Consider the following 57,671-nt stretch of genomic DNA (forward strand, 5'->3'; position numbering starts at 1 on the left):
AGTTGGTGATCAACATGGTTCAATTTGAAAAGATGATGAAGGCTTTGCAAATCATTGAGGCGACTAGAGCGAGTAATTTATCGATGAGGCTACCAGTCATTGAAACTCAGTTGTTGATTCAACAGCTTGATCCATCAATTTTGCAAGAATTGCGGGCATATCAGCTGATTGAGCTTACAGCTAATCAAGAAGTTATCTTTTCGAATGAGGCAAGTATGCTTCTTGGTTCAAGAAATCTATTTTTTGCAAAACAGTTGAAGCTTTTTGCGAAGCCACTAATGCGCCGGTTTGAGAAGGAAATTTATGAGGTGTTCTGCCTAATGTTAAAGTATGATTTCATTCTTCAGGAGCTTGAAATTCCGAAGGTTTATCGCCCGATGATTGAGCTGTTGTTAGATGTAGGGATTCTACATTATGAACATGGAAATGTTGTTTTAGATCCGAAGCTACCTTGTTTTATTAAGTGGTTAGAAGGTTATGCGTTTTCAGATGAAGACTTTAACAAGCTACAGGAAATCCAGAAAAAATTGGGGGACCTAGCTGAGAAAATAGCTTATGAGTTTGAAGTTGAACGACTGAAGAAATTAGGCATGTGTGAAGAGGCAACACGATGTGAGCTCATTTCTAAAACACATTTATCAGCGGGATTTGATATGAAATCTTTTACATCGCCATCACCAGTGCCAAATCGGTTTATTGAGATAAAGACGTTTGATAACGAACATTTTTATTTATCTCGTACAGAACGAAAGAAGGCTGAAGTCTTAAAAGACGCGTATTTCTTGTATTTAGTAAATACGCAAACGGGTGAGATACAGATGATTCAAAATCCCATTCGTAATATTGATGATTGTTTTTACCAAGAGGTAATGGATATCCATTATACATTAAAAAGTACACCCCTTCCTTAGAGTATTTACTGCGCCTTATAGCGTCCTGAATGAGCTATCGACGGTTTATTTGGTAAATTACTTGTCCGTAACAATGATTTATATTAAATGAATCAATACTGCAAATCTAGCAATTAAGAAATAGTGACTGTCTAAAAAGAAGGGTACAGGATGTTGAACCGAATAGAAAGGAATCAGATATTAAATTTAGTCGATGGAGTGGCAAAACTAACATAGGTATTCTCGATTTATGTATAAGAGTATTGAGCTAGGTCTGCAGTAGATAAAGGTTAAACCCGAACAAAGGAAGGTGGATTTTTCAAGTTGCTTTTTATTTACTAATGGAACAGGTACTGACATATTGAAGGATTACATTGAAATGAGGAGGAGGCTAAACATAGGATTTGTAAGGCATTCTATGTTTAGCTTTTTTATTTGAGGGAAATTAGCACTATAGCTTTTCTCCGGAACAACAAAGGTTAGTTTTCGGTGAGGCTGTAATCCTTGGGGACAGTAGAAGCAAGACATAGGAAGAGGCAGGGAATTCAAGTTGTATTATACCTATTACCTGAACAGATGTTGACGTGTTGAATAAGCAACATAGGATGGAAAATAGAACTGTGTATAGAACTCATTGCACTTTCTAAGTTTAGTCATTTAATTAGAATGGTAATGGAGATGTTTTACCTATTTGGCTAAAGTATTATAAAATAAATAGGTATATTATTATATTAGCAGTTATTGGAAATGGAAAAAAGAGAGAGAATCGATAATAATCCATTATCTCAGCCTGTCTTAGAAAAATAAGATAATCACATATACAAAATCAATGGAAAAAAAGAGGTGGGTTTAGTGAATGAATTAGAATATATTCATCATATCCTTGATCGCAAGGATTTTACTTATCGAAGGGAACAAAATGAATACAGCGGGGTACGTGATGAATACCAAAAAGCATGGAATATCTGGAAGAGCCTAATGGATAAGAGTCTGGCCAAAGTTACCTCAGGAAATACTGGCATTGAGGCTACGGAACAATGGCAAAATAGCGGGAATTTATCCAAAAGATTTTGGACGCGTTTTAAAGAAAAAAATCGAATGAAATCATCGTCTTGTATAGCAGCTATGATAAACAAGAATGATATTCGAGTTTACTTGGAATGGCATAATTACAAAAAAAATGAGTCAACCAATACGATACAAGATCATAACAGGTGGATTGAATTTTTAGTTGAATGGGTTGAGACGGATAATATTGATAATGAAAATTATAAAGTCTGGCTCTCAAATGAATCAGACTATGATAAATATGTTAGCCTCAAGGAATTTTTAACAGACGAGAGTATACGAAATGACAAACTCAACTCTATTAAGAACGATAATCAGTTATGGATTCGCATAGGATGGTTGCTTAGCAGGTCGGAAACATCCGGAATGGAAGAAAGAATAGTCACTGAATTAGTAGGGGCTAAAATAGATGAATTACACTTTTTATATACTTTGACTGGGCCAACAGAAACAAATAGAACTGATGAGGATGTAAGAAGTGATAGTACGGAAGCAATAAATTATTGGTGGCTAAACGCAAATCCAAAGATTTGGGATTTTCAGTCAACAGAGATTGGAGAAACCCAGAGTTATACTGCTTACAGTGAGAATGGGAATAAACGCCAGAAATATAAGCATTTTCGCAAGGTTAAATCCGGTGATTTGGTAGTAAGTTATGTTTCAACTCCTGTTAGAGAAGTTGTCGGCATGAGTGAGATAACGAAGGGGTTGCATGTTGATGAAGAGGGAAGGGAAGTCATTTCCTTTAAAAAAATCGAACAACTTCTAAATACAATACCATATGAACAACTAAAGGGTGTGCCCGAACTTCAAAGGGCTGAACCTATAATTAACAACCAAGGTAGTCTGTTCCAGTTGACAAAAGAAGAATTTGAAATAATTCAATCGATCATCGATGAGGTTAATGTGAGTGGAAATAGAACTAGTCATTATCTTAACTATAACATTGATAATGCTTTAGCAGACTTGTTTATTAATCGAGATGAATTTAAAGAGATTCTTGGTATGCTCTCATATAAAAAGAATGTTATTTTACAAGGGCCACCAGGGGTTGGTAAGACGTTTCTAGCAAAAAGACTTGCTTATGTCATGATGGGAGAGAAGAATGATGAACGGGTAAAAATGGTACAATTTCATCAATCTTATTCTTATGAAGATTTTATTCAAGGTTTTAGACCTGCTGAACATGGGGGCTTTCAATTAAAAAATGGTGTATTTTATGACTTCTGTAAAAAAGCACAACGAGATCAAGGTAACAACTATTTCATAATCATTGATGAAATCAATAGGGGGAATCTAAGTAAGATTTTTGGTGAACTTATGGTACTTATTGAAACGAGCAAAAGAGGCGAGGAACATGCGATAAATCTAACTTATTCTCGGGAATTAGAAGATACATTCTATATTCCGAAGAATTTGTACCTTATTGGGACTATGAACACAGCAGACCGATCACTTGCCATGGTAGACTATGCCCTAAGGAGGAGGTTTAGTTTCATATCATTACAATCCAAACTATCTAGTCACCTCTTTTTGGAGTACCTACAATCTAGAGAAGCAGAAGAAGAAGTGGTTAGTCAGATTCTTGAAAAGATTATCCCATTAAACGAGAAAATTTCCGAAGAAAAAGACCTTGGACCAGGCTTTGTAATTGGACATAGTTATTTTACTACGGAAGCAGAAAATCTCTCATTAAACTGGAATTGGTATGAAAAAGTAATTAAATATGAAATAATACCTCTGCTACAAGAATATTGGTTTGATAATCCGGAAAAAGTTTCCGATGAGCTTGAGGAACTACTAGCTAGATGAAGGATGTTTTGAGATTATGAGTGAAATACCAATACAGAATATTTATTATATGCTTTGTTATGCTTGGGATAGGCCTAAAGAGAAGGATTTGGTGAACGTTGACGCTTCAGGAGCGAATCAAATTGTCGATCTATTTGCCAATGTACTGCTTAAAGGAGTTAAATTGCAGTTAAAAAGGGGATTGGATCGTGACTATAACCCGTTTCATGAAGAGATAAGGGGAATCCGGGGGAAAATCGATTTTGCTCATTCTATAAAGCAACTTTCCTTTAGACAAGCAAAAGCCTATTGTCAATTTGATGAATTTAATTATGATGTTCTAACCAATCAAATTATAAAATCAACCATACATTCCTTGATTAAAACAACTCAGTTAGATAGAGATATAAGGAAACAACTACTGTCTGTTTATCGAAGGTTGAACAATATTACATTAATTCGATTGCAGCGTTCTCATTTTTCAATGGTAAGAATCCATCGTAATAATTCATTTTATCGTTTTCTAACTGCGGTTTGTGCTTTTATTTATGAAAATCTGCTACCGGAAGAAAGTACTGGCCGGTTTCAATTCAAGGATTTCCATAAAGATCGTAAGACGATGGCGATTATATTCGAAACCTTTATTCGAAATTATTATCGATACGAACAGAGTCAATATAAAATTTCGAGTAAACAGGTAAGATGGGAGCTCCAAAACCTTAATCCTAATGAGCAAGATTACTTACCGGTAATGCGCACGGACATTACCTGCCATTCAACTCAGCGAAACATCATTATTGACACTAAGTATTATCTAGAAATGTTTCAGGTCTATCAAGGGAAAAAGACAATTCGGTCTGAACATTTATACCAGCTTTTCTCTTACCTAAGCAATAGCCTTAGTCATTCAAGTGAAGATACAGTATGGGAAGGGATATTACTCTACCCAACGGTTAAAGAACATGTTGATCTTAACTATGAGGGGAACGGTGTCAGGGTGAGTGTAAAAACGATTAATTTGAATCAAGATTGGAAGCAGATTCATTGTGACCTGTTGAAGATAATTGGAGTAACACTCTAAGTTAGGGGACAAGTTTCTATTTTAAGACCCCCCCATAACGAAAATGTGACCTTTTTACAGTTATTTATGAGAGGGCGGCTCATTTTTTCGTTTTGAGGTACAATTAATTCCTTAGCTTGATGGGCATGCGGCAGTATCCCTAATATCAAAGTTTACTAGATTTCCAGAAGAAGTGTTGTTTAGAGGGTTTTTATCACAAAAAAACTTCTAATTTGGTAAAATACACAAAGGCTCGGCGTACAATGATAAAGTAACAGAACTAAATATTATCTATCCTTATTAAACTAATGGATAGCTTTACTGCAATAAGAGCCGTCGAAAGACGGCTCTTTATTTTGGTTTTTATACAACCTTTCAGTTCAAGGTTGTCCAAAATTTCATCCCTTTTTACTGGATGAAATATCCTGATGTTAATACGCTTTTTGTCCAATTATAAAAAACGGAATTCACAGTACAAAAGGCTATTTATCAAGGGTTGATAGAATTTATACAAAAACACTACTTACCATAATGGAGGTAGATTGACAAAGGAGCCAGAATTATACTACACAAAACAAGGAGTCGCTTATGCACGAATATGTGTTGCGGTGAATAGAGGTTTTCGAAATAGTTTAGGTGAACAACAAGTAGATTTTATTAATTGTGTCGTTTGGCGAAGATCGGCTGAAAATGTATCAGAATACTGTGCGAAAGGGGCACTTGTAGGAATTACTGGACGTATTCATACGAGTAATTACGATGATGAACAAGGAAAGAGAATATATAGAACTGAAGTTGTGATTGAGAGTATTACATTTTTAGAGAGAAGGAGGGAGGGGGCATCGCAATAAAACGTAAAGAGCATTAAAAATTAAGAGGGCTATGTAGCGTAGCCCTCTATTGCTTTCGCTTCTGTAATAATCGAAGATAAATTTTCTTGTAGCTGTTGTATACTTTTTAACTATAGTTCCGGAACGAGTAGGCGAAAATAGAAATAATTAAATTTCTAAAAAATGTAGAATGGGAATTAGTAAAATAAAGCATCCGAGTAGGAGTATAGAGGTGGAACATGTTACAATACACCTAAGAACACGCAATAAAGGAGAGTATTTTTACGTGAAAATTAAAGCAATTGAACCGACGCCAAGTCCAAATACAATGAAAGTTATTTTGAATGAAGTATTACCATCAGGAGCACGTAATAATTATACAAATGAAAATGTAGAACAAGCACCAGTGCAAGTACAAGAAATTTTGAAAATTGAAGGTATTAAAGGTGTATACCATGTTGCAGACTTTTTAGCAGTAGAGCGTAATGCGAAGTATGACTGGAAAGTTTTATTACAACAAGTTCGTGCCGTTTTCGGTGAAGAAATAGTGGAAGAAAGTGAAGAACAACAACTTTCACATTTTGGAGAAGTGAAAGTGTTTGTTCAAATGTTCTTTACTATTCCGATGCAAGTGAAGTTAACAGATGGAACGACAGAAGAGCGTGTTGGCTTACCTGATCGTTTTAAAGAGTCAATTATGAAAGTACAAATGTCTGCACCTAACGTTGTGAAAGAGCGTAAATGGGTAGAACAAAGTACACGTTACGGTAATTTTGAAGAAATCGGAAAAGAAGTAGTAGAAGAAATTGTTGCTGCTTATTCAGAAGAACGTGTAAATCAAACGGTTAAAGAATTATTAAATCAAGCAGGTGCAGTTGAAGTAACGATTCAAAAGCGTGAACCATATAAAGTAACAGAAGAGATGATGAAAGATTCTGATTGGAAGAAACGTTTTGCGGCTTTAGAGCAAATGGATCCTACTGAAGAAGATATGCCAGTATTGAAAATGGCGCTAGATGATGAGAAAGTATCGATCCGCCGTTTAGTAACAGCTTATTTAGGTATGGTAAAAGGTGAAGAAGTATTGCCGTTATTATATAAAGCGTTGTTAGATCGTTCTGTGAGTGTTCGCCGTACAGCGGGCGATTGCTTATCAGATGTAGGTGATCCGGCAGCGATGTTCGTTATGATTAAATCTCTGAAAGATTCAAGTAAATTAGTGCGCTGGCGTGCAGCAATGTTCTTATTTGAACTTGGTGATGAAAGTGCAATTCCGGCACTAAAAGCAGCGCAAGATGATCCCGAGTTTGAAGTGGCGATGCAAGCGCGTTTGGCTTTAGAACGTATTGAAGGCGGAGAAGAAGCGAAAGGTTCTGTATGGAAGCAAATGACGGAGTCTCGTAAAGGGGAGTAATGTATGATTGTTTTCTATGATAGTTGGTGCCCGATGTGTACAGCAGTTGCAGAGCGTACGAAGAAGTTAGATAAAAAGGGCAAGATGAAATTTGTTTCATTTCGGGATGAAGATGTAGTTAAGAAGTATGATCTTTCTCAAGAACTACAAAGTAAGATGGAACAAAGGCTGTATATTTTAAAAAATAATAAATGGTATGACGGAATTCATAGTATCAACGTATTAGCAAAAGCCGTCCCATCTTATTGGTTTGCAGTGCCTTTTATAAAACTATCTATCGTACTTGGATTTGGAAGTAACGTATACGATTATATCGCTAACAATAGAAAACTTGTCCCAGTTGGACATTGTCGTGAAGGGGTTTGTGAAATCCCTTCAAAAAAATGAAATCATCACTATCTTTCTTTTGCACCTATTAATAGAGCGTGATATGATGAATTTGGAATGAAAGTTGAAGGAGAGATTACACGATGTCAAATGCTTATGAAGAATACATGCGTCAAATGGTAATTCCAATGCGCCAAGAATTAGTGCGTTCTGGATTTGAAGAATTAACTACAGAAGAAGCTGTTACAGAATTTATGGAGAATGCATCAGGTACAACTTTAGTAGTTGTAAACTCAGTTTGTGGTTGTGCAGCTGGTTTAGCACGTCCATCAGCAGGTCAAGCGGTTGTTCGTGCTGAAAAACAACCGGATCATCTTGTAACTGTATTTGCAGGACAAGATAAAGATGCTACTGCAAAAATGCGTGAATACTTCGGAGAAATTCCTCCATCTTCACCATCTATGGCATTACTAAAAGGTAAAGAAGTTGTTCACTTCATTCACCGTCATGAAATTGAAGGTGCAACTATGGACGAAATTATTGCGAACTTAGAACAAGCTTTCGAAAAGAATTGCTAAAGAAGGGGGAGAGTAAATCTCCCTCTTTTCTTTATATAGAGGTGAAACAATGATAGTAACAACAGCAGGACGAACAAATAAAGAAATGACGGATTATGCAAAAAAGGTAGCTGAAGAGTTACATAGTTCTTTCGTTATCCGTAATGATATACCTGTACATAAACTGCATGAGCAGTATGAACAAGATGTACTTGTCGTAGGGAAAAATCGATTAGCCATTTATCCGAAAGGTACGGAAGAGTCGTTTTTCTTTCATCCAAACTCAGCGATGTTTCGTGTGAAAAGGTTAATGCGTGGAGAACACGATCCGTTTGTACAAGCTGCCAAATTAGAGAGTGGAATGACAGTGTTAGATTGTACGCTCGGTATGGCATCAGATAGTATTGTGGCTAGTTATGTTGTTGGTGAAAGTGGAAAAGTAACAGGACTTGAAGGCAATGAATATATGGCTTATATTATGAAAAATGGTTTAAAAACATGGTCTTCATCCGTTTCTGAAATTGATGAGGCAATGCAAAGAATCGATGTAAAGCAAACGGAGCATTTCGCATTTTTAACACAATGTGAAGATAATAGTTATGACGTTGTATACCTTGATCCGATGTTTGAAGAAACTGTCATAGAATCCGATGGAATTAAAGGGTTAAAACACTTCGCTTTGTATCATGATATTACTGATGAAACAATTACAGAAGCGAAGCGTGTGGCGAGAAAGCGTGTCGTTCTGAAAGATCATTTCCGTAGTTCTAGATTTGAAAAACACAATTTTCACGTGTACAAAAGAAAAAGTGCAAAGTTTCACTTTGGTGTAATTGCCCCTTGCTAATTGTTTGAAAAGATGTATAATAAGCAATAATTAATTAAATATACTGTCTGTGATGAAGAGAGTAGTCTTTTTTAGAAGGAAAGCGAGCTAGGGATGGTGTGAGCCTAGTGCGGAAGAAAAGGATGAAGCGCACTTCGGAGATGCTTCTTGAATGAATAGTAGAGTAAGCCGAGGCCCCCTGTCCTCGTTATAAACGGGAAAGTGGTTCGTAATGAACAACAAGGGTGGTACCACGGGTTCAAACTCGTCTCTTTTTAGAGACGAGTTTTTTGTGTTTTAAAAAATAAGGAGGTTGTAGTATGGATTATAAAACGCAGTTTGCGGAAAGTTTATCCGATATTTTTACGAATGAATTAACGCAAAGTCAAATTTTAGACTTAATTGAAACACCAAAACAAGATGAATTCGGAGATGCAGCGTTCCCATGCTTTTCACTAGCGAAGCAATATAAAAAATCACCAGCCATTATTGCGAAGGAAATTGCAGAGAAATTAAATGATCCGTTCTTTACGAAAGTAGAAGCCGTTGGTCCTTATGTAAATGTATTTTTTAATCGTGAAACTGTAAGTGATGCAGTATTAAAAACGGTTTTAGCTGAGAAAGAAGAATACGGTCAAAATCACATTGGATGTGAAAAAACAGTAGTTATCGATTATTCTTCTCCGAATATTGCAAAACCTTTTTCGATGGGGCATTTACGTTCTACAATGATTGGTAATTCGCTGAAGCATATCGCAGAAAAATGTGGATATGAAGTTGTAGGCATTAATTATATTGGAGACTGGGGAACTCAGTTTGGAAAGTTAATTACCGCATATAAAAAATGGGGAAATGAAGAAGTAGTTAAAGAGGATCCAATACGTGAATTATTTAAACTATACGTTCAGTTTCATGTAGAAGTAAAAGAGAATGAAGAACTAGAAGAAGAAGGTCGTGCATGGTTTAAAAAGCTAGAAGAAGGTGATGAAGAAGCAGTTGAGCTTTGGAATTGGTTCCGTCACGAATCCTTAAAAGAATTTTCTCGCATTTATGAACTTCTCGGCGTGGAATTTACTAATTTTCAAGGAGAAGCTTTTTATAATAACTTAATGGAAGATTTTATTGGGATTTTAGAGGAACATGAATTACTTGAAGAATCAGAAGGCGCATTAGTCGTTAATTTAGAAAAAGAGGGCATGCCGCCTTGCTTAATTAGAAAATCAGATGGTGCGACTATTTACGCAACACGTGATTTAACGGCAGCTTTATATCGTCAAAACATATATGGATTTGATAAAGCGTTATATGTAGTAGGACCTGAACAAAGTTTACATTTCAATCAATTTTTCACTGTATTAAAAAAGCTTGGCTATGGTTGGGTTGATGGAATGGAACATGTACCGTTTGGCTTCATTTTAAAAGACGGTAAGAAAATGTCGACACGTAAAGGAAGAGTTATTTTACTAGAAGAAGTATTAGAAGAAGCAGTTGAGCTTGCAAAACAAAATATTGAAGAGAAAAATCCAACCTTAAAACAAAAAGAAGAAGTAGCAAAACAAGTCGGTGTTGGGGCAGTCATCTTCCACGATTTAAAAAATGAGCGTATGCATAATATTGAATTCTCATTAGAAAACATGCTGAAATTTGAAGGAGAAACAGGACCGTACGTACAGTACACACATGCACGTGCTTGCTCTATTTTAAGAAAAGAAAGTGTGGAATTTGAAACGTGTACGTTTGCCTTAAAAGATAATCATAGCTGGAGCATCGTAAAATTACTAAACAAGTTCCCGCAAGTAATTGAAGCAGCCTTCAACAAAAATGAGCCATCAATCATTTCGAAATACGTATTAGATGTAGCACAATCGTTCAATAAATATTACGGAAATGTACGTATATTGGAAGAGAGTGAAGAAAAAGATAGCAGACTTGCATTAGTGTATGCTGTGACGGTTGTATTAAAAGAAGGGTTACGGTTACTTGGGGTGGAGGCACCTGAGGAGATGTAAAAATGAGCATAATCATTATGAACTTAGTAGTAAACTGACAAACCGGGTCTAGTATGAACCTGGTTTGTTTTTTTATTGATATATAATTTTTTTGCAAAATCAATTAAAATCTTTTTAGAGAGGGTGATTCATATTGATTCGAACTTTTATTTTACAAATTCCTTGTCATAGAAGATCGGAAAGAAGCTTTATGAAATTACAAAAATACATACCTTTATGTGCGAGATGCACAGGTATGTTTATTGGGTTCTTTATGTTTCCAATATATTTTTTTATAGTGCCTTCGTATACTCTTTCATTAGTGTTAGCATTTTGTGCTCAAATTCCACTACTTATCGATGGATTCACCCAAAAGTTGAAATGGAGAAGCAGCACAAATTTGCTAAGAGTAATTACCGGTATATTAAGCGGTAACGGTATGGGATTACTCATTTCATCTAGTATTATATGGATTTTATCTTAAGGCATATACTAACGGAGGTAACTACTTACATGTTCTGGATCTACTTAATTCTAATTTTTATTTCAGGGGGAAGTGGAATAGGTTTTATTATTCAAAACAAGTATGCAGAAGCAATAATAGCTTTTGTTATTTGCGCACTAATGATTGTGCTACTGTATTATTATCTTAAAAGAAACAAAAGAAAGAGAAATTCAGATTGTGGCGATTTAGACTGTACGGATTGTTTAGATTGTGATTGTACTGATTAAACTTCTAATTGTCTATCTTTCTTCCAAATAAAAAAGGCTAGCGTATCGTTAACAATGCACTAGCTTTTTTTACTTTGAAATTTTAAGAATAGTGTAGGAATACGGTTATTATATAGAGAACTTTAGTTTTGTATATAAAAGGAGGCGTTAGACTTGGAAACGTATGATTGGAACAGTAAACTAACATATTTAAAAAATACGAGAGAATTATATTATAATGATGATTATTTAAGATTTCTAGTGAATTCAGTTTGGAAGATTTCTGAGCCAGTACATATTGTTGATTACGGTTGTGGATACGGCTATTTAGGCCTAGTATTGTTGCCTTTACTTCCAAAGGGCTCAAAGTATACGGGTATTGATAGCGGGGAAACATTAATAGCTGAAGCGCGAGAGTTATTTCGTTCACTTCCATATGAATCAGAATTTATTGAAGGGAATGCTACAGAAATTGAATTGAAAAATAAATACGATATAGCAATCTGCCATGCCTTCTTATTACATATGAGTTCACCAAAAACGATGCTAGAAAAAATGGTACATTCAATTAAGGATGGCGGTAAAGTAATCTGTTTTGAACCACATTGGATTTCAAATATGTCTTCCTACGTATTAGATGGAGAGAATCAATCAGAAATTATCAGGCTAGGTGCTTTGCAGAAAGTATTTGAAAGAGACACACAAAGAAATGGTAAGGATGGAAATATCGGCATGAAAATACCGCTGTATTTAAGTGAATTAGGCGTGAAAAATATTGAGTGTAGAGTGAGTGATAAAGTGAACTTTTTAGACTCTAAAATGCATCATAATGATAAACATAGACTGTATCATTCATTAAAAGAAGAGGGAATAGCGGGCAATCCAGGAGATAAACAGCTATTTACAGAACGTTTAATGGCAAGAGGATTAGCATATGATGAAGCATTAGCTCAATATGAAGCCGAGTTACGATTTTTTAAAGTATTTCATATACATTCATCTTTAGTATATGCTCCGAATATGAAAATTACATTTGGTGAAATAGAATGTTAAAAAGTAGCGATATGATTAGGATTGCTACTTTTAATATATGGAATCATGAGAGTTTTTGGGTTGAGAGATTAGAAGCCATTTGTGAGGAAGTTCGAAATATTTCCCCGCATATTCTTGCTCTACAGGAAGTTAGAAGTTGTGTTACTTATGAATCAAAGAAAAATGTTGCGCAGTATATAGCGGATCAAACTGGATATCCGTTTTGTATATTTAAAGAGTACCCCGATTCTCCAGATGAAGGACTAGCCTTTTTAAGTAAAACCCCTATATTAGCTGAAGAAGCTATTTGGGAAACAGATATAGAGGAATCGGATTATTGTGCCATTCGAATCATGTTTAAATATAAAGGGTACAAGTTTGGAATAACGAATATTCATTTAAATTGGAAATCTAGTAGGATAAGACAAGAACAAATGAATACTGTGAATAATTGGATTAAAAACAGCGTTAGTGATTATGAATTATTATGTGGTGATTTTAATGATGATCCATATTCAATGGTGCATCAATACTTAATTAGCAAGCATTGGATAGATGTAGCTCAGTTCAAAGAAGATCAAGAGAACATGATAGCTCAACCAACTTTAGATTATAAAAAGAATCCGAATTTAAAAGGCGATGTAAAGCAAGAAAAAAGATACGATTGGATTATGATACAAGAAAATGACTCATTTGAAATTCCCACAATTGAAAAGGTATCTATACTTGGTGATACATCACTAACTTCATTTGGCGTGTTTCCTAGCGATCATTACGGTGTTTTTGCAGATTTGAAATTTGATAAATGAAAAAATATCACTTAATGTTGGCAAGTCGATATCATCATCTCATCGCTAATATATTTGAATTATCGCCGATATAATTTCATGTACTAATTTCAAATTCAAAAAGATAAGATCTTCATTTTTGTTATTCCATATAATCAAACAAAATACGAAGAAAAACAATTGTTTTTACTATATTCTGTTATAAATTCGAATAACATTAAATAATACCACTCATTATAAGAGATTATAGTTGAATACCTACAATATGATGTGTAAAATCTAAGCAAGTAGCAGTATAAAGTGAAACTTTAATCAGTGGGGGTTTTGTTCAGCCCCACTGATTATTAGCCCACACCAATCGGGCGTTTACGCGCAGCCCGACTCCCACCTAACTTCTTTGCTCCAGCGGGATTTTGAGGTTGAAGTTTTACTGCCCGCAAATAGCAGTATAAATATAAATTCGAGGTGAATGCATGCTAGATTTTAAGCAGTTAGAAGCTTGTTTAAAAGACAAGAGATTTGTAGATGGATTACAGGAAATAAATAAAGAAATTTCATATATAAAAGAAACGAATACTTTATCTTATGTGAAAAATTGGCTTGCTAATATTTCTTCACATGAGGAGTTTGATATATTAATTCGCCTTACTGATGAAGGTCTTATGCACCAATACAGTTCATTCCTCATTCGCTACGCCTATAAAAAATTCCCAAATATGAGAACGCTCTCTTTATATTGTGACGAGCTAATTGATGAGCGGAAAATTCTTGAAGCAGAACAGTTGTTAAAATCGTCTTTAGAAAAGGTAAATAAAGAAGAAATAGATGCTGATTTTTTAGCGAAAACATATTTTACGTTAGTACGATGTCTGTTAGAAATGAAACGAAATGAAGAAGCGCTAATCTATATGCAAAAAGCAGAGGAGTACAGTAGACGTGCAGTCTTTGATAAATGGGGCTACGTCTATATGCATACAGGTGAATGGGAGAAGGCAGAGGAACAATTTATAGCTGGCATGCAGCATAAAGATTGTGAAGAACTATCCACATATTTATTATCACAGTTATATGCGAATAAAGGGGAACAAAAACGTGCATTACAGCTAATTGATGATGCAATTGTAAAGTTTCCACAAGTACCATATTTTCATTTTGAAAAGGTAAAGTATTTATTAGATTTAGGGCAATATGAAGAGATGTTAGCGGTAATGGATAACATTAATCATCAGCTTCCTTATCATGCTTATGAAGCTTACTTTGTACATTTACGTGCAGAAGGGCTGTACAAAATGAATAAACTTGTAGATTTACAAGTGCTATTAAAAAAAGAAAAAACTTTAAAAGAGTCTTTATATCATAATTTAGAAAAAAATCCAGATGGAAAAAAGGTACACTTACCGATAGTTCCAATTGTACAAAAGGATAATTATTGTGTTCCGACAAGTTTAGAAATGATGTTGCAAATATGGGGAGAAAAACGTACGCAGGATGAAATAGCAGAGTTTATTTTTGATATGACAGGTTCGAAGTTTTCAGATACAGTTTCTTATTTAGAAGAACTAGGTTATGAATACCGTTATTTTAAAGGGAATGAGGAAAATTATAAGAGACTGATTGACCAGGGGATTCCTGTATTATTAAGTATAGACATTGAACATGCTTCACATGTGCAAGTACTATCTGGATATGATGATACGTTACAAGCTTTTTATGTTCAAGATCCGAATTTTATAGAACCAGTTCTTGTGGAATATAGTAAATTGCAAGAGAGATATCGTTACACAGGTTGTTTAGCGATTACGTTTGTTCCGAAAGAAAAGAAGGAGCAACTAGCATTTTTAAATGAAGAAGAAAATCGTTATTTTAAATCTATTTTTTCTCTTACGGATCATTTAGATGAACAGGATAAAGAGGGAATAAGTAAATTAGTAAGATTTTTAAAAGAGACGAGTGAAAATCCGAATACGTGGTTATATACGGTTAAGCACTTAGATGTTGAAGTGGATAAAGAGTTTATTCTATATTGTATAGAAAAGTTAACGGAAAAGTTTCCGAACTCGGATTTTGTTGAATTGCATGGTGCACAATGCTTTATTCGTCTTCAAGAAATGGAGAAAGCTGGGCAAATGCTGGCAAGTGTTGAGAAGAAAAATAACCGTGCTTTATATCATTTGATAAATGGAAGGTATGCATTTGAACAGGAAAAGTATATAGAAGCGATTTCAAGTTTTCGTTCATCATTGCAATTGGATGCAGATCAGCCGATTGCATGGAGTTTTCTCGCTTTATCCTATATGTATATCGATCAATCTGAAAATGCGTTGCAGTTTTCTCAAGTTGCTTTAGAGCGTAGTCTTGAAAGGTTCACTTTAACGAATCACGGTTTAATATTAATCGACTTAGAAAGATATGAAGAAGCGTATGAAATCTTTAATGATTTGTTAAAAGAGTATAAAAATGAGGCGCATGTATGGTATGAGCGAGCGAGATGTGCACATCAATTAGGGAAATTACATTTAGCGATAAAAGGGCTTAAAGTAGCGATTCATTTGGATAGTAATGCATCTTACATTTATACGAAACTGTCGGAAATATACGAATCAGATTTGAAGGATGAGGAAAGTACGAAAGAAATTTTATTAGAAGGCATTGAGAATTGTGATGATAAAGCACCTCTTTACGTAAGGTTAGGTGACTATCATTTTCAGAATGATAGTTTGGAAGAAGCAGAAGTATTGTATAAGCGTGCTTTAGAAGAAAATAATGAAGATGTTTATTCTCATTTCGGACTTACTCAAGTCTATATGGCAAAAGAGCAATATAGGGAAGCGAAAAAATATATTCTCAGTATCGAAGAACAAATTGAAAAGAGTCAAGATTTCCTTATGAATGCAGGAATGGTTTTATGGGATGCAGAGGTTGAACTTGGTGGAAATGAGGAAGAGCTAAAAGTAGCATTGGCTAAATTAGAGAGTGGTATAAAGCAGGGAGATTATAATGTAGCAAGTGCGTTAGATGAATATGTAAATCGAATTAAAGGAACGGTGTTTGTACAACGAGGTATAGCATTTTTAAGAACGTTACAAAAAGAAAGAAATGAAGTAAGTGAATACAGTTGTTATACAGGTATTTTATATGAATCTATTGGACAGTACGGTCAAGCGATGAAAAGATATAATAAGGCAATAGAACAAAAGAACACGGCATTACCTTATTACAGAATTGGCGAAACACTCATGGCATTAGGGCAATTGACAGAAGCAAAACAAGCGTATGAAACATGTTTAGAACTTGATGGAAATTTCGTTGGTGTACATTTACAGCTTGCAGAAATATACGAAAAAGAAGAAAATCGTTCAAAGGAACAAAGTCATATGGTTCAGGCGATGAAAGAAGAACCATTGCATATAAATATGGAATACTTGGCGCAGCTTTCAGTAGAAGTAGGATTACAAGAAGAGCTGCTAACGGAATTAGAACAGTTAGCAGAGGAAGTGCCTGAAATATGGCGATTAGATGCGATTGCATATGTATATGGAGCAATGAATGAAATAGATAAGGAAAAAGAACAAATTGAGCAAGCGATACAATTAGATGGTGAACATACGGAAGTTCTATATCATTATGCGAATGTATTGGTGAAAAAAAGAGATGCAAAAGCGATGGAAGTTGCAATGAAAGTAATGCAACAAGATATAGGTAATGAACGTATTTTTGATGTTTATGTAAAAGCAGTAGAACAGCATAAGAAATTGTCTAGCATACGAGATTTTCTTCATACATTACAAGTGAAAAAAGCAGAAAAAAGTGCTGCGTTTATGTATGCAGCAGCTGCGGTTACGGAATGTTGGATTGTGCGTCAACAAAATGAACAACCGAAAAAATCTATATTTACGAGAGCTTTTTATCGTATGAAAAATCGCGCGAAAGAAATTTCAATGATTACAACAATCATTGATTTATATGAAATTTCGTTAAAGTTAAATCCGAAAAATAGTATGGCAGCGCAGCGATTTGCACTATTCTACGAGAATGCAGCGATGAATAAAGAAGCGATAGAAGTTTTGCAAACAGCGATAGAAAATAAATGGGATTATGAGGTAGCAAAGCAACTTGTAAATCTTTTCATCGAGTGTGAGGAAGAAGGGATGTTACGAGATGCTCTAGAGTTAACGAAGCAAATGGTCCGAGAGCTACCGGATGATTATGATACTCTTCTTTTGCAAGCACAAGTATTCCAGAGAGCTGGAGAAGAAAGAAAAGCAGAAAAAATATGCTTACAATTAACGGAAAAAACACCGTTTGTAAGTAGAGGATTCCTTGTTTTAGGAGAAATGTACCAAAGTCAAGAGAGATTTGAAGAGGCAATTCATTTATTAGAAGGTGCTTCTATACATCATTCAAATGAAACGGCAATTCTTCTTTCTTTAGCATCTTCGTATCATGGGGCTGGACAAACGATACAGGCAGAAAAAGTAACGAGTGAAATATTAATTGTTGATGCAAATAATTTGTTAGCAAGATATGATCATGCTTGTTACTTAGCGCTTTTAAACAGAAATGAAGAGGCTAAAAAAGAACTTGAAATTGTACTTCGTGAAGATGAAACGGGATTCTTTGCTGAGCTTATCGAGGAGGATGAAGATTTAGCAGGAATACGAGAACTTGAGAAGTAACTGTATAGGAATAGTTAAAAAAGGGCATAATTAAATATATATTTCGAATTAGTTGACAATTAATTGTTGAATAGCATAAAATAACTTTTAATAAAGTATACAAATCTGAAGACGAGAAAGAGTAAAATAGTGAGCTGTTCTCCAGAGAGCCGGTGTATTGCTGAAAGCCGGTGTGCAGACGTTATTTGAAAATCATCTCCGAGGAGCCGTGGCTGAACATAAGTAAGCCCGGACGGATGTCTACCGTTACAAAAAGAACGCGTATGTTAGTACGTTGCTAAGTGCTATTAGTGAAAAGCTAATAGAATTAGGGTGGTAACGCGGGTAAACCCGTCCCTACTTCATAGGGACGGGTTTTTTGTGTGCTTTTTTAAAAAATTCAAAGGAGTGATTGTACATGAAAAAAGTAGATGTAAAAGAGTCAGCTGTAGGGAGAGAAACACGTATTCGTAAGCAGTGGAACGAACAACGTATTTTCGAGCAATCAATTCAGAATCGAGAAGGTGCACAATCTTTCGTATTTTATGAAGGACCACCAACAGCGAATGGACTACCACACGTTGGTCATGCGCTCGGGCGGGCGATTAAAGATGTAGTAGCAAGATATAAAACGATGGTCGGCTATAAAGTATTAAGAAAAGCGGGCTGGGATACACATGGTTTACCTGTAGAATTAGGTGTTGAAAAGCAACTCGGTATTTCGGGTAAACATGAAATTGAAGAGTACGGAATTGAGCCGTTTATTAAGAAGTGTAAAGAGAGTGTATTCACATATGAGAAGCAGTGGCGTGAATTCACTGAAAGTATCGGTTACTGGGTAGATATGGATGATCCATATGTTACTTTAGAAAATCCATATATCGAAAGTGTATGGCATATTTTAGGGACGATTCATGAAAAAGGCTTGTTGTATAAAGGGCATAGAGTTTCTCCATATTGCCCAAGCTGTCAAACATCTCTTAGTTCACATGAAGTTGCACAAGGGTATAAAACAGTAAAAGATTTAAGTGCAACGGTTAAGTTTAAAGTGAAAGATAGTGAAAATGAGTATTTCCTAGGTTGGACAACAACGCCGTGGACGCTTCCAGCGAATGTAGCACTCGCTGTACATCCGAATATGGAATATGTTAAAGCAAAACAAGAAGATCATGTATACATTGTTGCGAAAGAACGTGTACAAGATGTATTAAAAGAAAACTATGAAGTATTATCAGTTCATAAAGGCGAAGAATTAGTAAACACATCTTATACAGCACCATTTCCGATGAAAGAAGTTACAAATGGTTACCGTGTCATCGCAGCTGATTTCGTAACGGCAGATAGTGGTACAGGACTCGTTCATATTGCTCCAGCATATGGAGAGGACGATTATAAAGTCGTTCAAAACGAAGGATTATCTTTCTTACATGTTGTAGATGAAAAAGGTGAGTATACGGAAGCTGTACCATTTTTGAAAGGTAAGTTTGTAAAAGATTGTGACGTTGATATCGTACGTTATTTAGCGAAAGAAGGGTTGCTATATCATAAAGAAAAGTATGAACATAGCTATCCACATTGCTGGCGTTGTGATTCACCACTACTTTATTATGCAGGAGAAAGTTGGTTAATCCGAACAACTGCAATTAAAGATACATTTTTACAAAATAATGATTCTGTTACTTGGTATCCAGATCATATGAAACATGGACGATTTGGTAAGTTTTTAGAAAATATGGTGGACTGGAATATTAGCCGAAATAGATACTGGGGAACGCCATTAAACGTATGGGAATGTGAGAGCTGCGATCATCAATTTGCGCCGAAAAGCATTGCTGAATTAAGAAAGCATAGCACGAAAGAAACACCTGAAGATTTAGAATTGCATAAGCCATATGTAGATGAAGTACAAGTTTGCTGCGGAAAATGCGGAAGTACAATGAACCGTACACCAGAAGTAATTGATGTTTGGTTTGATAGTGGTTCCATGCCGTTTGCACAATATCATTACCCATTCGAAAATAAAGAGTTATTTGAAGAACAGTTTCCAGCAGATGTTATTGCAGAAGGAATTGATCAAACGCGCGGCTGGTTTTATAGCTTATTAGCAGTATCAGCACTATACACTGGAAAAGTACCGTATAAACGAGTATTATCACTCGGGCATGTTTTAGATGAAGAAGGACAGAAAATGTCTAAAAGTAAAGGCAATGCACTAGACCCTGTGGATTTAGTAGAGAAATTTGGTGCAGATGCGCTAAGGTGGGCTCTACTCGTTGACAGTGCTCCTTGGAATGCGAAGCGTTTTTCTGAAAGAACAGTACTGGAAGCAAAATCGAAATTTGTAGATACGTTAGTCAATGTGTATAGCTTCTATGTTTTATATGCAAATTTAGATGAGTATAATCCGAAAGAAACATATGATGTTAAACGGACGAAATTAGATGAATGGGTATTATCAAGACTTCATAGCACAACGAAAAAGGTAAGAACAGCACTTGATGATTATCAGTTTACGAATGCAGCTCGTGAAATTGCGGCACTTGTAGATGAAGTGAGTAACTGGTATGTAAGACGCTCACGTAATCGTTTTTGGGAATCTGGTATGAATGCTGAAAAGGCAGCTGCATATGAGACACTTCATGAAGTACTTGTAACAATTAGTAAATTAATTGCACCATTTACACCGTTTGTTGCTGAAGATATTCATTTGAATTTAGAAGGAAGAAGCGTTCATTTAGAAGATTATCCAGCTGTAAATGAATCACTACTTCAGCCGAAGTTAGAAGCGGAAATGGATGCTGTTTTACAAGTTGTTGAGCTAGGAAGAAGTAACCGTAATCAACATTCTTTAAAAGTAAAACAGCCATTATCAGAACTTGTATTACTTGAGCATAAAGAGAATGATATCGATTGGGAACCTTATCGTGATATCGTAATGGATGAGCTAAATGTGAAAGCATTCCATGTTGAACTAGATGAAACGAAGTACACATCATATCAATTAAAGCTGAATTTTAAAACGGCGGGGCCCAAGTTCGGTAAGAATGTGAATGCAGTAAACGGCTGGTTAAAACAATTATCACAAGAAGAAGTACAAAACTTTGTTTCAACTGAAAAAGCAGTATATGAAGCTGCATCAGGAGAAAAAGTAGTCGTAACGGCTGAAGATGTATTGGTAGAGAAAGTTGCGAAATCAGGATTCTCTAATACAACTAACGGACAATATACGGTTATGTTAGATACAAATGTAACGGAAGAATTGTTACAAGAAGGGGTAGCACGTGAATTCATTCGCGCCGTTCAAGAATATCGTAAACAGTTGAATTTACCAGTTAATTTACGAGTGGATGTTATTCTTGATACAGAGCAAGAACTACAGAAAACGTTAACGAATCATAAAGATTTGTTGGAGGAAAACTTGCTCGTCAAGCAATTTACATTTAGTCACTTAACGAATGAAGACGATGAAATTTCCTTAGGTGAGACAAAAGTCCGTATTAAATTAAGCGCGGCTAATTAAAGAAAAAAGGAAGTTGGAATGATTCCAACTTCCTTTTTGTATGACTGGAAAAGAAATATATTTCTAAAGTATTGTTTTCGTTTTACACATAAATATTGAGAAAATTTCACTTACCCTAAATGGAAAGGTAATAGAATTGCTCATATAGAATTACTCGTAGATTCACTTTATTTCGTTACTTGTGGACAGTAATAGCCTTATAGGAATGGGGTAAAGGTTTCAATTTATTAGGGGGAGTGGTTCTATGTTTAACAAAAAAATGGTGGCAATGGCAATGACTGTACCATTAGTAATGGGGACAATTTCTACTGTTTCAGCACTTGAAAAACAACAACAAGTAAAGCTAGAAGCGTATTCGCCGCAAAAGAAAGCAATTGAATATTTAAAAGGACATGCTACGGAATACGGATTAAAGCCAGACCTTTCCGATTTACAATATATTTCTACAACGGATACGTCAGTAGCTTCATATGTTCGGTTCCAGCAAGTAGTCAATGGTGCTCCTGTATTTTCAAAACAAATAACAGTTACTATTAATGGACAAGGGCAAGGAGTACTTGCTGTGTCGGATTACCAGCCTGTTCAAAATGTGAAGGAAATAACGAAAAAGATTAGTGAAAAAGAAGCAGAACAGAAATCAATGGCGTATGTTGGAGGGGAAAGTGAGCAAAACTTATGGGCTCCTACAGAGAAAGAATTCGGATATATTATTGAAGAGGGAATCGCTATCCCAGTATACAAAGTTTTAGTCCATTCTAATAAACCTTTCGGTGCATGGGAAACATTTGTTGATGCGGAAAATGGGAAGCTAATAAAAAAGGTTGATATAAACCGAAAGGCAGAAGGAACAGGAAAAGTATTTTTACCTAACCCAATTGTATCTAGTGGTAGTTTAGCTGGGTTAAAGGATAATAAAGATGCAGATTCAGCGGCTTTAACGAATCAATTGAAAACCGTTACTTTAAAAGGGTTAGATGGTACAGGATTTTTAATTGGAGAGTATGTTACGATTTCTTCAAAAGCGAAGACAAAATCTACAAATTTACAATTCAACTATACACGCGCAAATGATAGTTTTGAAGATGTTATGTCGTATTATCATATTGATACATTACAGCGTTACATTCAAGGATTAGGCTTAAAAAATATTAATAACCGTTCCATTAAAGTGAATGTAAATGGTACAACTGATGATAACTCATTTTATTCACCATCAACGAAAGCATTAACATTTGGTACTGGCGGAGTAGATGATGCGGAAGATGCGGGTATTATCGCACATGAATATGGACATTCGATTCAAGACAATCAAGTACCTGGCTTTGGAAGTTCAGCAGAAGGCGGAGCGATGGGAGAAGGGTTTGGAGATTTCTTAGGCGCTACTTATGAAGATGCGGTATCAACGACAGGTTACGGAAAAGCATGTATTGGAGAATGGGATGCGACTGCGTATTCTAGTTCAGATCCGACATGCTTACGCCGATTAGATACGAATAAAGTGTATCCGAAAGATATAACGAACGAAGTGCATAATGATGGGGAAATTTGGGCACAAGGCCAATACGAAATGGCACAAGCCTTTGGCCGTGATGTAGCAACAAAAATTATTTTACAATCACATTGGTCATTAACGCCAAATGCAAAATTCCGTGATGGAGCAAAAGCAATTAAGCAAGCGGATGCTCTTTTATATGGCGGACAACACGCTGCTGATATCGATCGTATTTGGGCAGCAAGAGGAATTAGTACGAATTAATATAAAAAAGTCGTGGCATTTTATAAGCCACGACTTTTTTATTTTTCTAAGAACTGGTATGAGTAAATTAGGTGATATCAATGATAGTGTGAATATATCCACATTCCATTTACTTTTTTGTATCTTTAAAAACAAAATGCTCTTTAAATTTTCTAGACTCAACTTTTTGACCGTTTCTCATCGAGCGGAAAGGATGTTCTTGCCATGTAATGATCACGTCAACCTCATCTGCTTTTGTAGAAACAGGGAAGTTAGCATGTCTGAATCCAGTTTTTCCGCTTGCTAGTCGACTTTCTTCTAGGGAAAAGAGTTCGTATTTGGTTTTCATATTTGGTTCATTACGGAAGACTTCAACTTGTACGTTATATACTTCGTTTTCTCCAACATTCGTTACTGAAAATTGATATGTTTGAAATTCATCTTTTTTAGCTTGAAGCATATTCTTGCTTATTTTTTTCGGTTCAGCAATATTCACTCGCCATTGATCAGAATTTTGAGAGATTGGTAAAGATTTTGGTGAATAGGCGTATGTTTCATTTACTACAATTAGGCAAAACAAAAGGAAGAAGAAACTAATTGCTTTTTTCATATGTATACCTCCGTTACAATTTTGATATTAATATGTGTGGGAAATACATAAAATATGTAATAAAATGGAAGTTATCGAAGGGTATTAAAAAACTAATGTAAATCTACATGGGTAAATAATAATAAAACGTAAAAAATACTTACTAAATAACTGTAGAGTTTAATAAAAAGGCTTGCATTTTACAAAACTAAGAGTTAGAATACTCTGCAAATACAAAAAGTGATGATCAGGAAAAGTACATGATGCAAGGGTCTACAGAGAGCAATCGGTTGCTGGGAAGATTGCGATACCGCATGATGGAAAGACACCTGTGAGTGTTGCTTTGAACGTGATAATTAGTAAAAGCAAACGGTACCTACCGTTATCAGGACTAAGATGGTCAGTATGACAATTTGGGTGGTACCGCGGAAAAAAATCCGTCCCTATTTATAGGGGCGGATTTTTGTATTCTTTGAAAGGAGGTGAGTGATCGTGGATGATGACGACGACAACGACAACAATAACGTAAATAAAAATAAAACTACTGGAGGGAAATATAATGGATCAAATAATGAAGCGTTCACTCACACGAGAATGTACGGAGCATACCGGAAAGACGGTATTACTACAGGGATGGGTAAAAAAGATTCGTCATCTTGGAAATGTTAGTTTTTTATTATTACGGGACCGGACAGGAGTTATTCAATGCGTATTAGAAAGCAAGCTGGCTGGATATAAAGTAGATGTTGAAAGTGTCGTACAAGTGGTTGGTGAAATAGTAGAGACTTCGAAAACAGAATTAGGTGTTGAAGTGCTTGCACATGAAGTGAAAATATTAAATAGTGCAGAACCACTTCCATTTGAAATAAACAAAAAGAAGTTACAAGTTGGCTTAGATCAAATATTGAATGAGCGGGTAATATCATTAAGACATGAGCGAACCGCGGCGATTTTTAAAGTGAAAGCTACACTTGCTCAAAGCTTTAGTGAATATTTAACGGAGAACGATTTTACACGTATATTTACGCCGAAAATTGTTTCGCAAGGAGCAGAGGGCGGGGCGAATGTTTTTAAGCTTCCATATTTCCAAAAAGAAGCGTATTTAGCTCAATCACCACAGTTCTATAAACAAATGATGGTAGCTGGGGGACTCGAGCGTGTTTTTGAAATTGCTCCTGTGTACCGGGCTGAACGTCATAACTCTTCACGACATTTAAATGAATATATATCGTTAGACGTAGAACTTGGGTTTATAAATGATTTTCATGAAGTGATGCAATTAGAAACAGATGTTTTACGATACATGTTTCAACAAGTAGGAGAAAAATGTGAAAAAGAACTACAACTATTACAAATAACAGTACCTATCATTGCAGAAATTCCTAAAATCACATTATCAGAAGCACAAGAAGTTTTGAAAAGTAAGTATCGAAAAGAATCTCCTATAGGGGATCTAGATACAGAAGGTGAAAAATTACTGGGGAAATATGTGAAAGAAACATATAATAGTGAATTTGTATTCATTACTCATTATCCAAAAGAAGCGCGACCAATGTATACAATGCCGAATAAGGAGAACGAAGCCATAACGGATTCATTTGACCTATTATATAAAGGATTAGAAATAACGTCAGGTGCACAGCGTATTCATAATCATGAAATGTTACTCGCATCTTTTAAAGAAAAAGGATTACACCCAGAGAAATTTCAATCGTATGTAGATACATTCCGCTACGGATGTCCGCCGCATGGTGGCTTTGGAATTGGATTAGAACGAGTTGTGTATAAGCTTTTAGAGTTATCGAATGTGAGAGAAGCGAGTGCTTTTCCGAGAGATTGTACGAGACTTTTACCGTGAAAAAAGAATCTTCGCGATTTTCGCGAGGATTCTTTTAATGTTCCTTTATTTTTACATTATGTTTAAAAATCGAGAATTTTCGTCTCTTTCTTTCTCTTTCGTAATAAAACTTGAAATAATAATAATTACTAAAATAAAAAGACCGATTAAAAATCGCATATTAAAAACCACCTTTTTAAGCATGTAAATCCCTTCTTCCTGGTAAAATGCGTTTTAATAGTTCAAAGGAGAGATAGAATGGAATTGTTAAAATTAATATACTTACCGTAATAATTTCAGGTGTTTGATGCATAATTAAAAATTTAAATAAACCGTAGGAATTAAATAAATACTCCAGTACGATCATATTGGAAATCATAAATAAAAAAATAGATTTTGCATTATAAAAGATGGAGAGTAAGGCGTTGATAAGCACGTGTTTATATAAAATGTAAAACGGTTTTAATCCCTTTGCGACCGCAACGTTTATATAATCTTTTTGCAGCTCATCATTATAATTTAACAAGCAAATTTTGTATAAGTAAATAATCGGTAAAATACTCAGTGTTAATATCGGTAACAAATATGTTTTTTCTTGCATAGTAGAAAAAGGAACCGTAACGAGTATATTTGTATTTTTATAAATCCAAATGACAAATAACTGTACGCAGACGACAAAAAATAAGTCTGGTAATGATTCTAGTACGTGTAAAGTTTTAAGAATAAGAGATTGAAGGCGTTGAGGAAAGTAAAATGTAAGAATAGTAAAAGTAGTAGAAAGAAGTGCGGCGATAAGGAAGGCACACATCATAATAGTTAATGTATGCGTATATGATTCTAGCAAGTATGGAAAAAGATCACGGTCTGGCGACTGAGTGCCAGCATTGCTAATTTTATAAGTAATACTTGTAGGGTAAAACAAAGAAGAAATAACATTTGAAATCGAATCTAAATAGTTACTAATATTAAATTGTAAAGTTGGTGTAGGCGGCATTGCTAGCGATTTTGCTGAATTAGGAGGTGTACCGAAAAACAATTGTGGTAAGGAACAAATCGCAATAATGCCAAGAATGATGAGAAATGAGCGGATAACAAAAAAACAGCCATTCTTTAATAGTGACATAACGTGTTAATCTCCTTTTGTTTTTATTGTAAATATTTTCTATAAATCTATATAAAAATCCTTTTCGACAAAAAAATCAATATATACCTTGACAGTTACAGATATAATCGATATACTTCATATTAATTTTAAAAGAAAATATATTCTAAATATTAAAACGTGTTGAATAGGAGTAGTAAGGTCATGTATTTGTACAGAGAGCTATGGGTTGGTGCGACATAGTCAAATGACATCCTGAACTCGCCTAGGAGCAGTAAGGTGGAACGGAATTACATTCTTAGTAAATCTTAACGGTTAACCTTCGATATTAGGTTTGTAATCAAACGATTACTACTAAGGTGGATTCATAATGGAATCAATAAGGGTGGTACCGCGTTAAGTATATGGCTTAGCGTCTCTTTATTTAAAGAGATGCTAGGCCATTTTTTATTTTATAGAAAAAGAAATGGAGGGTTTATTTGGATTGGTTTATAAAATTTAATTATTTATATAAAAAGATTTAATTAGGAGGAAAATAAGATGAAACAGACGGAGCAATGGACTTCGAAATTAGGTTTTATAATGGCTGCGGCAGGATCAGCAATTGGACTAGGTGCAATATGGAAGTTTCCTTATATCGCTGGGAAGAGCGGAGGAGGAGCATTCTTTTTAATCTTTATATTATTTACGGTATTAATTGGACTACCATTACTAATAGCTGAATTTATGATTGGACGCAGTACACAGAAACAAGCAGTTGGAGCATTTAAAAGTATAGCGCCAAATACAGGATGGCACTGGATTGGACGTCTTGGTGTTGGAACTTGTTTTATATTACTGTCATTTTATAGTGTTGTAGGCGGATGGGTACTAATTTATTTATTCAGAGGAGTAACTGGACAGCTTATTACTTCAGGGCAGAATTACAGTGCATTATTTACTGAAACAATTGGAAATCCTGTTTGGGCTATTACTGGACATTTTGTTTTTATGTTCATTACGATATGGGTTGTATCAAAAGGTGTACAAAATGGGATTGAAAAAGCAAGTAAATATATGTTGCCGGCATTGTTCGTATTATTTGTCGCTCTTATTATTCGCTCATTAACACTTGATGATGCGATGAAAGGTGTGAAGTTTTTCTTACAACTAGATTTCTCAAAGATTACTTCAGAAAGTATTTTGTTCGCAATGAGCCAATCATTCTTTGCGATTAGTATCGGAATTTCGATTATGGTTACGTATAGTTCGTATTTAAATAAAAAAGAAAGTTTACCAAAATCAGCAGTTACGATTGTTGGATTGAATTTATTCGTATCTTTATTTGCGGGTCTTGCTATATTTCCGGCAGTATTTTCACTAGGCATGGAGCCGACAGAAGGGCCTGGACTACTATTTATCGTACTACCATCAGTATTTAGTCAAATTCCATTCGGCGGATTGTTCTTAACAGTATTTCTTGCGCTATTTACATTTGCCACATTAACATCAGCGTTCTCTTTACTTGAAACAGTTGTTTCAGCAATGGCGAATGGGAAGCAAGAAAGAAGAACTAAGCTATCATGGATTATCGGTTTCTGCATTTTCCTAGTAGGTATACCATCTGCGTTATCCTTTGGAGTATGGAGTGATATTACGATTTTTGGGAAGAATATTTTTGATGCAGTAGATTTTCTATCTAGTAATATATTAATGCCACTTGGAGCACTATTTATTAGTATTTTCGTATCATTCAAAATGGAAAAGAAAGTGTTAGAAGCAGAATTTTTTGTAGGTGGAAATTACGGAAAGAAAATATTTACTTGTTGGGCATTTTTACTTCGATTTGTAGCACCACTTGCAATAATCATCGTCTTTTTAAATGTAATAGGAATTATTTAGGTTGAAATGTTATAATATTCAGTATAAAAGAAGGTGATGATAATAAAAACGAATTTGATTGAAGTTGGGAAATACATGAACATTAGAGGGACAAAGCTATACGTTGAAACACATGGAAACCCTAAAAATAAGCCAGTATTGTATTTGCACGGTGGACCAGGAGAGAGTTGCTATGATTTTTCGTTTCATCAAGCGGAACGATTAAAAGATTCCTTATATGTAATTATGATAGATCAAAGAGGAGTTTGTCGATCAGAAGTAATTACTGAAGAAGAACCTTTTGGACTAAGTGATTTAATTGAAGACTGTGAGGAACTAAGAAAAGTATTACAAATTGAGCAATGGTCTGTAATAGGACATTCTTTCGGTGGATATTTAGCGTTATTATATGCGGTGACATACCCAAATTCAATAGAGAAAATAATATTTGAAGGGCCGACTTTTGATTTTGCATTAACAAGTAGAGCTTTATTACAAAAGACAGGGAGTTTATTAAAGAAATACGGAAAAGAAGCAGCAGCAGAAGAGTGCCTAGCTTACTCATCTAGTAATGCTAGTTCAAAAGATTTGCTAGAAGCTTATATAAGATTAAGTAATGAATTAGAAGAAAAAAGAATGGAGATTTACAATTATACGGAAGATGAAACGGACGATAGTTTATATAGTGACGAAGAGTGGGATGTATTTTCAAATCGTTCCAACATCCATTTTGATAGACTGAAGTCAGAAGGCGCATGTCATACGTCATTATTATCAAAAATAGAAGAAGTAAAGAATCCAATGTTATTAATTGTAGGGAAATATGATGTAGTCACATGTGAAAAACAAATTGAAACATTTAATAAAGATGCTCGAAACGGTAAGTATATCGTGTTTGAAGAGAGTGGTCATACACCTCATTATGAAGAAGCAGATCGATTCGCAGAAACAGTCATTCATTTTTTGAAATGAAAAAGGGTGCTTCTACAAATGAGAAGCACCCTATCTAAATTTCGGGATAAGTGATTGTTATGTTAGACCATTTGCTTTGCCAATTCTTTTTCATAACTCTCTTATTGTACATATGTATTCGTTCTTTCGTTTCAAGAAAATGAGCTGTCGGTTTTACTTGTAATGAAAGTACATCTTCAATTCCACATGGAGTTGTTAATATGACATTGTTTTGCTCGTCAAGTGTAACGCCTAAAGCAGTTGCTGTTTCTGGAAATTTAGAAATAGCATCCACAGAAGAAGAATACGGTGGCATGTTATTTACTACATGCATACGAGCTTGATTCTTAACTGACCAAGGTATAGAAGCATCTAAATGTGTCAGTTTCTTCTCTAATGATTGTTCGTATGCCTCATCTTTAAGAAAAGAATCAAAATAAATGACATCAACGTCTGGTGTAGTTGTTCTTACTTCGAAGTTATGTAAAGTATCCCAAATTTTAGAACGAACAAACCCGGCGCAAATCCACCAATCAGGTAGCTCTAGTGATTTTGCCATTTGTAATACGTTCATCATCCATTCATCGTTTTCTACTAAGCGAATTATATCTTGCTCTGTTTGTATCTTCATTGATATATTCACCTTTCTAGTAAATTAATGCATCAGTTCAATAATCCATAAAATCCAGTAAGCACCTGGTACGAATAAAAGTTGTGCGAGTAATGTGCCGAAAAGTCTAGAAATCATTAGCCAACCATACATTTTACTCATAGATTCAGCACCGTGTTCTGATTGTAAAGCTCGCTCTGTTAATAAAGCAATGCGTGGATCGAGTAGTACTGTTAATAAAATAGTAGCAAAACCATTTACAAGTCCAGAAGCTGTACTTGCGTTTGTTGCATAATCTGGATTTAGAAAAGAAGCGTAAAGGGCCGAAAGGACACCGGCTGTATAAATTGCAGTAGCAAACATGTTGATAAGCATAATACGTTTTGGAATACCACCGATACGCAGTCTATGAATCATTTCTAGCTTTGGAAAGCGTACATATTTTTTTGTGTACTTTAATTTTTGAATGTTATTCGTCTTCATCATTCGAATGAATGAACCATCTGTTTCAAAGTTTTGAATGACGTATCCAAATAGTTTTGTCAAAGTTGGATAAAGTATAATCGCGAGCAATGTACCGACAGAAGCAGATAATAGAACGAGCCGTATAATATGCTCTAAATCAATAGAAGAATCTAGCTTTGCTTCATCCGACAATACCACCGATTAAAAAGGCTTGTAGTAAGTTAGATGTTCTTGAAATAAGCAGTACCATTCCTACGCCGGATAAGGAAACGGCAATCTTTTTTAAACGAACACCAGCTAAACGAATACTATAAGAACTTGTTTCGACTGCGTGGATTATAATTGTGAAGGCTATAATAAAGATTAACGTAATTGACATTTATTTCACCAGTTTCTATTAAAATAATTGTAACTTTTTTACTTTATCATATCTATCTCATTTTGTAACTGAAAGTATGTAACATAGAAAAAGTAATTTTTTGAAAAGATAAATAATGGTATTATAGTAGAGGCGGAGTAGGAGAAAGCCTTCAGTATTGCATATAAAGTTAAAATGAGTGGGGGATTAAATATGTATACAACATTTCTATTCGATTTAGATGGAACATTGACGGATCCGAAAGAAGGGATTATAAATTCAGTTTTGTACGCGTTAAAAAAAGTAGGAATTGAAGAATTACATGCAAATGAGTTAGACTCATTTATTGGTCCTCCCATTCAACAATCATTCATAGAGAGATATAATATGAGTGAAGGAGAAGTTGAACGAGCTGTTTTTTATTTTCGTGAGTATTTAAAGCAGAGTGGATTGTTTGAAAATAATGTATACGAGGGTATTCCAAATCTCCTAAAACAATTAAAAGATACGGGAAATCGTTTATTTATAGCTACTTCAAAGCCTACTATATTTGCTAGACAAGTAATAGAACATTTTCAACTAACGAATTATTTTGAAGATATCATTGGAAGTAATTTAGATGGAACGAGAATAAAAAAAGAAGAAATCATTGCTCATATTTTACAAACAAATGAAGAGCTTAAAAAAGAAGAAATGGTCATGATTGGGGATAGAAAGCACGATATAATAGGAGCTAATCATAATGGAATTGCTTCAATTGGAGTTTTGTATGGCTATGGAAGTAAAAAAGAATTGACTGAAGTTGGTGTGACTCATATCGCGAATGATGTAGAAGGGTTACATTATTTTTGTATAGAAAATAGCTTGATAAAGCAATGAATATAGACATTAATAGTCCCTTTATAACGTATGACGATGAAATCGTTATCGTTTAAAGGGATTTTTCATATGTAATCGAATATGTATAATTAGACATTTTTAGCATGAAAAATTTGTAACAAATAGAGGAGGTTTGTCATGAAAGAATAGAGTGTGGCAAGATTACAGAAGTTTATCAAAATAAGATTGAATTTTCAGTTTAAAGGAGGGGTATAATTGGAGCTAGTTATTATTTTATTAGCACTTAGTTTACTTATGTTTGTAGCATATAGAGGGTTTTCTGTTATTTTATTTGCACCGATTTTTGCATTATTTGCGGTATTTTTGACAGAACCTAGTTTTGTATTACCTTTCTTTTCTAATATTTTTATGGAGAAAATGGTAGGATTTATTAAGTTATACTTTCCAGTGTTTTTACTAGGGGCAATATTTGGGAAAGTAGTAGAAATGTCAGGAATTGCTGACTCAATCGCAAAGACAATTGTAGAGTTAGTTGGGGAAAAACGTACAATTTTAGCGATTGTTTTAATGGGGGCTATTTTAACGTATAGCGGTGTTAGTGTGTATGTAGTGGTATTCGCTATATTCCCGTTCGCGGCTAAGTTGTTTCGACAAGCCGATATTCCAAAGCGTTTAATCCCTGGAACGATTGTTCTCGGAGCAGCGACGTTTACAATGGATGCACTTCCTGGATCACCACAAATTCAAAATGTAATACCTACAACTTTTTTTAAAACTGATATTTATGCTGCTCCGATACTAGGTATTTTAGGAGCAATCTTTGTTTTAACGTTAGGTTTACTATATTTAGAGAGTAGAAGTAAAAAGGCTAAGGCAGCGGGAGAAGGCTATTTCGGGTTTAATGATGGGAATAATGAAATGGCTGCATCTTTACAATTAGAACAAAAAGATATGCCGGTACTAAGCAGTATTGAAATTACAAGAATACAGCAAGTAATTGCGTTTGTACCACTTATTTTAGTAGGTGTAATGAATAAAGTTTTCACAATCATGATACCGAAGTGGTATCCGAATGGTTTTGATTTTTCTGCAATTGGTATGAAAGCATTTGGAAAGGTAGAATTAAGTGCAGTAGTAGGAATTTGGTCTGTAGAGTTGGCACTTATCATTGGGATTGTTTCAACACTTTTATTATATTGGAAACGAGTAGTAACAGGTTTTCAAGCTGGATTAAATACAAGTATTGGGGGAGCACTACTTGCAACAATGAATACAGGGGCTGAGTTTGGCTTTGGTGGTGTCATTGCAGCACTTCCTGGTTTTGCGATAATGAGAGACAGTATCTCTGCAACGTTCACGAATCCTTTAGTGAATGGAGCGGTAACGACGAATATATTAGCAGGTATTACAGGCTCCGCATCAGGAGGAATGGGAATTGTTTTAAGTGCTATGGGGGATAAATTTATTGCAGCAGCCAATCAATTTGATATTCCGTTAGAAGTTATGCACCGTATCGTATCAATGGCATCAGGAGGAATGGATACATTACCACATAACGGAGCTATTATTACGATTCTTACAGTAACAGGATTAACACACAAACAGTCATATAAAGATATATTTGCTATTACAATTTTGAAAACGGTTGCTGTATTTGCAGTCATCGCGTTCTATACTTTAACAGGAATCTATTAAAAATATTTGAAATTCGAATAGTAAAGATTCATCAAATCGATATTTTATTTCATAAAATATTAATTAGGGTAAGAAGGGGTGGAGTACTTGCAAGAAGTTGCTGAATTTCGTATGCCGAAGTCTGTATTATATGGGAGAAATTCGCTTGAAAAACTGGGGGAACAATCAAAAAAGTTAGGAAAAAGAGCTTTTATAGTTACTGATACAATTATGGAGAAATTAGGTTATGTTGAAAGGTGTATAAAACAACTCAACAAAAAAGGTATAACTGTTATTACATATAATAAAGTGAATGCTGAGCCTACAAATATACACGTATTAGAAGCGTTAACTATTTGCAAAGAAGGAAAGTGTGATTTTATTATCGGTATTGGTGGTGGAAGTTGTATTGATGCTGCGAAAGCGGTAGCAGTGTTATATACTAATGGTGGAGAAATTGAATATTACGTTCAAAAGGATATCGAAATAGAAAATGATCCGTTACCACTTATTGCAATTCCAACAACTTCTGGTACTGGGTCAGAAGTAACAAGTGTAGCAGTAATTACGAATAAAAAAACAGATGTAAAAATGATGATGAAGCATCCGAGTTTCATACCACAAGTAGCAATTATAGACCCAATTTTAACATGTTCGGTACCACCCGAGATTACGGCAGCAACAGGGATAGATGCATTGTGCCATGCAATAGAAGCATATATTTCTAAAGTTTCACAACCGCTTACAGATGTACTGGCTCTTTCAGCAATTGAAAGTATTATGAAATATTTACGTATTGCATATGAAGATGGAGATAATATGGAAGCAAGAGAAGCGATGATGATTGCTTCATTACAAGCTGGAATCGCATTTTCAAATGCATCAGTTACATTAGTTCATGGAATGTCTCGGCCCGTGGGAGCATTATTTCATGTGCCACATGGAATATCAAATGCAATACTATTACCTACAGTTTTAGAGTTTACAAAAACAAGTGCGGTGAAAAGGTTAGCCGAGGTTGGACGCAGTTTAAATAAAGATTTCTACTCATATTCTGATGAAGAAGCAGCGAACTACATGCTTGCTGAAGTAAAGAAACTTTGCTTTGATCTTCGTATTCCAAATTTAAAAGAATACGGAATCGATGAAATTGAATTTGAAAATGCTATTTCTAAAATGGCGTCAGATGCAATTGAAAGTGGTAGCCCAGGAAATAATCCACGAGTACCTTCTTATGATGAAATTAAACAGTTGTATCGAGAATGTTTTAATTACAAATATAAAGATTCTATAAAAACATCGAAATATTAATTTCTGAATATTCTATAAAAATTTCCTTGGAAATGAATGTAGAATTGATCTTCATTATTGACATCTTAAATTAGGTTAAAACAAGACTTTATATTATAAACTTAAAGTCTTGTTTTATTATGTATAATATACATAATAAAATGTTGTTATTAGTTTTATAAAAATAGTTAAGGTAGGTGTGGTGTTTATATATGAAAATGATAGGTCTTATAGGTGGTATGAGTTGGGAATCAACTTCTGAATATTATCGAATCATTAATGAAGAAATAAAAGAGAGGTTAGGAGGATTACATTCAGCAAAATGTATGATTAATAGCGTTGACTTTGAAGAGATTGAACGATTCCAGTCTAACGGAGATTGGAATGGAGCAGGAGAAGTATTAGGGAATGCGGCATATTCATTGCAGATGGGAGGAGCAGACTTTATAATCATTTGCACAAATACAATGCACAAGGTAGTTGACAAAATAAAGGAAAATATTAACATTCCGGTCTTGCATATTGCTGATGCAACTGCAAAAGAAATTAAAAGAAAAGGTATTCAAACGGTGGGACTACTTGGAACAAAATACACAATGGAGCAAGATTTTTATAAGTCACGTATAGAAGAGAATGATATAAAAGTAATAATACCATTAGAAAAAAATAGAGAAAAGATAAACGAAATAATATATACAGAATTATGTTTAGGAGAAATAACATCTCAATCAAGAGAGTATTATAAAAGAGTCATAGAAAAGTTAGTGCAAGAAGGGGCGCAGGGAATAATTTTAGGTTGCACAGAAATAGGGTTATTAATAAAACAGGAAGACGTATCAGTTCCAATATTTGATACAACCTATATACATGCGATTGAAGCGGTAAATTTCGCTTTAGAAAATAGATTATAATTATATTATGTAAACTTAAATCACGAGTCTGGAAAACATTCAGAAAATATTTTATAATGTAAGTGGTTACATTCAGGGAGGAATGCGTATGTTTTCAGTTCAACCAATCGCATTTGTACATAATGAAAGAAAGGAAATAAAAGATGATGAGTGGGGAGAAGTAAGATCCTGCATTACTTTAAATGAAATGTATACAGAGGAAAGTATACAAGGCATTGAAGATTTTTCTCACATTGAAGTTGTTTTTTATTTTCATAAAGTAACGGATGAACAAATTCAATATTTTGCTAGACATCCTAGAAATAATAATGATTATCCTAAAGTAGGCATTTTTGCACAGCGCGGTAAAAATCGTCCGAATCGCATAGGTGTGACAATTGTAAAAGTAATAAAAAAGGAAGGTAAATCAATTATTGTTGAGGGATTAGATGCTATTGATGGCACGCCTATATTGGATATAAAGCCAATAATGAAAGAGTTTATGCCGAAAGAAGAATTACAACAGCCTAAATGGGCAACGGATATAATGAGCCAGTATTGGAAGGGGAATGGAGTAATATGAGAATATATGAGGCAACAATTGCAGATTTAGATGGACTAGCATCAGTTTTTAATAACTATCGCATGTTTTATAGACAAGATTCAGATATAGAAGGAGCAAAAGTATTTTTACAAAATCGAATTGAGAGAAAAGAATCCGTTATTTTCGTGGCTGTTGAAGACGGCGAATATATTGGGTTCACGCAACTATATCCATCATTTTCTTCCATTTCAATGAAAGAATTATGGATTTTAAATGATTTATTTGTACAAGCGGCTAAGCGTGGAGCTGGTACAGGTAAAAAATTATTAGAAGTTGCAAAGGAATTTGCATTAGAAAATGGCGCAAAAGGTGTAAAATTACAAACAGAGATTGATAATTTATCAGCACAGCGATTATACGCTGAAAATGGTTATTTGAGAGATAATCGTTATTTCCATTATGAATTAACTTTTTAAAAAAATTAAGATTAAATGAGACGTTTTCAAGTAAAAGAATTTCTTTGTAAAGAGAAATTCTTTTTATTTTTGCCGAAATTAAAAGAATGTGACGATAATAATGAAACGAAAAGCAATATTTATTTATTGTTAAACAATAAAATTTATGGTAAAATCATGTTGTCATTGAATAAGTGAGGTATTGTAAATGAATCTTAAACGAAGTTCAACCACTTTCTTAAAAGTAATTATTTTTCTGGCTGGAATTGCAGTGCTTGCTTTATGCATATTTTTAGTGCCTAAAATGGCGAATTTTGCAGCAAATTTGTATCCAAATATTGCTCCGATGAAATATCTCGTTTTCATTGTGATGTATGGAGCGGCTGTACCTTTTTATGTTGCTCTTTATCAGGCTTTCAATCTTTTACATTACATTGACGAGAACACAGCGTTCTCGGAATTATCTGTAAAGTCGTTAAAGAATATAAAGGGCTGTGCAATTACAATCAGTGGTTTGTATGTATTAGGTTTGCCACTTTTTCATTTTATAGCGAAGAAAATTGACCCTCCTATTGGGTTAGTGGGACTCATCATCATTTTTGCTTCGCTCGTTATCGCCGTTTTTGCTGCTATCCTCCAACGGCTGCTACAAGAAGCGATTAACATAAAATCAGAAAATGATTTGACAGTCTGAGGTGGCGGATATGACAATTATTATTAATATTGACGTCATGTTAGCAAAACGAAAGATGAGTGTAACGGAGCTTTCGGAGAAGGTTGGAATTACTATGGCGAATCTTTCTATTCTGAAAAATGGGAAAGCAAAAGCTGTTCGTTTTTCAACATTAGAAGCGATTTGTAAGGCTTTGGATTGTCAGCCAGGTGATATTTTGGAGTATAAAAGTGACGAAGATACGCCATAAAATCAGAAAAAATCTATTTAACGGGAGACGATAGAGAATGTAAGGGATAGCCACTAAGCTATCCCTTATTTGCGTTTATTGATGTTATTTACCCAGAGAATTCCTCTGAGAATTGCATTGATAGTAGTGATGAAAAATATGATGTGATTTGCAATGTTTGCTCCTCAAAAGGCTATTTAAACCATGTTTTACATTGCGTCGAGTGAATCAAAACCTGCAATATATATCCTCTCTTGTTTTTGTAAGAGAGGATATATATTGCTATTTTTTATTTTACAGAGTGAAACGTCTCTTTTAAATTGTTTTATAGTTGATTTAATATCCAGTTTGTTGCATCTTCAAAGTTTTCTGCAATGTAGTTTGGTTCGATATGTGCCCACTTGTCTCGGTACGTATGTAAAGCATCATATCCAGCGCCCGTTCGTACTAAAAGCGTTGTCGCGTGTACTTTTGCTCCTGCAACAATATCAGTCCATCGATCACCAACTACAGCGCATCGTGTTAAATCTAGTCCATGTTTTTCCGCTGCTTTAAGAAGCATGCCTGTACTTGGTTTACGGCATTCACAACCATCACCGTGTTTGTGAGGACATAGGTAAACATCATCAAAACCGAAATTTTCTAATTCTTGTACAAAATCATTTACGGTTGCTATTCCATCTGCAATACCTGGTTGATTTGTAAATGAGAAAATTTTTATATTTTGAGCTTTTAGTTTTTGCAAGGATGCTTTTGTAAAAGGAAATAATGTAAAAGAGCCTGGATAATGTATTGTAGTGTCACCACCGATTGTACCGTCACGATCAATGAAAATTGCTTCAATGTTTGTCATAGTTATAACCCCTTCAATTCCAATAAAATGTAATCAAACATTAAATATTCTGTAAAAAAATGTTTTTTCCTTCTATGAAAACGAATAAATTATAATGATATATAGATAGTGATATGTTATCATTTTCCTTGATTGTATTAGAAATGGAAAGAAGGGAAATGTATGTTAGAAGTGAATATCCGCTCTGCTGGATATGAAATAGGTGAAAAGATAATTCATGATATTGCTTTTTCCATCGAAAAAGGTGAGTTAGTTGCTCTTATTGGCGCAAATGGTGCCGGGAAAAGTACGACGATTAAAACAATGCTAGGCTTACTTGTAAATATGAATGGTGAAATATCATTTGGCGAAAAGAAAAATCCTTATGCATACGTGCCAGAACATCCAACATATTATGATTATTTGACGCTCTGGGAACATATTGAATTATTAATGGCGGCTCGTGGAAGTGAAATGGGGAGCTGGGAAGAACGGGCGGAACAATTATTACATACATTTCGAATGGATAAGCATAAGCATGAGTATTTATCAAAGTTTTCAAAAGGTATGAAACAAAAATCGATGCTAATATTAGCGTTTTTAACAGAGCCAGATTTTTATATAATTGATGAACCTTTTATCGGTTTAGATCCAGTAGCTACGAAAGAGTTATTAAACTATTTATATAAAGAAAAAGAGCGTGGAGCAGGAATTTTACTGTGTACACATGTATTAGATACTGCTGAAAGAATTTGTGAAAGATTTTTGCTTATTTCGCAAGGAACGTTAGTAGCAGATGGGAATTTACATACGATTCAAACATTAGCTGAAATGCCGGAGAGTCCATTATTAGACTGCTTTGATGCAATTGTAAGGCGTGAACAACGTGATTAAAAAACAATTTTATAAAAGATTACGCCATGAACTTGAGCGAAAATGGAGGTCTATACGTTCGGTAACAGATTGGACAGTTGCGTTATATATTATTATTCCAGCACTTATATTTATGGGAATCTATTATCGGTCACTATGGATAAATGAATTATCAATGGAAGAGACGATTTACTTCGGATTAGGGTTACTCGCATTTTATCTTGTAACATATTCGAGAGGAGTTCGCTCATTTTTTGAACAAGCAGATAGTTTATTTTTAATTTCGTATCCAGCTCATATGCGAAAATTAGTTCAGTATGGCATGATTTACACATTTGTTCGAATAGCGATAACGAATGTAATGGTAGTGGTTGTTATGTTGCCAGTGTTGATAAAAAGTATTGGAGCAACAACGGTACAAATTGTATTATTTTGGGTGTTTTTTACTGCATTTCAATTTATGCTGTCGTTGTTGACGAGACTTATTCAAGTACGTGCGGGGAAACGATGGATTTTATGGATTGTAAAAAGTATAGTATTTTCTATGAGCTTATCCTTTGTTGGAATTAGTCTATTTTTTATTTATAAAAACCCCTTTTATTCAATTATATTTATAGGTCTATCAATTTCTTTAATTATTGTAGTAGTAAAAGAGAAGATGAATTATAAAAATTACTTTTTTAAAGAGGTTGAAAAAGAAAAAGAAAAAGAAGAAAGCATGCGCTGGACAAGTGGTATTATGCAAGTTGGAGGGCATGCTGCTAAGCCGAGTAGTTCGAATAAAAAACCGTGGATATTTCCACGTTCCAAAAGATTTTTAGGGAAGAAAGCTGATTCTCGTATTGTCGAATCCTTTTTGAAAGAATTTTTCCGTACAAGCAGTGCACGAATGTTTTATATTCAAATTGTATGTATAAGCACTGCGAGTATTATTATGAGTCCAAGGTGGATTACAGCTATTATTCTCATATTTACTTTATTTGCAATTTCTCGCTATGCACGTGATTATTGGAATGAATTTACGAAAAAAATGTTTCTTCATTTATACTGTGAAGAAGGGAAATTACTTTTGTTAAGATGGAAGGCGGATCGTTATTTACTACTTCCAGCTATACTTTTGTATGGAATAGTTATACTTTCCTATTTCTATTTATTACCAGCTGTAATTGCCGGGATTATTTTTATATTATTGATTGGTTGGGTTGTATTTGTACCGTAGAAAAAGAGCCGGAAATTGGCTCTTTTTCTAGTCTGTAACACATTGATAAATAAAATATACTAAAACGAGTATGCTTGCGGCGGAATACATGACATCTAAAGTCATCTGGTCGCCTCCTCATTGTTGTTGTATTTATAGTGTATGAAATCTTACAATTTCATATTCAAGTGAAAAATATGTGAACGTTAACAAATTTGTAAAGTGCAAAAATTACAATCATTTTGTATAATAGAAGAAACAACCGTTATATAAAATATAATGAGTGAAAGGGGAGGAACATAAATGCCAAATTGGTTTAGAAAAACCTTAGTCGCATTAATTACCGTATTTACATTTGGTTTAGTGACGCCTCCTTCCATATTGCTTGATAATGCCAAAGCTGCGGCCAAGCCTACGAGCACAGCTGGGCAACAAAATTTGGAGAGCACGTCCTATACATATGAAGAAACGAATGACAGGTTAACCACCGATACTTTTATTACTTATGCAATGCAAGAAGCAGAGAAACAGTCGATGCAAAAGTTTGGCACTAAAATTGGGCCAGTAATTGAAGATGAATTTAAAGATATAATATTACCGAAAATTGAAGAAGCAATTGCTGAACTTGCCAATGATGTACCAGAAGAATCGTTACAATCGTTAGCGATCTCTCAAAGACCAGCTGGTGGGAATAATGAAAAGATTTTTCACGTTTACGATACAAAATCAGGAAATGACTTACTGCGATTTCACGTAAGAAGAGATCATCCACCGCAAGATGGTTATTATTTTAATTTCCACTATCATCGTTTTGATGATGGATACTCTGGACATCATGAATTAGGAAATATTTATTGGAATATGAATGTACCGCCAAAATGGCTGTCTTAAAAAGAACAAGAGAAAATCTTGTTCTTTTTTATGCTTATAGAAGGTTAAGACACCTATGTTGTTGAATAACATAGGTTTAGAAAAAAGAAGTAAAAGGAGTATGGGGATGCAAAAATATATTGTTTTTGACTTTGATGGCACATTAGTAGATTCACAAAATATATTTGTACCGATTTATAATCAACTAGCTGAAAAGCATGGCTATAAGACAGTGAGAGAAGAAGAAATTGAGCCTTTACGCAAATTGACGATTCCAGAGAGATGTAAAAAACTAGATGTACCACTTTATAAACTACCTATATTAGCGTTAGAGTTTTATAAATTATATCAACCGGCTATAAAAGATCTTGTTTTATTTCACGGGATGAAGGATGTTTTAGAGGAATTACATAAAAAAGGCTATGGGATTGCAGTCATATCATCGAATTCAGAAGAGCATATTCGGGCGTTTTTACACAATAATGGTATCGAAAATATTCAAGAAGTGTATTGTTCTAAAAATTTGTTCGGTAAAGATAAAATGATAAGAAGATTTTTGAAATCCAAAAAAATAACAGAGCAAGATATGTTATATGTCGGTGATGAACAGCGAGATGTAGCAGCATGTAAAAAGGCCGGGGTGAACGTGATTTGGGTATCTTGGGGATATGATGTCATTGAAACAGTAAAAAAAGATGCACCAGATTATATGGTCAATACGCCAATGGAAATTGTGCAAGTAGTACAGGGGGCACATTCTTAAAATGAATACATTTCGAGCTGGTATTCATCATATTGAATTTTGGGTAAAGGATTTAGAGGAGTCCATTTCTTTTTATGATAAGTTTTTTCCAATCATTGGTTGGAGAAGACTAAGTGAAGTAGCATATAGTACGGGCAAAAGTGAAATATATTTTAAAGAAGTAACTGAGGAAATGGTAAGGACTTTAGGGCCAAGACATATTTGTTATCAAGCTATTCATAGAGGTGTGGTTGATGAAGTAGCAGAGTTTCTTGCTAGTACGAAAGTGAAGGTAATACGTGGTCCGATTGAAATGAATCATTATTCAGATGGGTACTATACAATCGATTTTTACGACCCGAATGGGTTTATTGTAGAAGTAGCGCATACACCGAATGCAGAAATGTAAGGAGAAAATGAAGGAACATAACAACATGTTCTCGATCAGTTCTTTTTCTTCAGCGGTTAAGATTGGCCGGGTTACTTTGTTTTTCTCCTTGATGATTTCACGAATACTTATCTAAAGGATTTTATAAATGTAAATTGAAGTATATAAGTATATGATCTTAAAGGAGGTCAGGAAATGGATTTAACCTGGTTATTTGGGCCTTTTATGATTGCTTCAATTGTAATATCGTTGATTGGAATATACGTCAAAAAACCATATTTTCTAATAATCTCCGCAATATTAGTTGTACCTATATCTTTATATTTAGCCAGCACTCCTAAGTTTTCGTTATGGGGAATTGTATTTCCTCTGTTTTACGTAGCTGGAGCCATATCATTAAAAAAGCAAAAAACCTGGTTACCAATTCTATTTTCAATACCAGTATATTTATTAATCCTTTGGTTTGGGTATGTAGTAGTTAATCCTGAACCTGTGAATTATGAAACCATAACGGAAGAACAACAAGTAGAACCCTAAAGATAACTTCCAGCATAGCTGGAGGTTTTTCTCTTATATTGCAGAATACATAGTCTAACACGAAAAAAATAAATACAAATGATTTTAACTTCCAATAACGAATTTTACGTCAACTAGTACCTCTTTACGAGGGGCTAGTTGTTTTTTTGTTGTATGCATATTAGAAGCATAAGTTGGCCGTAAACTAAAAGAAGCATAAGTTGAACGTTTCGGTCATCTTATGCTTCTTGTTACAGTTAGCTTCAAAAGCTAGCGATTTAAAGGGAATTGACACTTTATGTTTCTATCGAGTATTTTTTGCACCAGAATCCTTGAGAGAATATATGATAACGTTAATTAAATGAATTTCATAAACTTTTGCGTTTTACGCTAATAAAAATTATAACATTCAAAAAAATGAAATTTGAGGTAAAATGATGAATATAGGAATGAAAATAAAGAAATTGAGGACCGAAAAAGGAATGACTTTGAAAGAGTTAAGTGAAAAAAGCGAACTATCTGTTGGATTTCTGTCTCAGTTTGAAAGGGGGCTTACTACCATAGCAGTTGATTCACTTGAAAAACTAGCTGATATTTTGAAGTACATTTAACACATTTTTTTGATTATCCACTTAAAAGGAAAGATATGGTTTTAAGAGGCTATGAACAAGAAATAGTGGATTCAGTAGAAGGTAGCTTTATTAAGTATAGTTTAAGTACAAATTTAGAAAATAAACAACTTGTTCCAAGGTTTATAGAAATACTTTCTCAAAAGAAAGATGAAGAAATATTATCTTATAAGCGTGAAAGTAAAGAATTTAGTCTTAAGGAAAATGGAGGTATTAGTAATGAATATCAGGAATAGAATCGAAAAGTTAAGGCAGCTAATGAAAGAAAATCAAATGGATGCTTATATAATTCCCAGTTTTGATGCACATCAGAGTGAATATGTAGCAGAACATTGGAAAGGTAGACAATGGATATCAGGATTTACAGGGTCAGCAGGTACTGTAGTTATTACATTAAATGATGCTGGGTTATGGACAGATGGCAGATACTATATTCAAGCTGAAAAGCAGCTTGAGAACTCAGGAATCAGATTATTTAGAATGGTGGATCCCGGGGTACCATCTTATACAGAATGGCTAGGAGACGTTCTTAAAGAAGGAAGCATTGTAGGATTTGATGGAAATGTTTTTTCAATTAATATGGTTAAAAAGATGGAAAAAGATCTAAAAGCAAAGAAAGTCGCATTAAAAATGAATCAAGATTTAATTGGTGAACTGTGGGAAGATAGACCGGAGATTCCTAAAGGACCAATTTTTACTCATGACGTAAAATATGCAGGCAAATCACGAGTAGAAAAATTAAATGAAGTAAGAGAAGAGATGAAAAATAAAGGAGCAAATTATTATATTTTAACTTCACTTGATGAAATTGCATGGCTTTTGAATATAAGAGGGGCCGATGTGCCTAACAATCCAGTTGTAATAGCTAATGTAATCGTAGCAGAACAAAAATGTTATTTATTTATTGATTTTTGCAAGGTTCCTTACTCGGTTAAATTAGAACTGGAGGCTGAAGGAATCGAGTTAAAAGCGAATCATGAAATACAAACATTCTTAGGAAATATTTCAAACGAAGATGCCGTTATTTTAGATGCGGATAAAGCTAATATCATATTATATAATGCCATTAACAGTAATACAAAGAAAATTGAAAGCCCTAACATCACGAATGATTTAAAAGCTATTAAAAATGAAGTTGAGATACAAAATTTAAAATGGTGTGAAATAAAAGATGGTTTAGCCATGGTGAAATTTATAAAATGGGTTAAAAACTGTGTAGATAAAGAAGAAATTACAGAGATTGCTGCAGAAGAAAGATTAGAAGATTTCAGAAGGGAACAGGAAGGATTTGTTGGCCCTAGCTTTGATACGATAGCAGGTTATAAAGAACATGCTGCGATGATGCATTATAAAGCTAATAAAGAAACGCAACATACTCTTAGGAATGAAGGTCTTTTTTTAATTGATTCAGGCGGACAGTATTATGATGGGACAACAGATATTACACGAACGATTGTTTTAGGAGAACTTACCGATGAACAAAAAAGAGATTTTACATTGGTGTTAAAAGGGTTTATTGCATTAAGCTCAGTAAAATATTTATACGGAGCAACAGGCCCTCACTTAGATGTATTAGCAAGACAACCAATTTGGCAGTATGGTTTGGACTATAAATGCGGGACAGGACATGGAGTAGGTTTTTTCTTGAATGTTCATGAAGGGCCACAAAGCATAAGGAATAATAATAATAGCGTTATATTAGAAAAAGGCATGATTATTACGAATGAACCAGGAATATACCTAGAAGGTAAATACGGCATAAGAATTGAAAATATGATGTTAGTAGTAGAAGACGAGAAAACAGAGTTTGGTCAATTTATGAAATTTGAAGCAATCACGTATTGCCCTATTGATTTAGCCGGTATCAATAAGGATATGTTAACAGAGAGCGAAAAGCAATGGTTAAACAATTATCATCAAGAGGTATACATAAAGCTCGCTCCTTATTTAAATGAAGAAGAGAAAGTGTGGCTAAGGGAAGAGACTCGGGAATTATAAATAGGTTTGCCGAATACACATATACGCTAAAAGAACAATATGATATTGGTATAGAGGCAGGAAAAGATTTAGCAAAAATGCATACATATGAAGCACCAAGGGACTTACTGCCTTGGCATGAAAGAGCAATGAAAAAACATCGGAAATATTTAGAGCATATAAAACATGCGGAATTAAAATTGAAAATGATGATAGAATTATTAAGTTTATAGATGAAAATGAAATGTATGTAAAGAACTGCCCAAATCGATTTCAACATGACGATTTTCATTTAGAAAATCTAATTGTAAGGGATGGGAAATATGTAGGTGTTGTTGATTTTAATGGCTATGATTGGGGCGATCCACTGCATGATTTTGTAAAGATTGCACTATTTGCAAGAGATATTAGTATCCCGTATTCCATCGGACAAATAGTAGGCTATTATAACGGGAAAATATCAGAGGAGTTTTGGCGGTTATATGCTGTATATGTAGGGATGACTGTTTTCTCATCAGTTGTCTGGTGCTTACGAGCAGCGCCGCATATGTTAGATGATATGTTAGAACGCCTAACTATTGTTTTAGAGGACCATAAAAACTTTGAGTTATCGAAGCCAATTTGGTTTGATAGTGAAATGATAAATGAAAAATAGGAAAAGTAGGTGTGTTTTCTCACACCTACTTTTTGATTACTAGTAAATGAACTATTTAACTTTCATAAATGCAAGCGGCTGAGTACTTAACATAGCTGGCACATGTAACTGAAGGGATGGGAATTCACCACTTACATTCATTTCATAAGCAAATAATAGATTCATTTTCATTTGGAACAAGTCAACTGGTGCGGAGAAAATGTCGTAGTGATGATGCTGTAATGGAATTTCCATCTCCATAAATTGTACATATAACGAATCCTCTCGTTTATATACTTGTAATGCTCCATAAGCAGGATGTTCAAAAGTACCAATGTAGTCCTCTAATTTGTGAGAAGGTGTAGTCCCATTTATTGCTTCAGGAAGTGATTCCATTGTCTCTTTCATCATTTCTTTCATTTTTTCACTATCTTCTACAGCACGTTCATGCCAATTTATATATTCAAGTCCGAGAAGTTCGTCGTAAATATGTTTTGTAATATAGGTAGGGAGTAAAGTTTGTCCAGAATTTGTTAGCACGATAATTCCGATATTTTCATTTGGTATGAATGACGCAAGTGCAGAAAATCCATCAATATTACCACCGTGATGAATAAGTTTATAACCGCGGTAAGCGCTAATAAACCAACCTAGTCCGTAGCTATTTACTGGTGACTCACTTGTTGATAATATCGGCTGATCCGGGATTGGTGTATGCGGTGTATACATTTCTTGGAGTAGTTCAGTAGAAATTAAATCATGATTTTCTATTTTTCCTTCGTTTAAATGAAGCAGAATCCATTTTGCCATATCTTCAATGGTAGAGTTAATACATCCGGCAGCTCCAACCGTATCGATATTTCGGAATGGAATCTCTTTTATTTCACCATTATCTTCAGTGTAAGGTAATGCGTAATCATCTGTATTTTGTGAATCTGTAACAGAGAAGTTTGTATGCCTCATATTTAAAGGCTCTAAAATATGTTCTGTAGCGTATTGCTCCCATGTTTGATTCGTAATGTTTTCCACGATATAACTAATTGTTGCATACATTAAGTTGTTATATAGAAATGCTGTGCGGAACGGTGCATCAAGTGATAAATGTTTTATTTTTTCTACTATATCTTTTCGAGATAAGGAGGAGCTGTACCAAAGAGCGTCATGACGACTTACTCCAGTGCGGTGGGATGCTAAATCGCGTCCTGTAACTTGTGAGCTAGCAAGCAGTTCAGATAGAGAGAAGTTAGGTATATAAGATTGGACAGGGGTATCCCAATTAAACTTTTTTTGTTGTGATAATAAGCTTAATGAGAGTGTACCAAAAGCTTTCGTTGAGGAACCGATTGCGAACAGAGTACTCGGTGTAACAGGCTCTTTTGTCTCTATATTACGATAGCCGAAACCTTCTGAAATAATAACTTTACCATCTTTTATAACAGCTACAGCAGTACCAGGAACTTTTAAATCTTTCATCATTTTTTCGACTGTTGTTTGTAAAGAAGTCATACCAGGAGTTTCAATTTTAGACATACTTCTAACCTCCAAATATAAATTTTGTTCTACCGCACTATACTTTCGGTAATAGAAGATAAAAACCTTTTTCAAGATGGAAAGTTAATAATTTTGTAAGAATTACTGCAAGAAATTTTGTTAATTAGGATTATTAAATCTACGGTTTTTCATGTTATGATAAATTGCATATAAGATTGAAAGAAGGTTTTCCTACATATGAAACATGCTGAATATGAATACTTAAATTTATGCCGTCATGTAATGGAGCACGGTACGAAGAAAGAAGATCGTACGGGGACAGGTACTGTATCTGTATTTGGATACCAAATGCGTTTCGATCTTAGTAAAGGATTTCCTTTATTAACGACAAAGAGAGTCCCATTTCGCCTTGTAGCAAGTGAACTGCTTTGGTTTATGAAAGGTGATACAAATATTCGTTATTTATTGCAACATAATAATAATATTTGGAATGAATGGGCGTTTAAGAGCTGGGTGGAAAGCGATGAGTATACCGGCCCTGATATGAGAGATTTCGGTCTTCGCTCACAACAAGATGAGGAATTTAAAGTGCAATACGATGAGCAAATGGAATTGTTTAAAAAGAACGTTTTAGAAGACGATGAATTCTCAACGAAATTTGGATATTTAGGAGACGTATACGGAAAACAATGGCGTGCTTGGAAAACGACAGCTGGTGAAACACTTGATCAGCTAAAAGATGTAATTGAAATGATTAAGAAAACGCCAGATTCACGTCGCTTAATTGTTTCAGCTTGGAATCCTGAAGATGTACCAAGTATGGCTTTACCGCCTTGTCATACACTATTCCAATTTTATGTAGCAGATGGAAAGCTTTCTTGTCAGCTATATCAAAGAAGTGGTGATATTTTCCTTGGAATACCATTTAACATTGCAAGCTATTCACTATTAACGCATTTAATTGCACATGAATGTGGTCTTGAAGTAGGAGAATTTGTTCATACAATTGGTGATGCACACATTTATACAAATCATTTTGAACAAGTAGAAAAGCAATTGGCACGTGAACCACGTCCATTCCCGAAACTTACATTAAATCCAGATGTAAAATCTGTGTTTGATTTTGAAATGGAAGATTTAACTATTGAAGGATATGATCCGCACCCAGCAATTAAAGCACCGGTTGCAGTGTAATTGTAGAGGAGATGAAAAGATGATTGTTTCATTTATGGTCGCAATGGACGAGAATAGAGTAATTGGTAAAGATAATAACTTACCTTGGCGTTTACCGAGTGAATTACAATACGTGAAGAAAACGACAATGGGCCACCCGCTTATTATGGGAAGAAAGAATTATGAAGCGATTGGTAGACCGTTGCCTGGAAGACGTAATATTATTGTAACTCGTAATGAAGGGTATCATGTTGAAGGTTGTGAAGTTGCTCATTCTGTAGAAGAAGTATTCGAACTATGTAAAAATGAAGAAGAGATTTTTATTTTTGGTGGAGCACAAATTTATGATCTCTTTTTACCTTATGTAGACAAGTTATATATAACAAAAATCCATTATGCATTTGAAGGAGATACATTCTTCTCAGAAATGGATATGACGAATTGGAAAGAGATTTTTGTAGAGAAAGGTTTAACAGATGAAAAAAATCCGTATACGTATTATTACCATGTATATGAGAAAAAACAATAATAAAAAAGATTGATGTGAGAATTCACATCAATCTTTTTTATTTGTATTCATTAATATAAGTTTATAGATGAGATTTGATAGTGCTATAATAAAAGATAGCATGTAAAATATGCTAAAATTATTAGATGTATGCAAAATTGAAAGAGGAGGAGAATCGAGTGAAAAAAATATGGGGGATTCTTTTTCTTTGTCTAACATTCATGTTAGTTGGATGTGGTAAAGAAGAAAAACCACAAGAAGTATTTGATACATATGCAAAAGCCTGGAATGAACAAAAATTTGCTGATATGTATGATCAATTATCAGAAAATGCAAAAAAAGATATTTCTAAGAAAGAGTTTACGGAGAAATATGAAAGAATCTATTCTGGTATCGAAGTGAAAAACTTAAAAATAGAAACAGGGGAAGTAAAAAAAGATAAAAAGGATGAAGGCCCTGTTCCTTTTAAGGTAAGCATGGATACAGTTGGTGGTAAAATCACTTTTGGACAAGAAGCAAAAATGGTGAAAGAGAAAGATGGAGATAAAGAATCTTGGAAAATAGATTGGACTCCTGATTTCATTTTCCCTGGCATGACGAAAGATAGTAAAGTACGTATGCAAACGACGCAACCGAAACGTGGAGAAATTTACGATCGTAACGGAAAAGGTCTTGCGACGAATGGGAAAGCTTCTGAAATTGGAATCGTTCCAGAAAAATTAGGCGATACTGCTCCACAAACGAAAGAGACAGTAGCGAAGTTGTTAAATATTTCTGTAGAAGAGATTGATCAAAAACTAGCTGCAAAATGGGTAAAACCAAATTATCTTGTACCAATTGGAATATTGCCTGAAGGGGCAACTCAAAATACGTACATCGATTTACCAGGCGTTTCAACAAAACCTGTAAATGTCCGTACATATCCGTTAGGAGAAGCGGCAGCTCATCTAACTGGTTATATTGGAAAGGTAAATGCTGAAGATTTAAAAACGCTTCAAAAGAAAGGCTATCAGGCTGATGAGCCAGTTGGTAAGGCTGGATTAGAGCAAGTGTTGGAAGAAAAGCTACGTGGTAAAAAAGGTGGCCGTGTCTTCATGGAAGATGCGCAAGGAAAAGAAATAAAAAATTTAGCGAAAACAGATGCTGTTGATGGGGAAAATGTAACTTTAACCATTGATAGTGCTACTCAAGAAAAAATTTATAATGAGATGAAAGGAGAGGCTGGATCTAGTGCTGCAATTAATCCGAAAAGTGGGGAAACGCTTGCACTTGTAAGTAGTCCGGCTTATGATCCTAATTTAATTGCACGAGGAACATCAAAAGCACAACGTGAAGCTTGGAATAATGATCCGAAAAAGCCTATGACGAATCGATTCACACAATTATCGGTACCAGGTTCTGTATTTAAGCCAATTACAGCTGCAATTGGTCTTGAAACGAAAACGATTGATCCAAAAGAAGAGTTGAAAATTGAAGGATTGAAATGGACAAAAGATTCTTCTTGGGGTAATTATTATGTAACGCGTGTGAAAGATGCAAATCCGATTGATTTTGATAAGGCAATGAAATACTCGGATAATATTTACTTCGCACAGGAAGCGTTGAAAATTGGGAAAGACAAATTTATGAGTGAAGCGAAAAAATTCGGATTCGATGAGAAACTACCAATTGAATATGGATTCCCTGCTTCTAAAATTGCAAATGACGGCATTAAAAATGATATTCAAATGGCAGATACAGGATATGGACAAGGAGAAGTGTTAATGACTCCTCTTCATTTAGCTTTAACATATGCGCCAATTGTTAATGATGGAAATATACCTTCGCCATACATTATCAAAACAGATAAACAACCAAAAGTTTGGAAAGAGAATGTCATTTCAAAAGGAAATCAGGATATATTAAAAAATGCTTTGACTAAAGTAATTAATGATCCAGATGGTACTGGGAAAATTGCTAAAATTGATGGTATGACTCTTGCTGGAAAAACAGGTACAGCAGAATTAAAAGTATCTAAAGAAGCAGAAGGAAAAGAACTAGGCTGGTTCGCTGCGTTTGATTTGAATTCACCAGATATGGTGGTTACAATGATGATTGAAGATGTAAAAGGTAGAGGCGGAAGTAATATTCCTGCTGAAAAAGTGAAACATGTTTTTCAAAAATAGAAATTGATAGAAACTACCTCCATGAAATATGGAGGTAGTTTTTTATTTGGTTAAAATCATAATGTTTATATACGAAAGTAAAGTGAAACTACATAACTTATTAACTTACGAAAAAAAAGCAGCTATTTTTTATTGACATTGAGTATAACTTTTTGTATTATACTTACATAAGGTAAGCTATTTACTTATAAATTATAAATCTTGAATTAAAGATAAAATAGAAAAAAGGGAGAGAATACAATGACAAAAGTACTATTTATTACAGCAAATCCAAATTCAGCAGAGGGCTCATTCGGTATGGCAGTAGGGGAAGCTTTTATCGAGGCTTATAAAAATGAGCATCCACAAGATGAAGTGGTAACAATTGATTTATTCAACACTACTGTACCAGCAATCGATGCAGATGTATTTGCAGCTTGGGGCAAATTTGCAGCAGGTGAAGGTTTTGAAACTTTAACTGAAGTTCAACAACAAAAAGTTGCAGCAATGAACACAAACCTAGAAACATTTATGCATGCAGATCGTTATGTATTCGTAACTCCAATGTGGAACTTTAGCTATCCGCCAGTAGTAAAAGCATACTTAGATAACTTAGCAATCGCAGGTAAAACATTCAAATATACTGAAAATGGTCCAGTTGGTTTACTAGAAGGTAAAAAAGCACTTCACATTCAAGCGACAGGTGGCGTTTATTCTGAGGGAGCATATGCAGCTGTAGACTTCGGTCGCAACCACTTAAAAACGGTATTAGGATTCATCGGTATAAATGATACTGAATATATTGCAGTTGAAGGAATGAACATAAATCCTGAAAAAGGACAAGAAATTAAAGAAACAGCAATTGCAAATGCGCGTGAATTAGCAAAACGTTTCTAATATGGAATGCTTAAAAATGTCCAAACACTTGTTGTTTGGACATTTTTTCTTCTTTTTCCTTCGTTTGTCTAGTATAATGAAGGTCGGAATGATAATAGGTGGGGGTTCTGTATGATTCAAACGTTTTTTAAAATCTTTTATTTAATTTTAATCGTAATTGCGATTACACCGAGAATGTGGCGTCTTAAAAGACAAATAAGTACGATGTCACCACAAGAAAAAGATAGTGTTGTGTATAAAACAACAAACTGGTTTGGTAAGAAAATGGTACGTGTAGCTGGAGGGGCAGTAGAAGTAAAAGGACTTGAAAATGTCCCGAAAGACAAGCCAGTACTCGTTGTAAGTAATCATCAAAGTAATATGGATATTCCTGTTTTACTAGGTTACTTAAATAAGCCAATTGGATTTGTTTCAAAGGCAGAGATTAAGAAGTTTCCAGTTGTACCAACTTGGATGGAACTTATGAATTGTGTATTTATGGATCGTAATGATCGTCGTCAATCTCTTAAAGCAATTAAAGATGGAATCGAGCTATTAAAGAACGGACATTCTATCGTAATTTTTCCAGAAGGAACGAGAAGTAAGGGCGGCGAAATAGGAGAGTTTAAAGCTGGTAGTTTTCACCTTGCAGTAAAATCTGGTGTAGCAATCTTACCTGTAACGTTAGATGGTACATATAAAATGTTTGAAGCGAATGGAAATCGTATGAAACCAGCGCATGCAACCGTAACAATTTCTAAGCCGATTACACCTGAAGAGTATGCAAATATGGATATTAAAGAATTAACGAAGCATACACAGGATGTTATCGCATCAAAATTACATAAGTAATAAAAAAGGTTTCAGCTTATATCAAGCTGAAACCTTTTTTACTATGCTGCAGGCAAGACATAAAAGAGTACGCAGAAGAACATCATTGTACTACCACCTAAAACGAAAAGATGCCAAATGGCATGATTGAAAGGAAGCTTTTCCCAAAGAAAGAAGATAGCCCCGACAGAATATAAAATGCCGCCTGCTAACAGTAGTGAAAAACCGTGTCCAGTTAAATTTTCGTAAAGTGGCTTAATGGCAACAATTATAAGCCAACCCATAATGATATAACATAAAGTTGATGCTTTTATAAAGCGGCGTACAAAGAAAATTTTGAAGATAATACCGCCGATTGCAAGTGTCCATATAATAGCAAGTAACGTCCAGCCTAATGTTCCGCGAAGTGTAATAAGTAGAAAAGGAGTATACGTGCCAGCGATTAATAAATAAATGGCTGAGTGATCTAATATAGTAAATAATTTTTCTACCCTTGGATGGTGAATGCTATGTAACAATGTTGAAAACAAGTACAGTAAAAACATGCTTACACCATAAACCGTAAATGCAACTACAGCAGATGCGGTACCATGCTTTGAAGCATGAATAATCAATATGATTAAGGCAGGGATGCTTAAAATGGCACCGATACCATGTGTGATTGCATTTGCAATTTCTTCTTTCACAAATTGGGTCATTCGTGTCATTTTTTTAGTCATAATGCAAATCCTTTCTACTATTATAAAATAATATATCGTTTCCTTTACCATATCATACACAAGGGCAATAGAAAATGAAATTTGTATAATTGATTATATTTTTTAATTTTTTTGACAAAAGGCAATGGATTTGTTGACGTTTTCAAACTTTTTTGACAAAATAAAATTATGTAATAGTAGGACAAGGAATCTACTAAAAAAGGGGATGGGGAAATGTTTTCAAATATTGGCTTTCCAGGGTTAATTTTAATTTTAGTAGCTGTACTCATTTTATTTGGCCCTAAAAAATTGCCGGAAATCGGGAAGGCTTTAGGGGAAACGTTAAAAGAATTTAAAAAATCAACGAAAGAATTGACAGATGACGCATTTGAAGAGAAGGAAAAGAAGGAAAAAATGTGATGAATGTTCCTTGTAATGGATAAATAAAGTGTGGTGAACGAGATGGAAGATCGAGAAATGAGCGTAGTAGAACATATTGTTGAGCTTCGTAAACGAGTAATTTATACAGTTGTATCCTTTGTGATATTTTTAATTATTGGTTTTGCTTTTACGAAGGACATTTATTTTTGGTTAGTAAAAGATTTACCAATGAAATTAACTGTTCTCGGTCCAAGTGATGTATTGTGGATTTTTTTCTCAATTGCTACAGTGTTTGCTATTGTGTGTACAATTCCTTTTGCCGCTATACAAATTTGGTTATTTGTAAAACCGGGTTTACATCCAAATGAACAAAAGATGACGGTGATGTATATACCTGTATTGTCCATATTATTTATTGCAGGTTTATGTTTTGGATATTTCATTGTAATGCCGTTTCTATTTCATTTTTTAACTACGATAGGTAATGAAATGTTTAATACGATGTTTACTACAGAAAAATATTTTCATTTTGTACTTAATTTAACAGTGCCATTTGCTGTGATTTTTGAATTACCTGTAGTGGTGATGTTTTTAACGAGTATCGGACTTTTAACAGCAGAATTTCTTGTGAAAATAAGAAGATATGCTTATGTGGCTTTGATAATAATCGCATCGTGTATATCACCACCTGATTTTTTATCACATAGTTTAGTAGCGGTACCGCTTATTTGTATTTATGAAATTAGTATCGCTTTATCAAAAATTGTTAGCAAGCGAAAAAAGAAAAGAGAAGAAGAAATACATTCAAAAAGTGCCTCGTTATAAAGGCACTTTTTTATTTAGTTGTTATACTATGGCTATAAACGTATACAATATAAAGAAGAAAAAAATTATAGAATCTCCAAAATTTAGACAAACTTTGCGCTTTTATAAGTTTATACTGAATTTACTAAGTAATTTACGGATAATGAGATTCCCGTCTCAAAGGATATTTAAGACAGGGAATGGATTAGGTGGAGATGAGTAGAGCATAGATTTTTTAACCATAAGGACTACAGGAATTGTCTAAGGGTATTTTTGTATTCAATAGAGTCTCCACTATAAACAACGTGTTACAGCGTAAAGTAGAGGAAGTTCAAAAATCCAATGAAAAAGAGGATTGATATTGTGATTACGAAAAGTTTTTATTTCACTCATTCAACAGGGGATTGTATTAAAATATTCGAAATCCCTGTCCTACAGGCGCAGCATCCATTATCGTTTCTGATTCAGTCCCGTCTTCAATTATTTATCGCAAAAATTCAAAAACAAAAGCAACCAAGATTTTCGTATTCTTTCCGTGAATATTTACAAAATTGTTTGAAGTGGAATGATTATTTAAATGTATATAAAACAAATACTCTTGAAAAAAATGCATAATACAGAGTAGAGACAGGGTTAGGAACTCTGTCTTTTTCATTTTAGATATAAAAATATAATTAATTTGATGAAATTTCGTTCCAAATTGTTGAAAGCAATAGGAATACTAGTATAATAACAAGGAGAGCGTATTGGAAAGGGAAGAATATAATATGCAAAAAATTAAAATTGTAACAGATTCAACGGCAGATTTATCACAAGAGGTAATTGAGAAGTATGACATTCATGTTCTACCATTATCAATCTCTGTAAATGGACAAACATATTTAGATCGCGTTGATCTACAACCAGATGAATTTATTGAAGAAATGGCAAAATCAGAAGAACTACCAAAGACATCACAACCAGCTATGGGTACATTTATAGAAATGTACGAAAAGCTAGGGGAAGATGGGAGCGAAGTACTATCCATCCATATGACAGGTGGAATGAGTGGTACTGTTGCAACAGCAAATAGTGCTGCATCAATGACCGATACAAAAGTAACAGTTGTTGATTCTCAGTTCATTAGCCATGCATTAGCATATCAAGTAATTGAAGCAGCAAAAATGGCAAAAGAAGAGCGCTCACTAGAAGATATTTTAAAGCGAATTGAAGAAGTGAGAAAAAATACTCGCCTATATGTAGTAGTAGATACATTGGAGAACTTAGTGAAAGGTGGACGTATTGGTAAAGGGAAAGCGTTCATCGGTTCTTTACTGAATATCAAACCAATTGCAAACCTTGATGGTGGAGCATACAATCCTGTGACAAAAGTTCGTAGCCAGGGGCAGATTGTAAAGACACTAACTAAAATATTTGAACAGGATACAGCAGGGAAGTCTATAAAAGCTGTTGGGATTCCTCATGCAAAAGCAATTCCTTTAGCTGAAAGTATGAAAGCAGCGATTGAAAAAGCGAGTGGATTCGCACAATCTGAAATTTTCTATACAACTCCAGTTATTAGTACTCATACAGGTCCGGGTGCAATCGGATTTATGTATTTAGCAGAGTAATAAAAAAGCTACTTGAAAATGTATTTCAAGTAGCTTTTTTATGTGAAGAGAAAGTAAGAAATAAGAAGGGTTATACAGGCACTACCGCTAATGATATAGCGAGTCTGCAAATATTCTTTCATAGAAAACACCCTTTATCCCGCTATTTGTGGACAGTAAAACTCCCACCTCAAAATTCAGCTGGAGCAAAGAGGTTAGGGCTGCCCGTAAAAGCCCGATTGGTGAAGGCTAATAATCAGTGGGGGATGAAGAAAAAACCCACTGATTAAAGTTTCACTTTATGATTTTCTATATTATATGATGGATGTAGAAAATAAGTAGTTACGTTATATATGTAGCGTTTCAATTTTTTCATTTACTTGTTTATCATTTGTTGCGCTATTATAAGTAAAAGTTTGGCCTAAAAAGAGTACATGCAGTTGTTCCCACGGTAACATTCGTAAATTCCAATTATTTCGAAGTCTAGTTATTGCCTCACGAGGTGTTTCATCGGCGAGTGCAAAAGCTCCGTAATGCATGGGAATAAAATGTGTAGCGTTTAAATCTAAATAAGCTTGCACGGCCTCTTCAGGTGAAACATGAGATACTTTCATAAACCATTCTGGTTCATAAGCGCCAATTGGCATAAGAGCAATATCAATTGGGAATCGTTTTCCAATCTCTTTGAAACCTTGGAAATAGCCACTGTCACCGCAATAATAAATGGTTTCTGTAGTGTTCGTATTATCAATAATCCATCCACCCCAGTGGGAGGTATTCATATCAAATAATGATCTTCTCGTCCAGTGCTGTGCAGGGACAAAGTGGAAAGACACTTCATTAATGATCGTACTTTCCCACCAGTTGTATTCTTCTACCTTTGTGAATTTTTTACGAGTAAATAATTTTTTTAGCCCGATAGGTACAAGGTATAGAACATCATCATTTAGCTGGCGAA

The 57,671-nt window shown here is 34.5% G+C and carries 53 protein-coding genes, 3 pseudogenes and 4 other annotated features (2 of these 60 only partly in view); of the genes and pseudogenes, 47 read left to right on the forward strand and 9 right to left on the reverse strand.

What is annotated here, in order from left to right; all coding sequences use genetic code 11:
* The 17 genes from MR065_RS07700 to MR065_RS07780 form a co-directional block, all read left to right on the forward strand.
* On the forward strand, positions 1-28 hold the 3' portion of the coding sequence (locus tag MR065_RS07700; protein WP_242213168.1) for a DEAD/DEAH box helicase. Its footprint begins 1,877 nt before the window's first position; 28 of the gene's 1,905 nt are visible here — the last part of the coding sequence; the start codon falls outside the window, past its left edge; the stop codon is at positions 26-28.
* Positions 15-911 (forward strand): protein NO VEIN domain-containing protein, encoded by an 897-nt coding sequence (locus MR065_RS07705; RefSeq protein WP_242213169.1) that lies wholly within the window; start codon positions 15-17, stop codon positions 909-911. Before MR065_RS07700 ends, MR065_RS07705 begins: the two co-directional genes overlap by 14 nt.
* An 831-nt stretch (positions 912-1,742) precedes the next feature.
* Positions 1,743-3,770 carry an HI_0552 family protein gene (locus tag MR065_RS27575; RefSeq protein WP_242213170.1) on the forward strand — a complete coding sequence of 676 codons (2,028 nt, stop codon included), beginning with the start codon at positions 1,743-1,745 and terminating at the stop codon, positions 3,768-3,770.
* Between the two features lie 16 nt (positions 3,771-3,786).
* Entirely contained in the window at positions 3,787-4,830 is a 1,044-nt protein-coding gene (gene mcrC / locus MR065_RS07715; protein ID WP_242213171.1) for a 5-methylcytosine-specific restriction endonuclease system specificity protein McrC, read from the forward strand.
* Positions 4,831-5,351: 521 nt separating this feature from the next.
* Positions 5,352-5,660 (forward strand): single-stranded DNA-binding protein, encoded by a 309-nt coding sequence (locus MR065_RS07720; protein ID WP_242213172.1) that lies wholly within the window; start codon positions 5,352-5,354, stop codon positions 5,658-5,660.
* A 265-nt stretch (positions 5,661-5,925) separates the two neighbouring features.
* Positions 5,926-7,053: a conserved virulence factor C family protein gene (locus MR065_RS07725; protein WP_242213173.1), complete on the forward strand. Its 1,128-nt coding sequence runs from the start codon at positions 5,926-5,928 to the stop codon at positions 7,051-7,053.
* A gap of 3 nt (positions 7,054-7,056) precedes the next feature.
* A complete protein-coding gene (locus tag MR065_RS07730; RefSeq protein WP_098991585.1) occupies positions 7,057-7,440 on the forward strand; it encodes a thiol-disulfide oxidoreductase DCC family protein in 384 nt (127 codons plus the stop codon).
* Between the two features lie 83 nt (positions 7,441-7,523).
* The gene (locus MR065_RS07735) at positions 7,524-7,958 is read left to right on the forward strand and encodes a BrxA/BrxB family bacilliredoxin (protein WP_242213174.1); all 435 of its coding nucleotides are present in this window, start codon (positions 7,524-7,526) and stop codon (positions 7,956-7,958) included.
* Between the two features lie 49 nt (positions 7,959-8,007).
* Entirely contained in the window at positions 8,008-8,784 is a 777-nt protein-coding gene (locus MR065_RS07740) for a class I SAM-dependent methyltransferase (RefSeq protein ID WP_242213175.1), read from the forward strand.
* 40 nt (positions 8,785-8,824) lie between these two features.
* Positions 8,825-9,039: a binding site (T-box leader), on the forward strand.
* A gap of 44 nt (positions 9,040-9,083) precedes the next feature.
* The gene (gene argS, locus MR065_RS07745) at positions 9,084-10,772 is read left to right on the forward strand and encodes an arginine--tRNA ligase (protein WP_242213176.1); all 1,689 of its coding nucleotides are present in this window, start codon (positions 9,084-9,086) and stop codon (positions 10,770-10,772) included.
* A gap of 133 nt (positions 10,773-10,905) precedes the next feature.
* Positions 10,906-11,235: a DUF2085 domain-containing protein gene (locus MR065_RS07750; protein ID WP_242213177.1), complete on the forward strand. Its 330-nt coding sequence runs from the start codon at positions 10,906-10,908 to the stop codon at positions 11,233-11,235.
* Between the two features lie 29 nt (positions 11,236-11,264).
* Positions 11,265-11,483, forward strand: a complete 219-nt coding sequence (locus MR065_RS07755) for a hypothetical protein (protein WP_097903193.1) — start codon at positions 11,265-11,267, stop codon at positions 11,481-11,483.
* A 153-nt stretch (positions 11,484-11,636) separates the two neighbouring features.
* The gene (locus MR065_RS07760) at positions 11,637-12,515 is read left to right on the forward strand and encodes a class I SAM-dependent methyltransferase (RefSeq protein ID WP_242213178.1); all 879 of its coding nucleotides are present in this window, start codon (positions 11,637-11,639) and stop codon (positions 12,513-12,515) included.
* Positions 12,509-13,303, forward strand: a complete 795-nt coding sequence (locus MR065_RS07765) for an endonuclease/exonuclease/phosphatase family protein (protein WP_242213179.1) — start codon at positions 12,509-12,511, stop codon at positions 13,301-13,303. Before MR065_RS07760 ends, MR065_RS07765 begins: the two co-directional genes overlap by 7 nt.
* Before the next feature lie 452 nt (positions 13,304-13,755).
* Positions 13,756-17,958, forward strand: a complete 4,203-nt coding sequence (locus MR065_RS07770; protein WP_242213180.1) for a bacteriocin-processing peptidase family protein — start codon at positions 13,756-13,758, stop codon at positions 17,956-17,958.
* Positions 17,959-18,057: 99 nt separating this feature from the next.
* Positions 18,058-18,299: a binding site (T-box leader), on the forward strand.
* A gap of 56 nt (positions 18,300-18,355) precedes the next feature.
* On the forward strand, positions 18,356-21,457 hold the full coding sequence (gene ileS / locus MR065_RS07775) for an isoleucine--tRNA ligase (RefSeq protein WP_242213181.1): 3,102 nt from the start codon (positions 18,356-18,358) through the stop codon (positions 21,455-21,457).
* Positions 21,458-21,701: 244 nt separating this feature from the next.
* Positions 21,702-23,213 (forward strand): M36 family metallopeptidase, encoded by a 1,512-nt coding sequence (locus MR065_RS07780; protein WP_242213182.1) that lies wholly within the window; start codon positions 21,702-21,704, stop codon positions 23,211-23,213.
* A gap of 109 nt (positions 23,214-23,322) precedes the next feature.
* Here MR065_RS07780 and MR065_RS07785 read toward each other — a convergent pair whose 3' ends face one another.
* A complete protein-coding gene (locus MR065_RS07785; RefSeq protein WP_242213183.1) occupies positions 23,323-23,802 on the reverse strand; it encodes a hypothetical protein in 480 nt (159 codons plus the stop codon).
* 213 nt (positions 23,803-24,015) lie between these two features.
* Positions 24,016-24,229: a binding site (T-box leader), on the forward strand.
* Between the two features lie 111 nt (positions 24,230-24,340).
* On the opposite strand from MR065_RS07785, the gene aspS reads away from it, so the two are divergent.
* Positions 24,341-25,639 (forward strand): aspartate--tRNA(Asn) ligase, encoded by a 1,299-nt coding sequence (aspS, locus tag MR065_RS07790; RefSeq protein WP_242213184.1) that lies wholly within the window; start codon positions 24,341-24,343, stop codon positions 25,637-25,639.
* Between the two features lie 175 nt (positions 25,640-25,814).
* On the opposite strand, the gene MR065_RS07795 is transcribed toward aspS, so the two are convergent.
* Positions 25,815-26,741: an ABC transporter permease subunit gene (locus MR065_RS07795; protein ID WP_242213185.1), complete on the reverse strand. Its 927-nt coding sequence runs from the start codon at positions 26,739-26,741 to the stop codon at positions 25,815-25,817.
* Positions 26,742-26,894: 153 nt separating this feature from the next.
* Positions 26,895-27,143, forward strand: a binding site (T-box leader).
* 117 nt (positions 27,144-27,260) lie between these two features.
* Here MR065_RS07795 and MR065_RS07800 point away from each other — a divergent pair.
* Together MR065_RS07800 and MR065_RS07805 are read left to right on the forward strand one after the other, a co-directional pair.
* The gene (locus MR065_RS07800; RefSeq protein WP_242213186.1) at positions 27,261-28,601 is read left to right on the forward strand and encodes a sodium-dependent transporter; all 1,341 of its coding nucleotides are present in this window, start codon (positions 27,261-27,263) and stop codon (positions 28,599-28,601) included.
* Positions 28,602-28,637: 36 nt separating this feature from the next.
* Positions 28,638-29,552 (forward strand): alpha/beta fold hydrolase, encoded by a 915-nt coding sequence (locus MR065_RS07805; protein ID WP_242213187.1) that lies wholly within the window; start codon positions 28,638-28,640, stop codon positions 29,550-29,552.
* Between the two features lie 34 nt (positions 29,553-29,586).
* On the opposite strand, the gene MR065_RS07810 is transcribed toward MR065_RS07805, so the two are convergent.
* Positions 29,587-30,162, reverse strand: coding sequence for a nucleotidyltransferase family protein (locus MR065_RS07810; protein ID WP_242213188.1), 576 nt, complete (start codon positions 30,160-30,162; stop codon positions 29,587-29,589).
* A 24-nt stretch (positions 30,163-30,186) separates the two neighbouring features.
* A pseudogene (locus tag MR065_RS07815) lies at positions 30,187-30,985 on the reverse strand (lipid II flippase Amj family protein).
* 192 nt (positions 30,986-31,177) lie between these two features.
* On the opposite strand from MR065_RS07815, the gene MR065_RS07820 reads away from it, so the two are divergent.
* The 8 genes from MR065_RS07820 to MR065_RS07855 all read left to right on the forward strand — a co-directional run bounded on the left by MR065_RS07820 (position 31,178) and on the right by MR065_RS07855 (position 37,580).
* Positions 31,178-31,843 carry an HAD family hydrolase gene (locus tag MR065_RS07820; protein WP_242213189.1) on the forward strand — a complete coding sequence of 222 codons (666 nt, stop codon included), beginning with the start codon at positions 31,178-31,180 and terminating at the stop codon, positions 31,841-31,843.
* A gap of 216 nt (positions 31,844-32,059) precedes the next feature.
* Positions 32,060-33,499: a GntP family permease gene (locus MR065_RS07825; protein ID WP_242213190.1), complete on the forward strand. Its 1,440-nt coding sequence runs from the start codon at positions 32,060-32,062 to the stop codon at positions 33,497-33,499.
* Positions 33,500-33,586: 87 nt separating this feature from the next.
* Positions 33,587-34,789: an iron-containing alcohol dehydrogenase gene (locus MR065_RS07830; RefSeq protein WP_242213191.1), complete on the forward strand. Its 1,203-nt coding sequence runs from the start codon at positions 33,587-33,589 to the stop codon at positions 34,787-34,789.
* A 191-nt stretch (positions 34,790-34,980) separates the two neighbouring features.
* Entirely contained in the window at positions 34,981-35,679 is a 699-nt protein-coding gene (locus tag MR065_RS07835) for an aspartate/glutamate racemase family protein (protein ID WP_242213192.1), read from the forward strand.
* An 88-nt stretch (positions 35,680-35,767) separates the two neighbouring features.
* Complete coding sequence (locus MR065_RS07840; protein ID WP_242213193.1) at positions 35,768-36,241, forward strand: SAM-dependent methyltransferase; 474 nt, start codon at positions 35,768-35,770, stop codon at positions 36,239-36,241.
* Positions 36,238-36,678 (forward strand): GNAT family N-acetyltransferase, encoded by a 441-nt coding sequence (locus tag MR065_RS07845; protein ID WP_242213194.1) that lies wholly within the window; start codon positions 36,238-36,240, stop codon positions 36,676-36,678. The genes MR065_RS07840 and MR065_RS07845 overlap by 4 nt, the downstream gene beginning before the upstream one ends.
* A gap of 187 nt (positions 36,679-36,865) precedes the next feature.
* Positions 36,866-37,351 carry a DUF2975 domain-containing protein gene (locus tag MR065_RS07850; protein ID WP_242213195.1) on the forward strand — a complete coding sequence of 162 codons (486 nt, stop codon included), beginning with the start codon at positions 36,866-36,868 and terminating at the stop codon, positions 37,349-37,351.
* 10 nt (positions 37,352-37,361) lie between these two features.
* A complete protein-coding gene (locus MR065_RS07855) occupies positions 37,362-37,580 on the forward strand; it encodes a helix-turn-helix domain-containing protein (protein WP_097905160.1) in 219 nt (72 codons plus the stop codon).
* 304 nt (positions 37,581-37,884) lie between these two features.
* Here the strand turns inward: MR065_RS07855 and MR065_RS07860 are convergent, their stop codons facing one another.
* The gene (locus MR065_RS07860; RefSeq protein ID WP_242213196.1) at positions 37,885-38,412 is read right to left on the reverse strand and encodes an HAD-IIIA family hydrolase; all 528 of its coding nucleotides are present in this window, start codon (positions 38,410-38,412) and stop codon (positions 37,885-37,887) included.
* 162 nt (positions 38,413-38,574) lie between these two features.
* Here MR065_RS07860 and MR065_RS07865 point away from each other — a divergent pair, with 162 nt between their 5' ends.
* The 5 genes from MR065_RS07865 to MR065_RS07885 all read left to right on the forward strand — a co-directional run bounded on the left by MR065_RS07865 (position 38,575) and on the right by MR065_RS07885 (position 42,483).
* Positions 38,575-39,285, forward strand: a complete 711-nt coding sequence (locus tag MR065_RS07865; RefSeq protein ID WP_242213197.1) for an ABC transporter ATP-binding protein — start codon at positions 38,575-38,577, stop codon at positions 39,283-39,285.
* A complete protein-coding gene (locus tag MR065_RS07870) occupies positions 39,278-40,483 on the forward strand; it encodes an ABC transporter permease (RefSeq protein WP_242213198.1) in 1,206 nt (401 codons plus the stop codon). Before MR065_RS07865 ends, MR065_RS07870 begins: the two co-directional genes overlap by 8 nt.
* Before the next feature lie 282 nt (positions 40,484-40,765).
* On the forward strand, positions 40,766-41,353 hold the full coding sequence (locus MR065_RS07875) for a YpjP family protein (RefSeq protein ID WP_242213199.1): 588 nt from the start codon (positions 40,766-40,768) through the stop codon (positions 41,351-41,353).
* A 106-nt stretch (positions 41,354-41,459) separates the two neighbouring features.
* Positions 41,460-42,095: an HAD family hydrolase gene (locus MR065_RS07880; RefSeq protein WP_242213200.1), complete on the forward strand. Its 636-nt coding sequence runs from the start codon at positions 41,460-41,462 to the stop codon at positions 42,093-42,095.
* A 1-nt stretch (position 42,096) separates the two neighbouring features.
* Complete coding sequence (locus MR065_RS07885; RefSeq protein ID WP_242213201.1) at positions 42,097-42,483, forward strand: VOC family protein; 387 nt, start codon at positions 42,097-42,099, stop codon at positions 42,481-42,483.
* Positions 42,484-42,491: 8 nt separating this feature from the next.
* Here MR065_RS07885 and MR065_RS07890 read toward each other — a convergent pair.
* Positions 42,492-42,594 (reverse strand): annotated as a pseudogene (locus tag MR065_RS07890) (YolD-like family protein); the annotation flags it as partial.
* A gap of 63 nt (positions 42,595-42,657) precedes the next feature.
* Here MR065_RS07890 and MR065_RS07895 point away from each other — a divergent pair.
* From MR065_RS07895 to MR065_RS07915, 5 genes and pseudogenes are all read left to right on the forward strand, one after another.
* The gene (locus MR065_RS07895; RefSeq protein WP_242213202.1) at positions 42,658-42,999 is read left to right on the forward strand and encodes a hypothetical protein; all 342 of its coding nucleotides are present in this window, start codon (positions 42,658-42,660) and stop codon (positions 42,997-42,999) included.
* A 416-nt stretch (positions 43,000-43,415) separates the two neighbouring features.
* Complete coding sequence (locus tag MR065_RS07900) at positions 43,416-43,589, forward strand: helix-turn-helix domain-containing protein (RefSeq protein ID WP_242213203.1); 174 nt, start codon at positions 43,416-43,418, stop codon at positions 43,587-43,589.
* A gap of 35 nt (positions 43,590-43,624) precedes the next feature.
* Positions 43,625-43,843 carry a hypothetical protein gene (locus MR065_RS07905; protein ID WP_242213204.1) on the forward strand — a complete coding sequence of 73 codons (219 nt, stop codon included), beginning with the start codon at positions 43,625-43,627 and terminating at the stop codon, positions 43,841-43,843.
* Positions 43,827-45,605 (forward strand): aminopeptidase P family protein, encoded by a 1,779-nt coding sequence (locus tag MR065_RS07910; RefSeq protein WP_277927342.1) that lies wholly within the window; start codon positions 43,827-43,829, stop codon positions 45,603-45,605. Before MR065_RS07905 ends, MR065_RS07910 begins: the two co-directional genes overlap by 17 nt.
* Positions 45,606-45,622: 17 nt before the next feature.
* Positions 45,623-46,239: pseudogene (locus MR065_RS07915) on the forward strand (aminoglycoside phosphotransferase family protein); the annotation flags it as partial.
* A gap of 51 nt (positions 46,240-46,290) precedes the next feature.
* On the opposite strand, the gene MR065_RS07920 reads toward MR065_RS07915, so the two are convergent.
* Positions 46,291-47,748 carry a serine hydrolase gene (locus tag MR065_RS07920; protein WP_242213206.1) on the reverse strand — a complete coding sequence of 486 codons (1,458 nt, stop codon included), beginning with the start codon at positions 47,746-47,748 and terminating at the stop codon, positions 46,291-46,293.
* Between the two features lie 198 nt (positions 47,749-47,946).
* Between MR065_RS07920 and MR065_RS07925 the strand changes: the two genes are divergently transcribed.
* From MR065_RS07925 to MR065_RS07945, 5 genes are all read left to right on the forward strand, one after another.
* Positions 47,947-48,903, forward strand: a complete 957-nt coding sequence (locus tag MR065_RS07925; protein WP_242213207.1) for a thymidylate synthase — start codon at positions 47,947-47,949, stop codon at positions 48,901-48,903.
* 19 nt (positions 48,904-48,922) lie between these two features.
* Positions 48,923-49,411, forward strand: coding sequence for a dihydrofolate reductase (locus MR065_RS07930; protein WP_242213208.1), 489 nt, complete (start codon positions 48,923-48,925; stop codon positions 49,409-49,411).
* 158 nt (positions 49,412-49,569) lie between these two features.
* The gene (pbpC, locus tag MR065_RS07935; protein WP_242213209.1) at positions 49,570-51,555 is read left to right on the forward strand and encodes a penicillin-binding protein 3; all 1,986 of its coding nucleotides are present in this window, start codon (positions 49,570-49,572) and stop codon (positions 51,553-51,555) included.
* Positions 51,556-51,795: 240 nt separating this feature from the next.
* Positions 51,796-52,431, forward strand: a complete 636-nt coding sequence (locus MR065_RS07940) for an FMN-dependent NADH-azoreductase (RefSeq protein WP_242213210.1) — start codon at positions 51,796-51,798, stop codon at positions 52,429-52,431.
* A 111-nt stretch (positions 52,432-52,542) separates the two neighbouring features.
* On the forward strand, positions 52,543-53,262 hold the full coding sequence (locus MR065_RS07945) for a lysophospholipid acyltransferase family protein (RefSeq protein WP_242213211.1): 720 nt from the start codon (positions 52,543-52,545) through the stop codon (positions 53,260-53,262).
* Positions 53,263-53,303: 41 nt separating this feature from the next.
* Here MR065_RS07945 and trhA read toward each other — a convergent pair whose 3' ends face one another.
* Positions 53,304-53,960, reverse strand: coding sequence for a PAQR family membrane homeostasis protein TrhA (gene trhA / locus MR065_RS07950; protein ID WP_242213212.1), 657 nt, complete (start codon positions 53,958-53,960; stop codon positions 53,304-53,306).
* A gap of 213 nt (positions 53,961-54,173) precedes the next feature.
* Here trhA and MR065_RS07955 point away from each other — a divergent pair, with 213 nt between their 5' ends.
* The 4 genes from MR065_RS07955 to MR065_RS07970 all read left to right on the forward strand — a co-directional run bounded on the left by MR065_RS07955 (position 54,174) and on the right by MR065_RS07970 (position 56,734).
* Positions 54,174-54,359, forward strand: coding sequence for a twin-arginine translocase TatA/TatE family subunit (locus tag MR065_RS07955; protein WP_000492440.1), 186 nt, complete (start codon positions 54,174-54,176; stop codon positions 54,357-54,359).
* A gap of 42 nt (positions 54,360-54,401) precedes the next feature.
* A complete protein-coding gene (gene tatC, locus MR065_RS07960) occupies positions 54,402-55,145 on the forward strand; it encodes a twin-arginine translocase subunit TatC (RefSeq protein WP_098266677.1) in 744 nt (247 codons plus the stop codon).
* Between the two features lie 342 nt (positions 55,146-55,487).
* The gene (locus tag MR065_RS07965) at positions 55,488-55,739 is read left to right on the forward strand and encodes a DUF2535 family protein (RefSeq protein ID WP_141436467.1); all 252 of its coding nucleotides are present in this window, start codon (positions 55,488-55,490) and stop codon (positions 55,737-55,739) included.
* A 152-nt stretch (positions 55,740-55,891) separates the two neighbouring features.
* Entirely contained in the window at positions 55,892-56,734 is an 843-nt protein-coding gene (locus MR065_RS07970; protein ID WP_098989842.1) for a DegV family protein, read from the forward strand.
* Positions 56,735-57,060: 326 nt separating this feature from the next.
* Here MR065_RS07970 and MR065_RS07975 read toward each other — a convergent pair whose 3' ends face one another.
* Positions 57,061-57,671, reverse strand: the 3' portion of a protein-coding gene (locus MR065_RS07975) for an MBL fold metallo-hydrolase (protein WP_242213213.1). 364 nt of this gene lie beyond the right edge of the window; 611 of the gene's 975 nt are visible here — the last part of the coding sequence; the start codon falls outside the window, past its right edge; the stop codon is at positions 57,061-57,063.

This window comes from Bacillus cereus group sp. BfR-BA-01383 (genome assembly GCF_022663495.1).
GTDB classification, from domain to species: domain Bacteria; phylum Bacillota; class Bacilli; order Bacillales; family Bacillaceae_G; genus Bacillus_A; species Bacillus_A cereus_AU.

Coding starts and splice junctions, on each gene's coding strand:
- MR065_RS07730 (WP_098991585.1), top strand. CDS start 7,057: ATGATTGTTTTCTATGATAGTTGGTGCCCGATGTGTACAGCAGTTGCA.
- MR065_RS07765 (WP_242213179.1), top strand. CDS start 12,509: ATGTTAAAAAGTAGCGATATGATTAGGATTGCTACTTTTAATATATGG.
- MR065_RS07850 (WP_242213195.1), top strand. CDS start 36,866: ATGAATCTTAAACGAAGTTCAACCACTTTCTTAAAAGTAATTATTTTT.
- MR065_RS07705 (WP_242213169.1), top strand. CDS start 15: ATGGTTCAATTTGAAAAGATGATGAAGGCTTTGCAAATCATTGAGGCG.
- MR065_RS07740 (WP_242213175.1), top strand. CDS start 8,008: ATGATAGTAACAACAGCAGGACGAACAAATAAAGAAATGACGGATTAT.
- tatC (WP_098266677.1), top strand. CDS start 54,402: ATGGAAGATCGAGAAATGAGCGTAGTAGAACATATTGTTGAGCTTCGT.
- MR065_RS07955 (WP_000492440.1), top strand. CDS start 54,174: ATGTTTTCAAATATTGGCTTTCCAGGGTTAATTTTAATTTTAGTAGCT.
- MR065_RS07905 (WP_242213204.1), top strand. CDS start 43,625: ATGGTTTTAAGAGGCTATGAACAAGAAATAGTGGATTCAGTAGAAGGT.
- MR065_RS07875 (WP_242213199.1), top strand. CDS start 40,766: ATGCCAAATTGGTTTAGAAAAACCTTAGTCGCATTAATTACCGTATTT.
- MR065_RS07805 (WP_242213187.1), top strand. CDS start 28,638: ATGATAATAAAAACGAATTTGATTGAAGTTGGGAAATACATGAACATT.
- MR065_RS07920 (WP_242213206.1), bottom strand. CDS start 47,748: ATGTCTAAAATTGAAACTCCTGGTATGACTTCTTTACAAACAACAGTC.
- MR065_RS07900 (WP_242213203.1), top strand. CDS start 43,416: ATGAATATAGGAATGAAAATAAAGAAATTGAGGACCGAAAAAGGAATG.
- MR065_RS07785 (WP_242213183.1), bottom strand. CDS start 23,802: ATGAAAAAAGCAATTAGTTTCTTCTTCCTTTTGTTTTGCCTAATTGTA.
- aspS (WP_242213184.1), top strand. CDS start 24,341: ATGGATCAAATAATGAAGCGTTCACTCACACGAGAATGTACGGAGCAT.
- MR065_RS07880 (WP_242213200.1), top strand. CDS start 41,460: ATGCAAAAATATATTGTTTTTGACTTTGATGGCACATTAGTAGATTCA.
- MR065_RS07930 (WP_242213208.1), top strand. CDS start 48,923: ATGATTGTTTCATTTATGGTCGCAATGGACGAGAATAGAGTAATTGGT.
- MR065_RS07910 (WP_277927342.1), top strand. CDS start 43,827: ATGAATATCAGGAATAGAATCGAAAAGTTAAGGCAGCTAATGAAAGAA.
- MR065_RS07970 (WP_098989842.1), top strand. CDS start 55,892: ATGCAAAAAATTAAAATTGTAACAGATTCAACGGCAGATTTATCACAA.
- MR065_RS07855 (WP_097905160.1), top strand. CDS start 37,362: ATGACAATTATTATTAATATTGACGTCATGTTAGCAAAACGAAAGATG.
- MR065_RS07820 (WP_242213189.1), top strand. CDS start 31,178: ATGTATACAACATTTCTATTCGATTTAGATGGAACATTGACGGATCCG.
- ileS (WP_242213181.1), top strand. CDS start 18,356: ATGAAAAAAGTAGATGTAAAAGAGTCAGCTGTAGGGAGAGAAACACGT.
- MR065_RS07885 (WP_242213201.1), top strand. CDS start 42,097: ATGAATACATTTCGAGCTGGTATTCATCATATTGAATTTTGGGTAAAG.
- MR065_RS07945 (WP_242213211.1), top strand. CDS start 52,543: ATGATTCAAACGTTTTTTAAAATCTTTTATTTAATTTTAATCGTAATT.
- MR065_RS07940 (WP_242213210.1), top strand. CDS start 51,796: ATGACAAAAGTACTATTTATTACAGCAAATCCAAATTCAGCAGAGGGC.
- MR065_RS07860 (WP_242213196.1), bottom strand. CDS start 38,412: ATGACAAACATTGAAGCAATTTTCATTGATCGTGACGGTACAATCGGT.
- MR065_RS07770 (WP_242213180.1), top strand. CDS start 13,756: ATGCTAGATTTTAAGCAGTTAGAAGCTTGTTTAAAAGACAAGAGATTT.
- MR065_RS07800 (WP_242213186.1), top strand. CDS start 27,261: ATGAAACAGACGGAGCAATGGACTTCGAAATTAGGTTTTATAATGGCT.
- MR065_RS07795 (WP_242213185.1), bottom strand. CDS start 26,741: ATGTCACTATTAAAGAATGGCTGTTTTTTTGTTATCCGCTCATTTCTC.
- MR065_RS07895 (WP_242213202.1), top strand. CDS start 42,658: ATGGATTTAACCTGGTTATTTGGGCCTTTTATGATTGCTTCAATTGTA.
- MR065_RS07925 (WP_242213207.1), top strand. CDS start 47,947: ATGAAACATGCTGAATATGAATACTTAAATTTATGCCGTCATGTAATG.
- MR065_RS07840 (WP_242213193.1), top strand. CDS start 35,768: ATGTTTTCAGTTCAACCAATCGCATTTGTACATAATGAAAGAAAGGAA.
- MR065_RS07755 (WP_097903193.1), top strand. CDS start 11,265: ATGTTCTGGATCTACTTAATTCTAATTTTTATTTCAGGGGGAAGTGGA.
- MR065_RS07835 (WP_242213192.1), top strand. CDS start 34,981: ATGAAAATGATAGGTCTTATAGGTGGTATGAGTTGGGAATCAACTTCT.
- MR065_RS07735 (WP_242213174.1), top strand. CDS start 7,524: ATGTCAAATGCTTATGAAGAATACATGCGTCAAATGGTAATTCCAATG.
- MR065_RS07865 (WP_242213197.1), top strand. CDS start 38,575: ATGTTAGAAGTGAATATCCGCTCTGCTGGATATGAAATAGGTGAAAAG.
- MR065_RS07810 (WP_242213188.1), bottom strand. CDS start 30,162: ATGAAGATACAAACAGAGCAAGATATAATTCGCTTAGTAGAAAACGAT.
- MR065_RS07780 (WP_242213182.1), top strand. CDS start 21,702: ATGTTTAACAAAAAAATGGTGGCAATGGCAATGACTGTACCATTAGTA.
- trhA (WP_242213212.1), bottom strand. CDS start 53,960: ATGACTAAAAAAATGACACGAATGACCCAATTTGTGAAAGAAGAAATT.
- argS (WP_242213176.1), top strand. CDS start 9,084: ATGGATTATAAAACGCAGTTTGCGGAAAGTTTATCCGATATTTTTACG.
- mcrC (WP_242213171.1), top strand. CDS start 3,787: ATGAGTGAAATACCAATACAGAATATTTATTATATGCTTTGTTATGCT.
- MR065_RS07845 (WP_242213194.1), top strand. CDS start 36,238: ATGAGAATATATGAGGCAACAATTGCAGATTTAGATGGACTAGCATCA.